At 71.4% G+C, this 40676-nt stretch carries 36 protein-coding genes (1 of these 36 running past the window's edge); 21 read left to right on the forward strand and 15 right to left on the reverse strand.

Annotation, left to right across the window (positions count from 1 at the left end; all coding sequences use genetic code 11):
* From H181DRAFT_RS19525 to H181DRAFT_RS19535, 3 genes are all read left to right on the forward strand, one after another.
* Positions 1-164 carry the final stretch of an inositol monophosphatase family protein gene (locus H181DRAFT_RS19525; RefSeq protein ID WP_045865821.1) on the forward strand. Its footprint begins 655 nt before the window's first position, so 164 of the gene's 819 nt are visible here — the last part of the coding sequence; its start codon lies off the left edge, out of view; the stop codon is at positions 162-164.
* Positions 165-204: 40 nt separating this feature from the next.
* On the forward strand, positions 205-1632 hold the full coding sequence (locus H181DRAFT_RS19530; protein WP_045865822.1) for a phytoene desaturase family protein: 1428 nt from the start codon (positions 205-207) through the stop codon (positions 1630-1632).
* Positions 1633-1818: 186 nt separating this feature from the next.
* Positions 1819-2955 carry a glycerate kinase gene (locus H181DRAFT_RS19535; protein WP_045865823.1) on the forward strand — a complete coding sequence of 379 codons (1137 nt, stop codon included), beginning with the start codon at positions 1819-1821 and terminating at the stop codon, positions 2953-2955.
* 151 nt (positions 2956-3106) lie between these two features.
* On the opposite strand, the gene pssA is transcribed toward H181DRAFT_RS19535, so the two are convergent.
* The 9 genes from pssA to H181DRAFT_RS19580 form a co-directional block, all read right to left on the reverse strand.
* Positions 3107-3955 (reverse strand): CDP-diacylglycerol--serine O-phosphatidyltransferase, encoded by an 849-nt coding sequence (gene pssA / locus H181DRAFT_RS19540; RefSeq protein ID WP_045865824.1) that lies wholly within the window; start codon positions 3953-3955, stop codon positions 3107-3109.
* Complete coding sequence (locus H181DRAFT_RS19545; RefSeq protein WP_045865825.1) at positions 3942-4589, reverse strand: phosphatidylserine decarboxylase; 648 nt, start codon at positions 4587-4589, stop codon at positions 3942-3944. The genes pssA and H181DRAFT_RS19545 overlap by 14 nt, the downstream gene beginning before the upstream one ends.
* Positions 4590-4759: 170 nt before the next feature.
* Positions 4760-5977 carry an acyl-CoA dehydrogenase family protein gene (locus tag H181DRAFT_RS19550; RefSeq protein ID WP_045865826.1) on the reverse strand — a complete coding sequence of 406 codons (1218 nt, stop codon included), beginning with the start codon at positions 5975-5977 and terminating at the stop codon, positions 4760-4762.
* Position 5978: 1 nt separating this feature from the next.
* Complete coding sequence (locus H181DRAFT_RS19555) at positions 5979-6503, reverse strand: MaoC family dehydratase (protein WP_045865827.1); 525 nt, start codon at positions 6501-6503, stop codon at positions 5979-5981.
* Positions 6504-6508: 5 nt separating this feature from the next.
* A complete protein-coding gene (locus H181DRAFT_RS19560) occupies positions 6509-7492 on the reverse strand; it encodes an HpcH/HpaI aldolase/citrate lyase family protein (RefSeq protein ID WP_045865828.1) in 984 nt (327 codons plus the stop codon).
* Positions 7489-9486: a protein meaA gene (locus H181DRAFT_RS19565; RefSeq protein ID WP_045865893.1), complete on the reverse strand. Its 1998-nt coding sequence runs from the start codon at positions 9484-9486 to the stop codon at positions 7489-7491. The genes H181DRAFT_RS19560 and H181DRAFT_RS19565 overlap by 4 nt, the downstream gene beginning before the upstream one ends.
* Before the next feature lie 87 nt (positions 9487-9573).
* Positions 9574-10950, reverse strand: coding sequence for a crotonyl-CoA carboxylase/reductase (gene ccrA / locus H181DRAFT_RS19570; RefSeq protein WP_045865829.1), 1377 nt, complete (start codon positions 10948-10950; stop codon positions 9574-9576).
* Between the two features lie 492 nt (positions 10951-11442).
* Entirely contained in the window at positions 11443-12252 is an 810-nt protein-coding gene (locus H181DRAFT_RS19575; RefSeq protein ID WP_199810835.1) for a TetR family transcriptional regulator, read from the reverse strand.
* A 127-nt stretch (positions 12253-12379) separates the two neighbouring features.
* Positions 12380-14164: a 3-hydroxyacyl-CoA dehydrogenase family protein gene (locus tag H181DRAFT_RS19580; RefSeq protein ID WP_045865830.1), complete on the reverse strand. Its 1785-nt coding sequence runs from the start codon at positions 14162-14164 to the stop codon at positions 12380-12382.
* 406 nt (positions 14165-14570) lie between these two features.
* On the opposite strand from H181DRAFT_RS19580, the gene H181DRAFT_RS19585 reads away from it, so the two are divergent.
* On the forward strand, positions 14571-15197 hold the full coding sequence (locus tag H181DRAFT_RS19585; RefSeq protein WP_045865831.1) for a HEAT repeat domain-containing protein: 627 nt from the start codon (positions 14571-14573) through the stop codon (positions 15195-15197).
* On the opposite strand, the gene H181DRAFT_RS29215 is transcribed toward H181DRAFT_RS19585, so the two are convergent.
* Positions 15181-15432: a GNAT family N-acetyltransferase gene (locus H181DRAFT_RS29215; RefSeq protein WP_052708651.1), complete on the reverse strand. Its 252-nt coding sequence runs from the start codon at positions 15430-15432 to the stop codon at positions 15181-15183. The genes H181DRAFT_RS19585 and H181DRAFT_RS29215 overlap by 17 nt on opposite strands.
* 344 nt (positions 15433-15776) lie before the next feature.
* Here H181DRAFT_RS29215 and H181DRAFT_RS19595 point away from each other — a divergent pair, with 344 nt between their 5' ends.
* Entirely contained in the window at positions 15777-16286 is a 510-nt protein-coding gene (locus H181DRAFT_RS19595) for a pyridoxamine 5'-phosphate oxidase family protein (protein WP_045865832.1), read from the forward strand.
* Between the two features lie 38 nt (positions 16287-16324).
* On the opposite strand, the gene H181DRAFT_RS19600 is transcribed toward H181DRAFT_RS19595, so the two are convergent.
* The gene (locus H181DRAFT_RS19600) at positions 16325-16732 is read right to left on the reverse strand and encodes a RidA family protein (RefSeq protein ID WP_045865833.1); all 408 of its coding nucleotides are present in this window, start codon (positions 16730-16732) and stop codon (positions 16325-16327) included.
* A gap of 66 nt (positions 16733-16798) precedes the next feature.
* Entirely contained in the window at positions 16799-17836 is a 1038-nt protein-coding gene (locus H181DRAFT_RS19605) for an Rv2578c family radical SAM protein (RefSeq protein WP_045865834.1), read from the reverse strand.
* Positions 17837-18027: 191 nt separating this feature from the next.
* Here H181DRAFT_RS19605 and H181DRAFT_RS19610 point away from each other — a divergent pair, with 191 nt between their 5' ends.
* The 7 genes from H181DRAFT_RS19610 to H181DRAFT_RS19640 all read left to right on the forward strand — a co-directional run bounded on the left by H181DRAFT_RS19610 (position 18028) and on the right by H181DRAFT_RS19640 (position 27533).
* Positions 18028-18471, forward strand: coding sequence for an SRPBCC family protein (locus tag H181DRAFT_RS19610; protein WP_045865835.1), 444 nt, complete (start codon positions 18028-18030; stop codon positions 18469-18471).
* A 300-nt stretch (positions 18472-18771) separates the two neighbouring features.
* A complete protein-coding gene (locus tag H181DRAFT_RS19615; RefSeq protein ID WP_107068808.1) occupies positions 18772-21480 on the forward strand; it encodes an MFS transporter in 2709 nt (902 codons plus the stop codon).
* A 239-nt stretch (positions 21481-21719) separates the two neighbouring features.
* Positions 21720-22553, forward strand: coding sequence for a M55 family metallopeptidase (locus H181DRAFT_RS19620; protein ID WP_045865837.1), 834 nt, complete (start codon positions 21720-21722; stop codon positions 22551-22553).
* Positions 22546-23874, forward strand: a complete 1329-nt coding sequence (locus H181DRAFT_RS19625; protein ID WP_045865838.1) for a M20/M25/M40 family metallo-hydrolase — start codon at positions 22546-22548, stop codon at positions 23872-23874. The genes H181DRAFT_RS19620 and H181DRAFT_RS19625 overlap by 8 nt, the downstream gene beginning before the upstream one ends.
* Positions 23875-23923: 49 nt before the next feature.
* The gene (locus H181DRAFT_RS29995; protein WP_045865839.1) at positions 23924-25957 is read left to right on the forward strand and encodes a prolyl oligopeptidase family serine peptidase; all 2034 of its coding nucleotides are present in this window, start codon (positions 23924-23926) and stop codon (positions 25955-25957) included.
* A 110-nt stretch (positions 25958-26067) separates the two neighbouring features.
* On the forward strand, positions 26068-26997 hold the full coding sequence (locus H181DRAFT_RS19635; protein ID WP_045865895.1) for a S66 peptidase family protein: 930 nt from the start codon (positions 26068-26070) through the stop codon (positions 26995-26997).
* Between the two features lie 26 nt (positions 26998-27023).
* A complete protein-coding gene (locus H181DRAFT_RS19640) occupies positions 27024-27533 on the forward strand; it encodes a DinB family protein (RefSeq protein ID WP_045865896.1) in 510 nt (169 codons plus the stop codon).
* A 70-nt stretch (positions 27534-27603) separates the two neighbouring features.
* Here the strand turns inward: H181DRAFT_RS19640 and H181DRAFT_RS19645 are convergent, their stop codons facing one another.
* The 3 genes from H181DRAFT_RS19645 to H181DRAFT_RS19655 form a co-directional block, all read right to left on the reverse strand.
* Positions 27604-27939 carry a hypothetical protein gene (locus H181DRAFT_RS19645; protein ID WP_045865840.1) on the reverse strand — a complete coding sequence of 112 codons (336 nt, stop codon included), beginning with the start codon at positions 27937-27939 and terminating at the stop codon, positions 27604-27606.
* A gap of 26 nt (positions 27940-27965) precedes the next feature.
* Positions 27966-28343 carry a hypothetical protein gene (locus H181DRAFT_RS19650; protein WP_139131729.1) on the reverse strand — a complete coding sequence of 126 codons (378 nt, stop codon included), beginning with the start codon at positions 28341-28343 and terminating at the stop codon, positions 27966-27968.
* A gap of 552 nt (positions 28344-28895) precedes the next feature.
* On the reverse strand, positions 28896-29876 hold the full coding sequence (locus H181DRAFT_RS19655) for an aminoglycoside phosphotransferase family protein (RefSeq protein WP_045865842.1): 981 nt from the start codon (positions 29874-29876) through the stop codon (positions 28896-28898).
* Between the two features lie 57 nt (positions 29877-29933).
* Here H181DRAFT_RS19655 and H181DRAFT_RS19660 point away from each other — a divergent pair, with 57 nt between their 5' ends.
* The 9 genes from H181DRAFT_RS19660 to H181DRAFT_RS19700 form a co-directional block, all read left to right on the forward strand.
* Positions 29934-30662 (forward strand): 4'-phosphopantetheinyl transferase family protein, encoded by a 729-nt coding sequence (locus H181DRAFT_RS19660; protein WP_045865843.1) that lies wholly within the window; start codon positions 29934-29936, stop codon positions 30660-30662.
* A 264-nt stretch (positions 30663-30926) separates the two neighbouring features.
* A complete protein-coding gene (locus tag H181DRAFT_RS19665; protein WP_045865844.1) occupies positions 30927-32963 on the forward strand; it encodes a DUF5107 domain-containing protein in 2037 nt (678 codons plus the stop codon).
* Positions 32964-33327: 364 nt separating this feature from the next.
* Positions 33328-34098 carry a DeoR/GlpR family DNA-binding transcription regulator gene (locus H181DRAFT_RS19670; RefSeq protein ID WP_107068803.1) on the forward strand — a complete coding sequence of 257 codons (771 nt, stop codon included), beginning with the start codon at positions 33328-33330 and terminating at the stop codon, positions 34096-34098.
* Positions 34099-34227: 129 nt separating this feature from the next.
* Positions 34228-35589: an ABC transporter substrate-binding protein gene (locus tag H181DRAFT_RS19675; protein ID WP_045865845.1), complete on the forward strand. Its 1362-nt coding sequence runs from the start codon at positions 34228-34230 to the stop codon at positions 35587-35589.
* A complete protein-coding gene (locus H181DRAFT_RS19680; RefSeq protein ID WP_045865846.1) occupies positions 35586-36566 on the forward strand; it encodes a carbohydrate ABC transporter permease in 981 nt (326 codons plus the stop codon). The genes H181DRAFT_RS19675 and H181DRAFT_RS19680 overlap by 4 nt, the downstream gene beginning before the upstream one ends.
* Complete coding sequence (locus H181DRAFT_RS19685; RefSeq protein WP_045865847.1) at positions 36563-37486, forward strand: carbohydrate ABC transporter permease; 924 nt, start codon at positions 36563-36565, stop codon at positions 37484-37486. Before H181DRAFT_RS19680 ends, H181DRAFT_RS19685 begins: the two co-directional genes overlap by 4 nt.
* Positions 37483-38472 carry a zinc-dependent alcohol dehydrogenase family protein gene (locus tag H181DRAFT_RS19690; protein WP_045865848.1) on the forward strand — a complete coding sequence of 330 codons (990 nt, stop codon included), beginning with the start codon at positions 37483-37485 and terminating at the stop codon, positions 38470-38472. Before H181DRAFT_RS19685 ends, H181DRAFT_RS19690 begins: the two co-directional genes overlap by 4 nt.
* Positions 38473-38725: 253 nt before the next feature.
* Positions 38726-40294 carry a sulfatase family protein gene (locus tag H181DRAFT_RS19695; protein WP_078895847.1) on the forward strand — a complete coding sequence of 523 codons (1569 nt, stop codon included), beginning with the start codon at positions 38726-38728 and terminating at the stop codon, positions 40292-40294.
* A gap of 216 nt (positions 40295-40510) precedes the next feature.
* Positions 40511-40676 (forward strand): helix-turn-helix domain-containing protein (locus H181DRAFT_RS19700; protein WP_139131730.1); only part of this gene is annotated, 166 nt, incomplete at its 3' end.

The raw sequence follows: 40676 nt of genomic DNA on the forward strand, positions 1-40676 counted from the left end.
ACCACGCCGCGGGGCTGCTGCTCGTCTCCGAGGCCGGAGGCGCCAACTCCACGCTCGACGGGGAGCCGTTCCGGCTCGCGGGCGGCAACGCTCTTCCCTTCACCGCGGCGCGGGACGCGGGCACCGCGCGGCGTATGGTGGGGCTGCTGCGCGCCGGCAGCTGACCGTCGGCGACCGACCTCAAAGGCGAGGGGAGAGCCGCCAGTGCCATCGATCCGTGACGCGGTCGTCGTCGGAGCCGGACCCAACGGACTGACCGCGGCGGTCGAACTCGCCCGCCGCGGCTTCTCCGTCGAGGTGTTCGAGGCCAGGGACACCGTCGGCGGCGGGGCGCGCACCGAGGAGCTCACCCTCCCCGGCTTCCGGCACGACCCCTGCTCGGCGGTCCACCCCACCGGCGCCAACTCGCCCGCCTTCAACCGGATGCCGCTGCACGAGTACGGGCTGGAGTGGCTCCACCCCGAGCTGTGCCTGGCCAACCCCTTCCCCGACGGCACGTCGGCCGTGCTCTCCCGCTCGGTCACCGAGACGGCGCTGTCGCTCGGGCCGCGGGACGCCGGCACCTACCGCCGGATGGTGGAGCCCTTCCTCGAACGGTGGGAGGAGCTGGCCGAGGACTTCATGGGCATGGGCTCCTGGTTCAACGGCCGCCTCCCCCGGAACCCGGTGCTGCTCGCGCGGTTCGGGCTGCAGGCGCTCCAGCCGATCAGCTGGCTCAACCGGCGCTTCCGGGACGAGAAGGCGCGGGCCCTGATGGCGGGAATGGGCGCGCACGTCATCGCGCCGTTCAGCACACCCGGCGTGAGCGGTGCGGCTCTGTGCTTCGCCCTCTCCGCGCACGGGCAGGGCTGGCCCCTCGCACGCGGCGGCTCCCAGGCCGTCTCCGACGCGCTCGCCGGGTACCTGCGCGCGAACGGCGGCGTGATCCACACGGGCACCGAGGTCAAGCGCCTCGACGAACTGCCGCCCGCCAGGGCCTACATCTTCGACACCTCGCCGAGGGCGCTGACCCGGATCGCCGGCCTGGGCAACGCCTATGACGGCTTCCGCTACGGCGCGAGCGTCTTCAAGATCGACTACGCGCTGGACGGCCCGGTGCCCTGGACGTCACCGGAGGCACGCCGCGCGGGCGCCGTGCACATCGGGCCGACGGCCGGGGCGATGGGCACGGCCCTCAAGGACGCCGTCTCCGGGCGGGCCCCCGAGCGGCCGTTCCTGATCACCGCGCAGCCCACCCTCGTCGATCCGGGCCGCGCCCCCGAGGGCAAGCACGTCTTCTGGGCGTACGGCCACGTCCCGAACGGCTGGGAAGGCGACGCGACGGACGCCGTGGAGCGCCAACTGGAGCGGTTCGCACCGGGATTCCGCGATCTGGTGCTGGCGCGCGCCACGGCCGGCCCGCCCCAGCTCGCCGCCCGCAACGCCAACTACGTCGGCGGCGACTTCGCGGCGGGCGCCGTCGACGGCCTGCAGTTCCTGATCCGCCCGAAGCTGACGACGCTCCCGTACGGCACGGCGCACCCGGCGGTGTTCATCTGCTCGTCCTCCACGCCGCCCGGCCCGGGAGTGCACGGCATGTCCGGCCACCACGCGGCACGCGCCGTCTGGCGGCGGCTGCGCCGGCAGGACTGACGGGCCCCGCCCGTCCTGCGGGGTCCGGCGGGCCCCGCCCGGAGCCGCGCACCGGCCGGCGCTGGCGGGCGGCGGATTCGCGGCAGTTGACGTTTGCACGGCCCATGGTGGGCAGGGGTCACAGCCGGATAGGGTCGCCTCGGCGCGACTGCCTGTTCGAAAGCGAAAGAGACCCAGGGGCAGAAAATGACGACGACGGCGCGCGTACTGATCGCCGCGGACAAGTTCAAGGGCTCACTGACGGCCGTCGAGGTCGCTGAGCGCATCACAGCCGGGATCAGGCGGGTCCGCCCGGAGACGAGCGTGGAGTCGCTGCCCGTCGCCGACGGCGGCGACGGCACCGTGGCCGCGGCGGTCGCGGCCGGCTTCGAGCGGCACGAGGTGGAGGTGACCGGCCCGCTCGGCGCGCCGGTCACCGCCGCGTTCGCTCTGCGCGGCGACACCGCCGTGGTCGAGATGGCCGAGGCGTCCGGCCTCCAGCTCATGCCGCCCACCGTGTACGCGCCGCTGACGGCCACCACGCGCGGCACCGGCGAACTGCTGCTCGCCGCTGTCGACGCGGGGGCCCGTACCGTCGTCCTCGGCGTCGGCGGATCCGCCACGACGGACGGCGGAGCCGGCATGCTCGAAGCGCTCGGCGCCCGCTTCCTCGACGAGGACGGCGACCAGATCCCCCACGGGGGAGGGCCGCTGGTGGAGATGGTCTCGGCGGACCTGTCCGGCGTCGACGAGCGGTTCGCCGACATCGAGGTCGTCCTCGCGAGCGACGTCGACAACCCCCTGACAGGGCCGAAGGGCGCCGCCTCCGTCTACGGCCCGCAGAAGGGCGCCGGGGAGCAGGACGTGAACGTCCTCGACGCGGCACTCACCCACTTCGTGAAGGTCATGGGCGAGTCGGTCGGCCCGAGGGCGGCCGAGACGGCCGACGCCCCCGGCGCCGGAGCGGCGGGCGGCATCGGCTACGGCGCGCTCGTCGGCCTCAACGCGACGTTCCGTCCCGGCATCGACGTGCTCCTCGAGGTGCTCGGCTTCGCCTCGGCCCTGGAGCGCGCGGACCTCGTCGTCACGGGGGAGGGGTCGCTGGACGCCCAGACGCTGCACGGCAAGGCCCCGGCAGGGGTCGCCGCGGCGGCGCGCAAGCAGGGCAAGCCCGTGCTGGGCGTGTGCGGGCAGCTGAAGCTGGACGGCAAGGCCCTCAAGGGCGCCGGGTTCGAGCGCGTCTACGCCCTGACGGACGTGGAGAAGGACACCGGGCGCTGCATGTCCGAGGCGGGCCCCCTGCTGGAGAAGCTGGCCGAGCGCCTGGCGGAGGAACGCCTCTGACCGCGGGCCGGACGGTTCGACCCGGCTGTCCGGCCCTCCGGCCCTCCGGCTGTCCGGCGCCGTGTGCGGGGGACGGCGCCCCGTCATCACATGAGAGGGCCCGGCCGCGGAATGCGGCCGGGCCCTCTCATGCGCGGTTTTCTGCTCGGCGTCAGCCCTGCGCTGCTGTGCGCGCCTCGCGGCGGTTGTCGCGGAAGGTGTGCACGCGGCGTGCCGTCGCGAACAGCGGGATGACGGCGCCCAGTACGACCTGGAGCGCGCAGCCGGTCTGCATGAGCAGTTCGCCGCCCGGCGCGTCGAACGCCCAGGCCGCCAGCAGGCCCATGCTCGCCATGATCCACGCGAGCATCGCCACCGCGAGCCGTCCGCGCGGCTTGGGGTACTCGACGCGGCTCACCATCAGCCACGCGACGCCCATGATGGCCAGCAGCGTCGGCACGAACGGCAGCTCCAGCAGGACGATCGACACGACCGTCAGGGCGCCGAACGGCCCCGGCATGCCCTGGAACATCCCGTCCCGCATGGGCACGCACGAGAACCGGGCAAGCCGCAGCACCACCGCCAGCAGCACCACGACCGCGGCGACGACGGAGACGTGCTGGTTCGCGTCGTTGGCGACCATGCCCCACGTGGCGACGAAGTAGGCGGGCGCCAGCCCGAAGCTGATGAGGTCGGAGAGGTTGTCCAGCTCCGCACCCATGGCCGAGCTGCGCAGCTTCCGCGCGACCAGCCCGTCGAAGAGATCGAAGACCGAGGCCAGCAGCATCAGCATCACGGCTGTCGCCGCGCTGTGCCGGGCCATGCCGCCGTCCTCGCTGCCCGTCAGATGCGGGATGAGGACGCCGGTGGTCGTGAAGTACACCGCCATGAAGCCGCAGGTGGCGTTGCCGAGGGTGAGGGTGTCCGCTATCGACAGCCGCGTCGACAGCGGCATCTCGTCGTCCTCTTCGGCCTCGGCGACCCAGGCGGCAGCCTGTGTGTCGGGATCAATCACGGTCAAGGCGAGTCACCCCCGCGGTAGTGGCCTGGCCGACCTCGACGCCGGCCTCGACCCCTTCAGGCAGGTAGACGTCGACCCGGGAGCCGAAGCGGATGAGTCCGATCCGGTCGCCCTGCTCGACCTTGCAGCCCTGCGGCACGTAGGGAACGATCCGGCGGGCCACGGCACCGGCGATCTGCACCATCTCCACGTCGCCGATCTCGGTGTCGAAGTGCCACACGACGCGCTCGTTGTTCTCGCTCTCCTTGTTGAAAGCGGGGACGTAGCCGCCGGGGATGTGCTCCACGGACGAGATGGTGCCCGCGAGCGGGGCGCGGTTGACGTGCACGTTCAAGGGGCTCATGAAGACGGCGACGCGGGTGCGGCCGTCGTGCCACGGCATGATGCTCTGCACCACACCGTCTGCGGGGGAGATCACACGGCCCTCGGCGATCTCACGCTCCGGGTCGCGGAAGAACCACAGCATGCCCGCCGCGAGTGCGGTCGCGGGCACGGCGACCGCGGCCGCTCTCTTGGAGCGGCGCGCCCGCAGAAGGCTGACGGCAGCGGTCGCGACTGTCGGCAGAAGCCACGGCGACGCTCCGCGCGCGATGCGGACTCGGCCGCTGGGTGCAGAGGATGGGCTGTGGGGCATGTATGACCTTCGTAGCGGAGGGAGCCGCGGCTGCAGAAGGGGGACGGCGGCTTTCCGGGATGGTATCGGTTACCGGTGGCAACTGGCCAAGCCAGTACGCCAGTCCGTCTCCGAATTCCCTGTGCGGGATGCCGTCCCGTGCGGCAGGAAGGCATCCCGAAAAGGGACATTCACCCCTGGAAGCGGTACTCCTCCAGCAGGCGGCGGCCTACGATCATTTTCTGGATCTCGGCAGTTCCTTCACCGATCAAGAGCATCGGCGCCTCGCGGTAGAGCCGCTCGATCTCGTACTCCTTCGAGAAACCGTACCCGCCGTGGATGCGAAATGCGTCCTCCACGACCTCCTTGCAGTACTCCGAGGCGAGGTATTTGGCCATTCCGGCCTCGAGGTCGTTGCGCTCACCGGCGTCCTTCTTGCGGGCCGCGCCGACCATCAGGGCGTGCGCTGCCTCCACCTTGGTGGCCATCTCGGCCAGCCGGAACTGGATGGCCTGGTGCTGCGCGATGGGCTTTCCGAAAGTGTGCCGTTGCTGTGCGTAGCCGATGCCCAGCTCGAACGCACGCTGCGCCACTCCGCAGCCACGCGCCGCGACGTTGACGCGGCCGACCTCGACGCCGTCCATCATTTGGTAGAAGCCGCGGCCGGTGGTACCGCCGAGCACCCGGTCCGCGGGGATCCTCAGGTCCTGCATGACGAGTTCGGTCGTGTCGACGCCCTTGTAGCCCATCTTCTCGATCTTGCCGGGGATCGTGAGACCGGGCCTGACCTCGCCGAATCCGGGCTCCTTCTCCACCAGGAACGTCGTCATCGACTTGTGGGGCGCCGTGCCCTCGGGGACGTCCTCGTCCGTACGGCACAGCACGGCGACGAGCGTGGAGGAACCGCCGTTCGTCAGCCACATCTTCTGGCCGTTGAGGACGAAGTCGCCGTCGGGGGAGTCCCCGTCGCGCACGCCCTTGGAGGTGATGGCCGCCACGTCGGAGCCGAGGCCCGGTTCCGACATCGAGAACGCGCCCCGGACCTCGCCGGTGGCCATCCTGGGCAGGAAGTGGTCCTTCTGCTCCTGGGTGCCGTGCTGCTTGAGCATGTACGCGACGATGAAGTGGGTGTTGATGATGCCCGAGACGCTCATCCACCCCCGGGCGATCTCCTCGACGCACAGCGCGTACGTGAGAAGGGACTCACCGAGCCCGCCGTACTCCTCGGGGATCATCAGCCCGAAGAGGCCGAGCTCCTTGAGCCCTTCGACGATCTCCGTGGGGTACTCGTCCCGGTGCTCCAGCTCGGTGGCGACCGGGAGGATCTCCTTGTCGACGAAGCTGCGGACGGTGGCGAGTATCTCCTGCTGGATCTCGGTGAGACCTTCGGTCTGGGCGAGGCGTCCCATCTCACTTCCCTCCCTTGTCCGGGGATTCACGCAGTTCGGGGCGGCCCGGCTGCTCCCCGCCGCGTGCCTCGATGTACGCCTCCGTGGGGACCATCACCTTGCGGCGGAAGACGCACACGAGCGTGCCGTCCTGGTTGTAGCCCTTGGTCTCGACGTGGACGACCCCGCGGTCGCTCTTGGACTTCGAGGGGGTCTTGTCGAGGACGGTCGTCTCCCCGTAGACCGTGTCGCCGTGGAAGGTCGGCGCGACGTGCTTGAGCGACGAGACCTCCAGGTTGGCGATGGCCTTCCCGGAGACGTCCGGAACGGACATGCCCAGGAGCAGCGAGTAGACGTAGTTGCCCACCACCACGTTCCGGCCGAAGTCGGTCGTGCTCTCCGCGTAGTTGGAGTCCATGTGGAGCGGGTGGTGGTTCATGGTGAGCAGGCAGAACAGGTGGTCGTCGTACTCGGTGACCGTCTTGCCCGGCCAGTGCTTGTAGACGTCCCCGACGGTGAACTCTTCGTAGGTGCGGCCGAACTGCATCCCGCTCACGCCTCCGGGGCTTCGAAGGACTTCGTGCGCGCCATGCCCGCGGCACGCCCCTTGCCCGCGATGACGAGCGCCATCTTCCGGCTCGCCTCGTCGATCATCTCGTCGCCGAGCATGGCGGAGCCCTTCTTGCCGCCCTTCTCGGACGTGAAGTACTCGTAGGCGTCGAGGATCATCTCCGCGTGGTCGTAGTCGTCCTGCGAGGGGGAGAAGATCTCGTTGGACGCCTCGACCTGGCTCGGGTGCAGCACCCACTTGCCGTCGAAGCCGATGGCCGCGGCACGGCCGGCCACCTCGCGGAAGCCGTCCAGGTTCTTGATCATCAGGTAGGGGCCGTCGATCGCCTGGAGGTCGTGGGTCCGGGCGGCCATGAGGATGCGCATGAGGATGTAGTGGTACGCGTCGGCGGGGTAGCCGGGCGGCTGCTCGCCCACGACAAGGGACTTCATGTTGATCGAGGCCATGAAGTCGGCCGGGCCGAAGACGATCGTCTCCATGCGCGGCGAGGCGGCCGCGATCTCGTCGACGTTCACCAGGCCCTTGGCGTTCTCGATCTGCGCCTCGATGCCGATGCGGCCGACCTCGAAGCCCATCGTCGTCTCGATCTGCGTGAGCAGCATGTCCAGGGCGTGCACCTGCTGGGCGTCCTGGACCTTCGGCAGCATGATGCAGTCGAGGTTGTGGCCGGCGCCCTCCACGACCGTGATGACGTCGCGGTAGGTCCAGTGCGTCGTCCAGTCGTTGACGCGCACGACGCGGGTCTTGCCGCTCCAGTCGCCCTCGTTGAGGAACTTCACGATCGTGTGCCGCGCCCCCTCCTTGGCCAGCGGGGCGCAGGCGTCCTCCAGGTCGAGGAAGACCTGGTCGGCCGGAAGGCCCTGCGCCTTCTCCAGGAAGCGGGGGTTGCTCCCGGGCACGGCGAGACAGGAGCGCCGCGGGCGGAGGCGGGAAGCCGGGGTGGCGTCCGGCGACGGGGCTGTCATGCGGGGACCTCCAGGGGGTCGAGCTTGTTCGCTGTGCGGATTTCGTTGACGATACGGCCGATGATCTCCGTGATCCCGAAGTCCTTCGGGGTGAAGACCGCGGCGACTCCGGCCGCGCGCAGGTCTGCCGCGTCGGCGGAGGGGATGATGCCGCCGACGATGACGGGGACGTCGTGCGCGCCCGCGTCGCGCAGGCGCTCCAGCACGTCCGGTACGAGTTCGGCGTGCGAGCCGGAGAGGATGGACAGGCCGACGCAGTGGACGTCCTCGGCGACGGCCGCCGCCGAGATCTGCTCCGGAGTGAGCCTGATGCCCTGGTAGATCACCTCGAAGCCCGCGTCGCGGGCCCGCACGGCGATCTGCTCGGCACCGTTGCTGTGCCCGTCCAGGCCGGGCTTGCCGACCAGCAACCGGAGCTTTCCGGCGCCCAGTTCGCGAGCCGTGTGCTCCACGCGGCGCCGCACGTCCGCGAGGGCGGAGCCCTCCTCGGACGGCACCGCCACGGGGGCGCTGCTCACGCCCGTCGGCGCACGGAACTCGCCGAAGACCTCGCGGAGCGCACCCGCCCATTCGCCGGTGGTGACACCGGCGCGGGCGCACTCCAGCGTGGCCTCCATGAGGTTGGCGTCGCCGGCCGCGGCGTCCTTGAGCCGCCGCAGCGCGTCGGCGGCGGACTCGCCGGGCGGGCACCGCCTCGCGTCGCGGACCTTGCGCCAGTGCCTGACGGCTTCGGTGACCTGGGCCTCCGTGGCCGGGTCGACCGTCTGGACGGCGGTGTCCAGGTCGGCGGTGAGGGGGTTCGGCTCGGTCGACTCGTAGCAGTTGACGCCGACGATCTTCTCCTCGCCGGACTCGATGCGCCCGCGGCGCTCGGCGTGCGAGGAGACCAGCTGCGACTTCAGGTAGCCCGATTCGACCGCGGCCATCGCGCCGCCCAGCCGCTCGATGTTCTCCATCTCGGCGAGGGACGCCTCGACCAGCTCCGCGACCTTCCCCTCGATGACGGACGAGCCCGCGAAGATGTCGTCGTACTCCAGCAGGTCGCTCTCCAGGGCCAGTACCTGCTGGATGCGCAGCGACCACTGCTGGTCCCACGGCCGGGGCAGGCCCAGGGCCTCGTTCCAGGCGGGCAGTTGCACGGCACGGGCGCGGGCGTCCTTGGAGAGGGTCACCGCGAGCATCTCCAGCACGATGCGCTGGACGTTGTTCTCCGGCTGGGCCTCGGTCAGACCGAGGGAGTTGACCTGTACGCCGTAGCGGAACCGGCGCTGCCGGGGGTTCTCGATCCCGTACCGCTCCCGGGTGACGCGGTCCCAGAGGCGCGTGAAGGCGCGCATCTTGCACATCTCCTCGACGAAGCGGACGCCCGCGTTGACGAAGAACGAGATCCGTGCGACGACATCGCCCATCCGTTCGGGCGGCACCTGCCCTGAGTCGCGCACGGCGTCCAGCACGGCCACGGCCGTGCTCATGGCGTACGCGATCTCCTGGACGGGCGTGGCCCCGGCCTCCTGAAGGTGGTAGCTGCAGATGTTGATCGGGTTCCACTTGGGGATGTGGTTCACCGTGTAGGCGATCATGTCCGTCGTGAGCCGGAGCGAGGGCCCCGGCGGGAAGACGTGCGTGCCCCGCGAGAGGTACTCCTTGACGATGTCGTTCTGCGTCGTCCCCTGGAGCTTGGAGACGTCCGCGCCGTGCTCCTCCGCGACGACCTGGTAGAGCGCCAGCAGCCACATGGCCGTGGCGTTGATCGTCATGGACGTGTTCATCTGCTCCAGCGGGATGTCCTCGAACAGCCGCCGCATGTCGCCGACATGGGAGACCGGCACGCCGACGCGGCCGACCTCGCCGCGTGCCAGCACGTGGTCGGGGTCGTAGCCGGTCTGCGTGGGCAGGTCGAAGGCGACGGAGAGGCCCGTCTGGCCCTTCGCGAGGTTGCGCCGGTACAGCTCGTTGGACGCCTCAGCGGTGGAGTGCCCGGCATAGGTGCGCATGAGCCACGGCCGGTCCTTCCTGCCGGGCCCGCCGCGCCCCGCGGGCGCGGCGGGTGCGGCGCGTTCCCCTGCGTTCGTCATGACGGGTCACGCCGCCTTGCCGGTGGTGCGGTGGCCCTGCCCCGCTTCGGCGTCCCGGAAGAGGTTGATGGCGTCGAGGTGCTTGGCGCGTTTCGCCTCGTCGCGGACGCCGAGTCCCTCTTCGGGGGCCAGCGCGAGGACGCCGACCTTGCCCTGGTGGAGGTTGCGGTGCACGTCGTACGCGGCCTGGCCGGTCTCCTCCAGGCTGTACGTCTTCGACAGCGTGGGGTGGATCTTGCCCTTGGCGATGAGGCGGTTGGCCTCCCACGCTTCGCGGTAGTTGGCGAAGTGGGAGCCGACGATGCGCTTGAGCGACATCCACAGGTACCGGTTGTCGTAGCTGTGCTCGTAGCCGGAGGTGGAGGCGCAGGTGACGATGGTGCCGCCCTTGCGGGTGACGTAGACGCTGGCGCCGAAGGTCTCGCGGCCGGGGTGTTCGAAGACGATGTCGACGTCCTCGCCGCCGGTGAGTTCGCGGATGCGCTTTCCGAAGCGCTTCCACTCCCGCGGGTCCTGGTGGTGCTCGTCCTTCCAGAAGCGGTAGTCCTCGGCGTTGCGGTCGATGATCGCTTCTGCGCCCATGCGGCGGCAGATGTCGGCCTTGGCGTCGCTGGAGACGACGCAGATGGGGTTGGCGCCTCCCGCGAGCGCGAACTGGGTGGCGTAGGAGCCCAGTCCGCCGCTGGCACCCCAGATGAGGACGTTGTCGCCCTGCTTCATGCCGGCGCCGTTGCGGGAGACGAGCTGCCGGTAGGCGGTGGAGTTGACCAGGCCGGGGGCGGCGGCCTCCTCCCAGCTGAGGTGGTCGGGCTTGGGCATGAGCTGGTTGGACTTGACCAGCGCGATCTCCGCCAGGCCGCCGAAGTTGGTCTCGAAGCCCCAGATGCGCTGTTCGGGGTCGAGCATGGTGTCGTCGTGTCCGTCGGCTGATTCCAGTTCGACGGAGAGGCAGTGCGCGACGACCTCGTCGCCGGGCTTCCAGGAGTTCACGCCCGCGCCGGTGCGCAGGACGACACCGGACAGGTCGGAGCCGATGACGTGGTACGGCAGGTCGTGGCGCTTGGTCAGCGGTGAGAGCCGTCCGTAGCGCTCCAGGAACCCGAACGTCGACATCGGCTCGAACAGCGAGGTCCACACCGAGTTGTAGTTGACGGAGGACGCCATCACGGCCACCAGGGCCTCCCCGGGCCCCAGTTCGGGCACGGGCACCTCGTCGAGGTGGAGCGACTTGCGCGGGTCCTTCTCCCGGGAGGAGAGGCCGTCGAACATCCCGGCTTCGTCCTTGTGGACGGTCACCCCGCGGTACGACTCGGGGAGGGGCAGCTCGGCGAAGTCTTCGGGCTTTGTGTCTGACGCGAGGATCGCGTCGAGGATCTTGTTCACGGTATTGCCTCCGGCGAAGCGCGAGGAAGGAGACGCTTGAGGGTCGTCGGGTTTGAGGCAGAGCCGTCGGTTCGGCGGGTTTGTTGCTGTCGGCAGCGCTGGTGAGCGCGGGGTCGCCTGTGACGCAGGCGTCCGGGCACACGGCTGTGGTGCCGTCGGGACAGCGCCCGGACTCGCACCAAGGTATGACACCCAGTGCCAGCACACAAGACACTGCGTGCCAAAAATTCCTCTCATCTGTCACCGGTGCCCGCACGCATGAGCACGCGGTCGCTGCCCGCGCACCGGAGGGAGTGCGGGCAACGGCGGGTGAAGGAGGCCCGCCGGGTCAACTCCCCGCGGCGCGGGGGGAGTCGGGCATGCCGGACGGAGGTGCGGCATACGCGCCGGCGGCCGGAACGCCTGGGGCGGAACGCGCGGACCGGTGTGAACAGGCCAATCTGAGAGGAGTGCCGCAGAACGCCGCCCGGTGCCGTGGACGGCTCCGGAGAGTCAGGTGCGCAGTGCCCGCTCGATCGTGTCCATGATCTCGCCGAGAGGGGCGTCCGTACGCGCGACCGTGACCAGGACCTCGTCCTGCCGGACCGTTTCGGCTCCCGCCGCGCTCCTCGAGCCCAGGCCGCCCGGACCCGAAGTCTCCGGCGCGGACAGCCTGTTGGCCCCGAACCCCGTGCCGAAGGTCTTCCGCACGATCGCGAACGCGTGGTCCAGCTGCGCCTCGACGTCCCCCACCCCGCCGTTGCGCAGCCAGCGCCGCAGCACGTGGTTGTGCGCCGTGACGACCGCGGACGCGGCGACCTCCGCGAGCAGCGGTTCGTCGAAGTCGCTCACGCCGTCGCGGTGCGCCGCCTCGTCGAAGTGGCCGAGGAGGTAGCGCGTGAACAGCCGCTCGTAGCGCGCGACGGACGCGATCTCCCGCTCGCGCAGCGCGGGGACCTCGCGGGTGAGCTTGTACCGCTCGACGCTGCCCTTGGGCGAGGCCGCGTACATCCGCATGACCTCTTTGATGCCCCGGCAGACGGTGTCCAGCGGGTTCTCGTGCGCCGGCGCGGCCTCCAGCACGGCCTGGGCCCTGACGAGGGTGTCGTCGTGGTCGGGGAAGATCGCCTCTTCCTTGGCCCGGAAGTGCCGGAAGAAGGTGCGCCTGGCGACGCCCGCCGTGGCGGCGATCTCGTCGACCGTGGTGGCCTCGTACCCCTTCGTCGCGAAGAGTTCCATCGCCGCGGCCGCCAACTCGCGGCGCATCCTGAGGCGCTGGGAGGACGCGGTGTGCGAACGGGAAGGCTTGGCCGAGTCTGACATGTGGGGAACGTTACACGCCGTGACGGACTCGGGGGGCGGGCTGCCGGAAGGCTCCAGCAGCCCGCCCCACCCCTCGCTCTGCCTCACCGGCGCTTCCGCTCCACCGGTGCCCTGTCCACGGGGGTTCTCACCGCCGCGCGTATTCGCGGAAGCCACGTCCCGTCTTGCGGCCCAGGCACCCCGCGGCCACCAGGTGTTCCAGCAGCGGCGCCGGCGCCAGGCCCGGATCGCGGAACTCCCGGTGCAGCACCTGCTCGATGGCGAGGGAGACGTCGAGCCCGACCACGTCGAGCAGTTCGAAGGGCCCCATGGGGTAGCCGCCGCCCAGCCGCATCGCGGCGTCGATGTCGTCGAGCGAGGCGTAGTGCTGCTCGACCATCTTCACCGCGTTGTTCAGGTACGGGAAGAGCAGGGCGTTGACGATGAATCCGGCGCGGTCGCCGCAGTCCACGGGGTGCTTGCGCACTGCCCGGGCCACCGCGCGCACGGTGGCGTGCGCCTCGTCCCCGGTGAGGACCGTGCGGACGACCTCGACGAGCTTCATCGCGGGCGCGGGATTGAAGAAGTGCATGCCGATGACGTCCTCGGGGCGCGAGGTGGCGCGTGCGCAGGCCACCACGGGCAGGGAGGACGTGGTCGTGGCCAGCACGGCGCCCGGCTTGCAGACGCCGTCCAGGGACGCGAAGAGCCGCCGCTTGACCTCCAGGTCCTCGGCCACCGCCTCGACCGCCAGGTCGACGCCGGACAGCGCGTCCAGAGAGCCGGCCGGAGTGATACGTGCGAGGGCTGCGTCCCGCGCCTCCTCGGTCATCCGGCCCTTCTTCACCGCACGGTCGAAGGAGGCCGCGATGCGGGCCTTCGCGCTCTGCGCCTTCTCCTCGCCGCGCGCCGCGAGGACCGTCTCGTAGCCGGCCTTGGCGAACACCTCGGCGATGCCGCTCGCCATGGTGCCGGAGCCCGCGACGCCCACCGAGGAGACGGGGCGCCCCTGCTCCGGCCCTGCGTCGGCGTCCGGCGTCTCGGCGTCGGCGAGGGTGACCGACGAGCCCGGCGCCTCGTAGGTGTAGAAGCCGCGGCCCGCCTTCTGGCCGGTCAGCCCCGCGTCGCTGAGCTGGCGCAGGATGGGGGCGGGGGCGTGCAGGCGGTCGTGGGAGTCGGCGTACATCGCGTCCAGGACGGTGCGTGCCGTGTCGATGCCGATGAGGTCGAGCAGCGCCAGCGGGCCCATGGGGAGGCCGCAGCCGAGGCGCATCGCGTCGTCGATGTCCTCCCGGCTCGCGTAGCAGGACTCGTACATCGCGGCCGCCTGGTTGAGGTAGCCGAACAGCAGGCCGTCGGCCACGAATCCGGGGCGGTCGCCCACCGCGACGGGCTCCTTGCCCAGATCGCGGGCCAGCCCGGTCACGGCGGTGACGGCCTCCGGCGAGGTGAGCACCGATGAGACGACCTCGACGAGCTTCATCTTCTTGGCGGGGTGGAAGAAGTGCAGGCCCAGCACCCGCTCGGGCCGGTCGGAGTCGGCCGCGAGCCGTGTGACGGACAGGGCGTTGGTCCCGGTCGCGAGGATCGTGTCCGGCTTCACGACGGTGTCGAGGGCGGCGAAGACCTGGCACTTGGTGTCGTAGTCCTCGGGCACCACCTCGATGACCAGGTCCGCCTCGGCGGCGGCACGCAGGTCGGAGAAGGTGCGGAACCGGGCGAGCGCGTCCCGCCGTTCGTCCTCGGTCATGCGCTCGCGCTGCACGGCGCGTGCGGTGGAGGCTTCGAAGGAGGCGACGGCGTGCCGGGCGGCGGCGTCGCTGATGTCGATGCCGACGACCTCACGGCCGGAACGGGCGAGCACGTCGGCGATGCCGGTGCCCATGGTGCCGAGGCCGACGACGGCGATGGTGTGCAGAGGCGGACGGTCCATCACGGGACTCCAGGGGTGACGACTGACGGTGAGGGTGGGCCGGCCGTCCGCCGGAACAGGTGAACTCCTCGGCGGGCACGGCCGGTTCAGCTGATGGCCGGTTCAGCTCGGTGCGCGGCATCGGCGCACGCGCTGGGAGAGCTGCGATGAGAGGATGAGCGAAGGCGGAACCAGCCCGGTCCCAGGGGCTGTTCCGTACTCAGCGGTGCTGCCCGGGCAGTGCCGCGGCGTACACCGCGGACCCGGACCCCCGCCGAACCGACTCGAACTCCGGCGGCTGCGTCACCAGGCCGCCTGAGCGGGGGTGCCGCTCTGACGAGCAGCTTAACTCGTGGGTAACCAATGCGCCAGGGGTATGGCACTTCCAGGGCTGTGGGACGGACCACGTGGGGGAGGGAGCGCGGAAGTGGGCGACGCATTCCGTTCGTTGACCGATCGCGTACGGGCCGAGGCGGACCCGGCGGAGTACGAGCGACTCGTACGGCTCGCGAAGGAGGGCACACCGGCGGCGCGCGACGAACTCGCAGCCGTCCTCGCGGAGAGCCAACGTCCGCTGTGGGCGCGGGAGGTGGCGGCGTTCGCCCTCGGCACGGCCGGGGACCGGCGTGCCTTCGAGACGCTGATCTTCATGCTGAACTACCGCGACCCCGTGCGCTGCGCCACCGCCGCCCACGCCCTGGCGCGCCTGCGCGACCCCCGGACAGCCCGCGCCGCGGCGGCGCTCGCGACGAACGAACTGCGCACCGGATACGCCCTGCACGCCGTACGGCTGCTCACCGCGTTACGCGCCCCTGAGTCGGTCCCCACGCTGATCTCCGTCCTGCAGCGCCTGCTGATGGGGCCGGTGCACTACTGGCCGATCGCCGAGGCGTGCGTCCAGGGGCTCGGCGCGCTCGGCGACCGGCGCGCGGTGGCCGTTCTGGGGGCCGCCGCCGAACACCACCGCCTGTCCCCCTCGGCGAAGGCGGCCCTGGCCCGGATACCCGCGACACCCCGCCGGGCCCGCAAGCGCTCGGTCAGACCGCACCCTTGAGCAGCGGCCGGGCGTAGCGCACCACGGTGACGCGCGTCCCCGCCACGCCGTCCAGGCTCTCCGCGTCCCCGGAGGTGTCGCGGGTGAAGCCTGCCCGTTCGTAGAAGCGGCGCGCCCTGGCGTTGCCGTCGATGACCCACAGCAGGATCCGGGCAGCGCCCGAGGCGGCGGCCCGCGCGAGGCAGGCACCCGCCAGCAGCCGGCCGACCCCGGTGCCGACGACCTCGGGGCGCACGTAGAGCGCGTACAGCTCGGCGTCGTCCGACGACCCTCCCCGCGCGTGGGGCCCCCTCGGGGCGGTACGGGCCGAGGGCCGCCCAGCCGGCGATGCCGCCGTCTTCCGCCTCCGCGACGAGGTTCACGACGGTGCCGTCCGCGGCGGCGAACATGCGCCGCCGTGCCGCCGCGTCCTCCGCGACGGACATGGACGACAGGTACGCGGCGGGCAGCAGCCCGGCCGCCTCTCACCCCCCTTTTCCCGGTGGCGGCTCTCCGCGGCGCCCCGCCGGCACCGCGGGTGATCGGCCCGGTGGCGGAATCCGGACAGAAGGTGTCGTGTTTCCAGGTGACGATGTGCGTATGACTCTCAGCTGGGCGGACTTCCACGCCGCCGAACCCGAATTCGCCGACGCCGTCCGGGAACGCTTCGGACGCTTCCGCCACCACGTCCTCGCGACGCTCCGCGCCGACGGATCGCCGAGGCTGACGGGCCTGGAGGGGGACTTCCGCACCGATGAGCTGTGGCTGGGGATGATGTACGGCTCGCTCAAGGCGCGGGATCTGCGCCGCGATCCGCGCTTCTCCCTGTACGCCAATCCCGGCCCGGGCAGCGACATGGCGGGCGGCGACGTGCGGGTCTCCGGCCGCGCCGTGGAGGTCACGGACCCGGGCGGGCTGGCACGTTACGCGGCCGGGTCGCCCGAGGGCGGCACACCCGGGCGCTTCCACCTCTTCCGCGCGGAGGTGGCGGAGGCCGTGCGCATCCATGTGGAGGACCCGTACATCATCTTCGAGGTCTGGCACCCGGGGAGGCGGCTGCGCACGGTCCGGCGGAGGGACGAGGACAGCACCCTGTACGAGGACGCCTGAGCCGTACGTGGCGGCTGTGACCGGTACGAGGCGTCCGGTCACAGCCGCCACGTCGGCGTGATCGCGAACGCCTCGACCTCCAGGTAGAGCTCGGGGTGCACGAGCGAGTAGACCTGCACGGCGGTGCAGGCGGGCGGCCTGTCGGGGTTGATGCAGGCGTCGCGCGCCTCCCGTACGGCGGGCATGACGCGCATGTCGGTGACGAAGAAGGTGAACTTCACGACGTCGTCGAAGGTGGCGCCGGCCTCGTTGAGGCAGCGGCGTACGTTCGCGAAGACCTGCCGGGCCTGTGCCATCGGGTCGTTGAGCCCGACGACCTCGCCGTTCTCATCGAGCGAGAGCTGTCCGGAGACGGCGACGAAGCGGCCCTCCCCCCAGACGACGTGGCTGTAGCCGTACGCAGGTGCGATGCCGGCCGGGGTCTTGATGTGCGTGAGTTCGGGCATGACGCGGATGCTGGTTCATAAAGATCGTCGGCGCCACCGCTTTGTGAAGTTCCTGTGGTCCGGTTTTCACAGCAGCGTCAACTGGGTGCACTCCGGCGGCTCGGGCTCCGGTTCCCGGTCGGGGTGGACCTCGACGCGGCGGTGCCTGCCGGGTGCGCTGGGGCCGATGCCGTACTCCGCGGCCAGTTCGTGCACCTGGCGGGTGATGCGGCGCTGGTACCACTTCGGCGCGTAGGCGCTGTTCTCGTACAGCGCCTCGTAGTGGCGGACGAGGTGCGGGTGGTGCCGGGCGAGCCAGCTCATGTACCACTCCCGCGCGCCCGGGCGCAGGTGCAGGGCGAGCGGGGTCACGGAGGTGGCGCCCGCGGCGGCTATCGCGCGGACAGTGGTGCGGAGTTGGGCCGGGGAGTCCCCGAGGAAGGGGATGACGGGAGCCATCAGGACGCCGCACGGGATGCCCTGCCCGCTGAGCGTGCGCACGACGTCGAGACGGCGGTCCGGGGCGGGGGTCCCGGGTTCGACGGTGCGCCACAGCTCCTCGTCGGTGAAGCCGACGGAGACCGAGATCCCCACGTCCGTGACGGCGGCGGCCGAGCGCAGCAGGTCGAGGTCGCGGAGGATGAGCGTGCCCTTGGTGAGGATGGAGAAGGGGTTGGCGTAGTCGCGCAGCGCGGTGATGATCCCCGGCATCAGGCGGTAGCGGCCCTCGGCGCGCTGGTAGCAGTCGACGTTGGTGCCCATCGCGATGTGCTCGCCCTGCCAGCGGGGTGCGCCCAGTTCGCGGCGGAGCAGGTCCGGGGCGTTGACCTTCACGACGATCTGCGAGTCGAAGCCTGCCCCGGTGTCGAGGTCGAGGTACCGGTGGGTTCCGCGTGCGAAGCAGTACACGCACGCGTGCGAGCAGCCCCGGTACGGGTTGACGGTCCATTCGAACGGCATGCGCGACGCCCCGGGCACCCGGTTGACGATTGAGCGGGCGCGCACCTCGTGGAAGGTGATGCCCCGGAACTCAGGGGTGTCGAACTGCCTCGTGACCACGTCGGTGCCGAAGAGGGCGGGAGACTCCGCCGCCGACCCGTCGCCGCTCAGGTTCTCCCAGCGCATGGACCCTCCTCGCGTGCCGCCTTGCTGTCCGTACCTAGAATAGAACATCTGTTCCCCATCGCTCTGTCAAGCCGATTTGGGCGGGGAGCGGCCGGGTGGTTGGCTGACGCCGGGGGATGCCGCGGCAGGAGGCGGACGCAGCAGGAAGGCGCCGCCCCGCCGCATCCGGATGCCGACAGCAGGAGGAGTTCATGGCGCAGGTCGTCTCGACCACTCAGCGGGAGATCGCGGCGAAGCCCGACGCGGTCTTCGACGCGCTCGCCGACTACAGCGCGACCCGGCCGAAGCTGCTGCCCGCCCACTTCAGCGAGTACGAGGTGCGGGAGGGCGGTGACGGTGCGGGCACCCTCGTGCACTGGAAGCTGCAGGCGACGAGCAAGCGGGTGCGCGACTGCCTGATGGAGGTGAGCGAGCCGTCCGAGAGCGAACTCGTGGAGCGCGACCGCAACTCCACGATGGTCACCACGTGGAGCGTCGCCCCGGCCGGCGCCAGTTCCGCGCGCGTGTCCGTGCGCACCGAGTGGCAGGGGGCCGGTGGCGTCGGGGGCTTCTTCGAGCGGACGTTCGCGCCGAAGGGGCTGGCGCGCATCTACGACGAGATGCTCGCGAAGCTCGCCGCCGAGCTGGAGAAGTAGAGCCGAGGCGCGGGGCGGGGGTGCGGGCGGCGCTGCCCCCACCCCCCCCGGCGGGGGTGCGGGACGGGCTGCCGTGCTCACCGGTTCGGGTGGTTTCCGCAGTAGGGCGGTGCGTGATGATCCGCGTGCGCCCCCGCGCCAAAGCCGCAGCTGAGCGCGGCGACCGGCGCCCCGGGCAACGGAGTTGGGGCCGCGGCCGCAGCTCCCGGGGCCCTCTGTCCGGCTTGCTCGCTCTTGTCGCGTAATGCGAGAAATACTCCCCGAGGACAGTGAGCACGACAGGGGAGCGCAATGGGCGGCATGGCTCTGGGTCACAGAGATGAGCAGAGCCCCGCCGTCGTCGAAGTCGGCCTGGAGCTGCCGGAGTACGGCCCTCCTGCCGGCGGCGTTGCTTCCGGCGGCGCCCCGGCGGCGGCCCGTACGCCTTCCACCTCGGCGAGCGCCCCGGCACCCGGCCGCACCGGGGCGGGGCCCCGGCCGGCGCCGCGGTCCGACGCGCCGGACGGACCTGCCGGGGACGGGCCCGGTGCGGGCGGGCACGCCGGGAGGACGCCGGAGGAGGAAGGGCCCGGCGAGGGCGGCGCCGTCCCGCTCAGCCCCCGCCGCGTGCGGCTCGTCTTCGTCGCCCTCATGCTCGCCCTGCTGATGGCCGCGCTCGAACAGACCATCGTGGCCACGGCGTTGCCCGAGATCGTCGGAGATCTGCACGGCCTGGACCGCATGTCGTGGGCGGTGACGTCCTACCTGCTGGCCTCCACGGTCGGCCTGCCCGTCTACGGCAAGCTCGGGGACCTCTTCGGCCGCAAGAGCGTCTTCCTCTTCGCCATCGTCGTCTTCGTCGCCGGCTCCGCGCTCGCGGGATGGTCGCGGACGATGACGGAACTCATCGCGTACCGCGCCCTCCAGGGCGTCGGCGCGGGCGGCCTCATGATCGGCGTGCAGGCGATCATCGCGGACGTCGTGCCGCCCCGCGAGCGGGGCCGGTACATGGGCCTCATCGGTGCCGCCTTCGGACTCGCCTCCGTGGCCGGTCCGCTGCTCGGGGGCTGGTTCACCGACGAGCTGTCGTGGCGGTGGTGCTTCTATGTCAACGTCCCCTTCGGCCTGCTCACCCTGCTCGTCACGGCGTTCGTGCTGAAGCTGCCGCGCCCCGCCGCCCGGCCCCGCCTGGACGTGGTGGGCACTGTGCTGCTCGGTGCGTTCTCCACCTGCCTCGTCCTGCTGACGAGCTGGGGCGGCACGGAGTACGCCTGGGACGACCGCGTGATTCTCGCGCTGGGCGCCGGGGCGTTGCTCAGCGCCGCGCTCTTCCTCGTCGTCGAACGGCTGGTCCCCGAACCCGTGCTGCCGCTGCGGCTGTTCAAGGACTCGGTCTTCAACGTCACGGGCCTCGTCGGGGTGGCCGTGGGCATCGCGCTGTTCGGGGCCGCGAGCTACCTGCCCGGCTTCCTGCAGATGGTCGACGGCGTGACGGCGACGGAGTCGGGTCTGCTGATGCTGCCCATGATGGGCGGCCTCGTGCTCTCCTCGACGGTCTCGGGCCAGCTCATCTCCCGAACGGGGCGCTACAAGGTCTTCCCGGTCCTGGGCTGCGCGCTGTCCGCCGTGGGGATGTGGCTGCTGTCCCTGCTGGAGGCCGGCACGGACCGGCTGTCGTACAGCATCTGGATGGCCGTACTCGGACTGGGGATCGGGCTGGTGCTGCCGGTGCTCGTCCTGGCCGTCCAGAACTCCGTCCCGCCGCGGGACCTCGGCGCCGCGACGAGCGCCAGCAACTACTTCCGGCAGATCGGCGGGAGTGTCGGAGCGGCCGTCTTCGGCACCCTGTTCATCGAGCGGCTCACGGACTCCCTGGCCAGAGAAGTGCCGCGGGGCGGCGCTCATGTCCCGCCCGACGCGGAGTCCCTCACTCCGCAGGCGGTGCACGCGATGCCGGCCCCTTTGCGGGACGCGTACGTGCAGGCCTACGCCGACGCCATGCCGCGGATCTTCCTCTACCTCGTCCCGGTGCTCGTCCTCGGGCTGATCCTGACCTTCTTCCTCAAGGAGAAACCGCTGGTGTCCGAGAACGCTCCCGTGCCCGAGGCGCGCAACGAAGCAGGCAGCACCCACGCCGGGAGCACGGCCTTCGGCCAGACCGCCCCCCTCGGCGCGGACCCCCTCGGCCCCGCCCCTCTCGGCACGGACCCGGCCTTCGGCCGCGACGGGTTCCACCGCGCGGGCGCCGCCGAGGCCCACGCGGGTGCCTCCGGAGCCGTCGCGGTGTGCGGCAGTGTCCGGCACCACGACGGCACCGGCGTGCCGCGTGCCGCACTCACCCTCATCGACAACGGCGGCAAGCAGGTCGGCCGGGGCGCCACAGGAGAGGACGGACGGTACGTGCTGAGCACCCCGGGGAACGGCTCCTACGTGCTGATCGCGGCCAGGGGAGGGCACCAGCCGCAGGCGGTCGGCGTCACCGTGGGGGAGCGGCCGGTCGAGCTCGACATCGTGCTGGGGGGCACCGGGCGCCTGACGGGCAGTGTGCTCACCGCCGACGGGCTGCCCGTTCCGGACGCCGCCGTGACGCTGACCGACGTGCGCGGCGAGGTCGTCGCCGCCGCCCGCAGCGGGCGGGACGGCGGCTACGTCGTCGACGAGCTCGTCGCGGGCGAGTACACCCTGGCCGCGAGTTCACCGGCCTGCCGCCCGGCCGCGCTCCCCGTCTCCGTCCAGGCGGGACGCGAGACCCGCCTGGACATCGAACTCGCGGGCGGCGCCGTGCTGCGGGGCACTGTCCGGGCGGGCGGCGGCAGGCCGGTGGAGGACGCCAGGGTGACGCTCCTGGACGGGGCGGGCCACGTCGTCGAGACCGTCACCACGGGCATCGACGGGTCCTTCCGCTTCGTGGGCCTCACGCCGGGCGAGTACACCGTCATCGCGTCCGGCTACCCGCCTGTCGCGACGGTCCTCAAGGTGGCCGGCGGAGAGAGCGCGGAGCGGGACGTGCTGCTGGGCCACGAGGACTGACCGGAGGCGGGCGGCACGGAACCGCCCGCCCGCAACTCGAGCGGGGGCGCCAGGGGTTGCCCGCTGCCCGCGCGGGCCGCGAAACCCGCCCGCTGGCGTGTCGCGAGGTGCCGGCGCCGGGCGTGCCTTCCTGTGAAGGGGCAGGTCAGAGGGGAGAAGCCGGGCCGGTCAGTGGTAGAGACCACAGGAGTTATCCACAGGGGTGTCATGGGGTTTGCGCACCGCGTAACGTTCCCGGCATGAAGATCCTCATCAGCGCCGACATGGAAGGCGCCACCGGTGTCACCTGGCCTGCGGACGTCCTGCCGGGCACGCCCCAGTGGGAGCGCTGCCGCCCCATGTTCACCTCGGACGTCGACGCGGCGGTGAAGGGCTTCTTCGACGGCGGCGCCGACGAGGTGCTCATCAACGAGGCGCACTGGTCCATGCGCAACCTCCTGCTCGAACAACTCGACGACCGGGCGCAGATGCTCACCGGGCGCCACAAGTCGCTCAGCATGGTCGAGGGCGTCCAGCACGGCGACGTGGACGGCATCGCGTTCGTCGGCTACCACACGGGGGCGGGGACGGAAGGGGTGCTCGCCCACACCTACCTGGCCAACTCGATCACGGGGGTCTGGGTCGACGGCGCGCGGGCGAGCGAAGGGCTCCTCAACGCCCTGGTCGTCGAGGAGTTCGGCGTCCCCGTGGTCCTGGTGACGGGCGACGACCGCACCGTCGAGGACGCGAAGGGCTATGCGCCCGACGCCTTCGGCGTCGCCGTGAAGGACTACGTGTCGCGGTACGCGGCGGTGTGCCGCACCCCGCGGCGTACCGCGGCCGACATCAGGGAGGCCGCGGCGAGCGCGGCGCAGCTGGCGGTGCGCACGAGCCCGGCGGAGCCTCAGGAGCACACCGTGGAGCTGGAGTTCGACGCCGAGCACCTGGCCGGAGCCGCCAGCGTGGTCCCCGGCGTGGAGGTGACGGGGGAGCGCCGCGTGGCCTACACGTCGCCGGACATGTACGAAGGAATCCGGACTTTCAAAGCAGTGACGACGCTCGTCTCGTCAGCGGTGGAGGAGCAGTATGGCTGAGCACATCGACCAGCGGGCCCTGGACGAGGCGGTGACCTTCACCTCCGAGCTGATCCGCATCGACACCACGAACCGCGGCGGCGGCGAGGGTTCGGAGCGTCCGGCCGCCGAGTACGTGGCGGAACGGCTCTCCGACGCGGGCATCGAGCCCAGCCTGATCGAGAAGGCCCCGGGGCGGACCAACGTGGTGGCCAGAGTCCCGGGCAGCGACCCCTCCGCGGACGCCCTGCTCGTGCACGGCCATCTCGACGTGGTGCCCGCGGAGCCCGCCGACTGGAGCGTGCACCCCTTCTCCGGGGAGATCCGGGACGGCGTGGTCTGGGGACGCGGCGCCATCGACATGAAGAACGCGGACGCCATGGTGCTCGCCGCCGTGCGTGCCTGGGCCCGGGCCGGTGTCAGCCCGCGCCGTGACGTCGTCCTGGCCTTCACCGCCGACGAGGAGGACAGCGCGGAGTACGGCTCCGAGTACCTCGCCGAGCAGCACGCGGACCTCTTCGAGGGCTGCACGGAAGGCATCAGCGAATCAGGCGCCTTCACCTTCCACACCGGCGACGGGATGCGGCTGTACCCCGTGGCGGCGGGTGAGCGGGGCACGGCCTGGCTCAAGCTCACCGCACACGGCAAGGCGGGGCACGGTTCGAAGATCAGCCGCGCCAACGCGGTCAGCCGGCTCGCCGCCGCGATCGCCCGGATCGGTGAGCACGAGTGGCCGCAGCGGCTCACGCCGACCGTGCAGGCCGCGCTGAAGACCCTGGCCGCCGTCCGCGGACTGCCCGAACCGGACGTGGACGCCCCGGACTTCGACGCCGACAAGCTCCTCGCCGACCTCGGCCCCGCCTCCCCCCTCGTGGAGCCGACGGTGCGCAACAGCACCAACCCGACGATGCTGAACGCCGGTTACAAGGTCAACGTCATCCCCGGCACCGCCACCGCGTACGTCGACGGGCGGATCCTGCCGGGCGGGGAGGCGGAGTTCACCGAGACCCTCGACCGCCTCACCGGCCCGCACGTCGAGTGGGAGTTCCACCACCGCGAGGTCGCGCTGCAGGCCCCCGTGGACTCACCGGCGTATGCGGCGATGCGTGAGGCGCTGGAGTACCACGACCCCGGGGCGCACGTCGTGCCGTACTGCATGTCGGGCGGCACCGACGCGAAGCAGTTCTCGCGGCTCGGCATCGCCGGGTACGGCTTCTCACCGCTGAAGCTGCCCGAGGGCTTCGACTACCAGGCGCTCTTCCACGGCGTGGACGAACGAGTGCCCGTGGACGCCCTCCACTTCGGTGTCCGCGTCCTGGACCGCACGCTGCTCGCGCTCTGAGCCTGCCCCGTCCCGCTCCCGCTTCTCCCAGTCCCCGGAGGCTTCACGCATGCCGACCACCACGGCCCCCTACGGCACCTGGCCGTCCCCGATCGACGCCTCTCTCGTCGCCTCGCACGACGGCAGGCCCGAATACCCCGGCGCAGTGGGCGAGGAGATCTGGTGGACGGAACCGCGGCCGGCCGAGGGAGGACGCCGCGCGCTGATGCGCCTGCCCGCCGACGGCGGGGACGGCGCCGCGGAGTCGGTGCTGCCCGCGCCGTGGAACGTGCGCAACCGCGTGATCGAGTACGGCGGGCAGCCCTGGGCGGGCGCGGTCCGGAGCGAGGGCGGGCCGCTGCTGGTCTTCACCCACTTCGCCGACCAGCGGCTCTACGCGTACGAGCCGGACGTCCCCGGCTCCGTTCCCAGGCCGCTGACGCCGCTCTCCGAGGTGTGCGACGGAGGGTTGCGCTGGTGCGACCCCGTCGTGGTGGAGCCCGAGGGCTCCCGGCCCGAAGTGTGGTGCGTCGTGGAGGAGTTCACCGGTGAGGGGCCGACCGATGTGCGGCGCCTGCTCGCTGCCGTCCCCCTGGACGGCTCCGCCGCCGAGGACCGGGGGCGCGTGCGTGAACTGACCGGCGACGCCGGCCGGTTCGTGACGGGCCCGCGGCCGTCCCCCGACGGCCGGCGTGTGGCCTGGCTCGCCTGGGACCACCCCGCGATGCCCTGGGACGGGACGCTGGTGAAGGTCGCGAGGGTCACGGGCGGGGGCGAGCTGGCGGACGTGCGGACCGTGGCGGGAGGCCCGGAGGAGTCGGTCGCCCAGGTCGAATGGGCTCCCGACGGCGCGCTGCTGCTGGCCTCGGACGAGACCGGCTGGTGGAACCTGCAGCGCCTCGATCTGGGCGAGGCGGCGTCGGGCGGCTCCGGCGGAAGGGTCGCTCTGTGCCCGCGCGAGGAGGAGTTCGCCGGCGGGCTGTGGCGCATCGGGCAGAGGTGGTTCGCCCCGATGGCCGACGGCCTCATCGCCACTCTCCACGGCCGCGGCGCCATGCGGCTGGGCATCCTCGACCCGCGGACAGGCGAGATCGCCGACGCCGCCGGCCCCTGGACGGAGTGGGCCGCCCTGGCGGTGACGGACACCCGCGTCGTCGGGGTGGCCGCCTCACCGCACAGCTCCTACGAGGTGGTCGAGCTGAACACGGGCACCGGTCACGCGGTCGTCGTCGCCGCCGCGCACGAGGACCCGGTCGATCCGGCCCACTACCCGCAGCCGCTGGTGCGCACGTTCACCGGGCCCGGCGGCAGGGACATCCACGCCCACGTCTACCCGCCGCACCACCCCGGCTACGCGGCCCCGGAAGGAGAGCTGCCTCCCTACGTGGTGTGGGCACACGGCGGTCCCACCAGCCGCGCCCCGCTCGTACTCGACCTGGAGATCGCCTACTTCACCTCCCGCGGCATCGGCGTCGTCGAGGTGAACTACGGAGGCTCCACCGGTTACGGGCGGTCCTACCGCAACCGGCTGCGCGAGCAGTGGGGCGTCGTCGACGTCGAGGACTGCGCGGCGGCGGCCCGCCAGCTGGCGGCCGAAGGCAGCGCCGACCCGAGGCGCCTGGCACTGCGCGGCGGCAGCGCGGGCGGCTGGACGACTGCCGCCTCCCTCACCTCACCGGACACCGCGGCCCTGTACGCGTGCGGGACGATCAGCTACCCCATCCTCGACCTCACCGGATGGGCCACGGGCGAGACGCACGACTTCGAATCGCAGTACCTGGAGTCGCTGGTGGGCCCGTTGCGGGAAGTGCCCGACCGCTACCGCGACCGCTCGCCCATGCAGCACGCCGACCGGATCGAGGCGCCCTTCCTGCTGCTGCAGGGACTCGACGACGTCATCTGCCCCCCTGTCCAGTGCGACCGCTTCCTGGAGCAGCTCGACGGCCGAGGGGTGCCGCACGCCTACCTCACGTTCGAGGGGGAGGGGCACGGCTTCCGCCGCGCGGAGACCATCATCAGCGCGGTCGAGGCGGAACTGTCGCTGTACGTCCAGACGTTCGGGATCGAGCGGAGCGACGTACCCACACTGGAGCTGAAGCCGTGACGGATGAGACGCAGACACCGCACCGGGGTGCGGACCGATCGGGAGCCGCGTTCGCCGCGGCCGCCGACGCGACCCCCGCCGCGTCGCCTTCCGCGGGCGCGGAGGCGAGCGTGCGCCCCCTGACGCGGCCGCGGCGGCTGCGGCCTGGCGACCGGGTGGGGATCGTGGCGCCGAGCGGGCCCGTGGAGCGTGAGAACCTCGCGTCGGGTGTGGACGTCCTCCGTGACTGGGGCCTCGAGCCCGTTCTCGGACCGCACGTCCTCGAACCCCACCCCTCCATGGACCACTTGGCGAGTGCGGACGAACTCCGTGCCCGCGACTTCCAGGAAGCCTGGTGCGACCCTTCGCTCTCGGCAGTCATCGCCGCCCGCGGCGGCTACGGCACCCAGCGCGTCCTCGACCTCCTCGACTGGGACGCACTGCGCCGCGCGCCGGTGAAGGTGTTCGTCGGCTACAGCGATCTCACCGTCATGCACGAGGCGCTGGCCCAGCGGCTCGGTCTCGCCACGCTGCACGGACCGATGGTCGCCACCGCCTCGTTCCTCGCCGACAGCGCGACGCGTGAGCATCTGCGCAGCACCCTCTTCGCTCCGGAGAGCGTCCTGACGTCGACGCCCGGGAAGGACACCCGCACCCTCGTGCCCGGGCAGGCGCGGGGCGTCACCCTCGGCGGCAACCTGTCGCTGCTGGCGGCGGAGCGGGGCACCAGCCACGCGCGTCCCTCGGCGGCGGGCGGCATCGTACTGCTGGAGGACATCGCGCAGCAGCCCTACAGCCTCGACCGGCTCCTGACCCAACTGCTGCGCTCCGGCTGGTTCGAGGGGGTCGCCGGTATCGCCCTCGGTTCGTTCACGGACTGCGGGGAACGCGAAGACGTCCGGGTAGTGCTGCGGGAGCGGCTCGCCCCGCTCGGCGTCCCGATCGTGGAGGACATGGGCTTCGGGCACGGCACCTCCACCCCGACTCTTCCCCTGGGCGTTCCGGCCGTGCTCGACGCGGACGCCCGCACGCTCACCTACGACGAACCAGGACTCACGTGACCGCCACCGAAGCCTCCATCCCGCCACTGCCGCCGGGGGAGCCCGATCCGTCGACGGCCGATCCGCACGTACTGCTGCGCGGCTATCTCGACTACTACCGGGACACGCTGCTGCGGAAGATCGACGGCCTCTCCGAGGAGGAGCTGCGGGGCAGCCGTCTGCCGTCGGGCTGGACGCCGCTCCAGCTCGTCCGGCACCTGACGTACGTCGAACGCCGCTGGCTGTGCTGGGGATTCGAGGCCGAGAAGGTTCCGGACCCGTGGGGCGACAGGGGCGGGGACGGCAAGTGGCGCGTTCCGGACGGGGTGCCGGTGGCCGATATCGTCGCCGCCTTCCGGGCCCAGTGCGACCGCTCACGGGAGATCGTCCGCGAGGCCCGGCTGGACGCACACGCCCGGCTCGGTGGCCGCTTCCCCACGGAGGAGGAGGCGCCCTCGCTGGCGTGGATCCTCTTCCACCTGCTGCAGGAGTACGCGCGGCACGTCGGGCACCTCGACGTTGCACGGGAGCTGGCCGACGGAGCGACGGGGGAGTAGGGCGGGCAGCGGCCGTCGCAGCGATGGCACGGTCGGGTCGTGAACCGGCGCGACGGCTGACGAACCGACGTCAGGCCCCTTCGCCCCTGCGCTCAGCGACGGGAGCGCGAGGGTCGATGTGGGCGCGCCGCACGAGGACTTCGTCGACGGGCCCCACGGGGACCCCGAGATCGCTTGCGGCGCTTCGCAGCTGGGTGAGCGCGGCGTCGGCGGCCTGTCCGGGCGTTTCGGCCGGCATCCCGAAGACGGCACCCAGCGTCTCGGCCGTGCCCCCGTCGGCCATGGTCAGTTGGGGCGAGGCGTCGGCCCCGTGAGCGGAAAGCCACGCCGCGAGCCGCTCCGTCAGGGTTACGGAATCAAGCCCGTCCTCCATGACGACCAGTTCCGCGTGCACTTCCCACTTCACGGGGTCTCTCCTCGACGCGGTGTCCGCTACGGCGTGTCGACCTTCACCAGCTTGCTGCCGGCGCTGCCCTTCGTGCCCGGGAAGGGTGAGGTGATCTGCATGGTCACCTTGCCCTGGTAGGAGCCGTCTCCCCTGATCTTCTTCCCCTTCGGCTTGGGCGTGTAGTAGGTCACGTTCCCGCCGTTGACCGCGACCGTCTTCGTCTCATCCGACGTCGCGACGGTCGAGGGCGGGCAGAGGCCGGGGCACTTCAGCAGTTGACCGCGCACCCGCACATGGACCCTGGGGATGTTCCCCTTGCAGCTGAGGCGGGTCTTGAAGATGACGCTCTTGCCCCCCTTCGACCAGTGCGGATTGTTGACGGTCCCCGTGCACTTGGCCCACCTGGTCCGCTTCGTGCTCACGTCCCCGTCAGTGCCGCCGGTCCGGACGCTGCTCGTCACAGTTCCGGACTCCGATCCGGATGCCTGAGCGGCAGTCTGGGCGGAGGCGATGTCCGTGCCGCCCAGGAGCAGCACGGCACTTGCGGCCGCAACGGCCGCGACGGCACGACGAGATACAGATTTGCTCATGTGATTCCCCCGTAGAACTCGGTGATGGCTCTGATCGTGCACTGTGCGCAGCGGCGGAGGAATGCGATAGATGTCAGATGTCCAAGATGTGCCGCCGGAATGACTTGTTCTCCAAGTTTTCACGCAAGAGGAAAGTCATACGAAAAATGCTCCCGCCGTTCGCCAATTGCCGGATTGCCGATTGCCGATTGCCGATTGCCGACTGCCGGGTGGGCCGGAGTGGGGCGAGCACGAACTGCCTTTAGGTGACGGCGCGTTGGGGATATCCGAGACGCCTGTCGGGGTCGAATTGCGGCAGGAAAGCACGTTGCCGTCGCGAAGACTGCCTCCGCGCCGCGGCCCTGGATTCCGGTCCCGCCGCCCTCGGGATTCCGGGCCGGCAAATCAGAGGCCGGCCAACTCGGCGAGGACGCGGGCTTGCCGTACGAGGCGCACGGTCCGGTTCAGCCGCGCTTCGTGTTCGGTGTCACCGCCGTCCACGTCGAGCTGCCACAGCGCGAACTCGACGAGGCGTGCCATGGCCCAGGCGTGCAGGCGGGCCGCGTCCAGGCCGAGTTCATCGGCGACGAGCGCCGTACGCCGGGCGAGGACGCGCTCCGGCGAGGGATACGCGAACGGGTCGTCGATCTGCTGGATCAGGGGCCAGGGGTCGAACGCGACGTCCCCGTACAGGGGTTTGGCGTCGATCGCCAGCCAGGGCCGGCGGCCGGACGCCAGCACGTTGCCGGGGTTGAAGTCGCCGTGCACCACGGTCTCCAGCGGTGCGGTGCGCGGCAGTTCGCGCAGCAGCGACGACGCCTGCCGGAAGAGGCCGGTGTCCGCGGAGGGCGGCCATGTGCGGCGGCCTGCCCGTTCGTCGAGTACGTCCGCCAGCCGGCCGGTGGCGCCCGCCAGGTCCTCGATGGCGGAGTCCGGTCCGGGACGCCGCCCGCGGCCGCTGTCCCACAGCGCCCGCAGCACGCCCGCACCCGTCACGAGCCGTTCCTCGGCCGGCAGTTCCAGCGCTTCGCCGAGCTGCGTGCCCGGTTCGCAGCGCTCCAGGAGCAGCGCGTACTCCCGCGGGTCGTGCTCGTACACCCGCACCGCGCCGTCTCCCGCCCACAGCCGCAGCGCCTCGCCCTCCGGCCGTGCCTCCCTGTGGGGCCACGTCACCTTCAGCACGGCGCGGGTCCCGTCGCGGCGCTCGGCCGGAGCGACCCAGGAGCAACTGCCGCCCTCGTAGGGGGAGCCGAGCCGCAGGTTCCAACGCCGCCTCAACTCCTCGACCAGGGAAGGGAGCCGGCCCAGCCAGTCCCGTCCGCTCGCAGTGCGCCGCATGGCGGTCGTCACGGGAAGCGAGTCGGGGAAGAGATCGGCTGGGGTCATGCTGGAGAGCCTTCCGGCGGCATGGGGCGACGGCCTCGGGGAGTGTACTTTCAAGGGATGCCGACCACTTCCGGAGCAGCGTGGGACGCCGACCGGGTTCCGGGCCGCCGCCTGTCGTCCGAAGACGCGCCGGATGCCCCTGTCGACGTCCGGGTCCTGCGGGTCTCCGAGTGCGCCGACCGCGCCGCCGGCGAGCTGTCGCTGCTCTCGGGCGAGGAGCGGGCCCGCGCGGCCGCGTTCCGGCTTCAGGCGGACCGTGACCGCTACCACGTCGCACATACGGCGCTGCGCCACGAACTCGCGGCGCGGCTCGGCACGGCGCCCGCCGCGGTGCCGCTGACCCGGGCCCGCTGCCCGGTCTGCGGCGGCCCGCACGGACGTCCCTCCGTGCCCGGCGATCCCCTGCACTTCTCCCTCTCCCACGCGGGTGACCTCGTGGTGCTCGCCTTCGCGGGCGCCGCGGTCGGGGTCGACGTCGAGCAGGAACAGGAGCCGTCGGTCGTCACGGAGGTCGCGCGCGCCCTCCACCCCAGGGAGCAGATCGAGCTGGCCGCGCTTCCGGAGGCGGAGCGGGGCGTCGCCTTCGCCCGCTGCTGGACGCGGAAGGAGGCGTACCTCAAGGGCACGGGCACCGGACTCGCCGAGGATCCCGCGGTCTCCTACGTGGGCACGTCGCGGGTGCCCGTGCCGCCGGAGGGCTGGCGGATCGCCGACGTCGCCGTCCCCGGCGGTTACGCCGCGGCCTGGGCGCTGCTGGACCGTCCGGGCGCCCCGTCCTCCGCGTAAGCACCGGCCGCCGGCCGCCAGGCTCCGGCCGCAAGACACCGACCCCCAGACACCGGCCGCAAGACAGCGGGCCGCCCGGCCACCCGCCGCCGCGTTCCGGAATCCGCACCGCACGGCGCCCGCCCCTGACACGCCCCGTACGGACGGACGCGTCCCGTACGGACCTGCCCATGCGCCCTGGTCATCGCGGCGCCCACCGTGTTCCATGGTCATCGGGGCCCGGGAGAGCCGGGCGCCCCAGCCGCGTAGAGGAACGAGGTAGCCGTGCCGACGACGCTGCGCTCCACCACCCTTACTCTTCCGGCGGCTCCCGTCGGCCCCGCGAACCCGCTGCCGCCGCTGCTCCCCCTCGACGAGACGCACACGCTCGACGAGGGCGAACGGGCTTCGCTGCCTGCCGAGATGGCACGGCAGGTGGGGTACGAGCCGCTGCGCTCGGTGCTTCCCGAACGGGTGCTGGACGGCTACACCCGCGAACGCGCAGCGGCGTCCCTCCATGCGCTCGTCCTGGAGAACGAGAAGCTGCGCGTGACCGTTCTGCCGGGGTACGGCGGCCGGATCCACTCGCTCCACCACAAGCCGACCGGACGGAACCTGCTGTACACCAACCCCGTACTGCAGCCCGCGGACTTCGCCCTCAACGGTGCCTGGTACTCCGGCGGCGTCGAGTGGAACATCGGGGCGACCGGCCACACCACGCTCTCCTGCGCCCCGCTGCACGCCGCACGCGTGCCCGCGCCCGCCGGCACGGGGTCCCACCCGGCGGCAGCCGGGGGAGAGATGCTGCGCCTGTGGGAGTGGGAGCGGCTGCGCGACACCCCGTTCCAGGTCGATCTGTGGCTGCCGGAGAACTCCGACTTCCTGTACGTGGGCGTCCGTGTCCGCAACCCGCACGACCGGACTGTGCCCGTCTACTGGTGGTCGAACATCGCGGTGCCGGAGGACGAGGGCACGCGCGTCCTCGTACCGGCGGAGGAGACCTGGTACTTCGCCTACGAGCGCCGCCTGCGCCGCATCCCGGTGCCGGAGTGGGACGGCGCGGACCGCTCGTATCCGCCGGCCAGCGAGTTCCCCGCCGACTACTTCTACGAGATCCCCGCCTCGTCCCGTAAGTGGATCGCCTCGCTGGACGCGCAGGGCACCGGCCTCGTGCAGACCTCCACCTCGCTGCTGCGCGGACGCAAGCTCTTCGTGTGGGGCCACGGCCCGGGCGGGCGGCGCTGGCAGGAGTGGCTGACCGAGCCGGGCACCGGCGGCTACGCCGAGATCCAGGCGGGCCTCGCACGCACCCAGCTCGAACACGTCCCGCTCGGCCCGGGACAGGAGTTCGCCTGGCTGGAGGCGTACGGTCCGCTCGACGCCGACCCTGCCGCCGTGCACGGCGCGGACTGGGCGGCGGCCCGCCGCCACGCCGAGTCCCGGCTGGAGGAGGCTCTGCCCCGCGCGGCGGTGGACGCCGCCTACGAGGCATGGCGAGGGTGCGCCGACGCGGAGCCCGAAGGCGGGCTGCTGGCCGCCGGATCCGGATGGGGCGCGCTCGAAGTCGCCCGCGGCGGCTACGCGTTGCCGGGCACGCCGTTCCCCGAGGAGACGATGGGCGAGGAGCAGCGTCCCTGGCTGGAGCTGCTGACGAAGGGCCGCTTCCCCGAGGTCCCGGCGACCGGCTCGGCGGTGCCCGGTGCCACGGGGCACGGCGCCGCCGCCACCCGCGTCCCGGCCCCCTCCCTGGTTTCCCGGGAATGGCGCGATCTGCTGGAGTGCGCTCCCTCCGGGCCGTCGACCGACTACCACCTCGGCGTCGCGCAGTGGCACGCGGGAGACAGGGCGCAGGCCGTACGGAGCTGGGAGCGGTCCGTCGCCGCCGAGGCGACGCCGTGGGCCCTGCGGTGCCTGGCGGTCGCGGACGCGCAGGATCCGCACCCGCGCGTGGGGCTGCCGCGGGCGGCCGAGCGCTGGCTGGCCGCCGTCGAGGCCGCCGCGTCCCCCCGCGCGCCGGCGGTGCTGGTGGAGGCGCTCGTACGCGAGGCGGTACCCGTGCTGCTCGCGGCGGGGCGGCCCGCTCAGGCGCGGGACGTCCTGGAGCGGCTCCCCGCGGAGACGCGGGAGCGGGGCCGCTACCGGCTGCTGCTCGCCCAGGTGCTGGTCGCCGAGGGCGAGACGGGCGCGGCACGCGAAGTGTTCGATGCGGGCTTCGAGGTCGACGACCTCCGGGAGGGCGACGAGGTGCTCGGCGAGACGTGGGCCGCTCTCACCGACGAACCACTGCCGGAGCGGTACGACTTCCGGATGCGCCCCGCCTGACCGGGCGGGCCTTCCCCGGCAGCCCCGCGCTGACGGCGCAGCCCAGTCCTGACGGCGCGCGTCTGTCTCCTCGGACCGCTCCGGATGACCGTTCGGACCCGGGCTGTCCGGCGGGCGGTGACCCAGGCCACCGTCCCGCCGGGCCGGAACGGGCGCCCGGCGGGCACGCCCACGGCGGCACCAGGCGTCGCCTGTGAACGCCGGAGGCCCGTCGGCGCATGTCACGGCGCCGCGACGGGGCCCGTGGAACGGGCAGAAACGGGCACGATCCCGCCAGTGCCTGGCCTGGTCCCCGAGTTCGAGGAGCTGTACAACTCTCCACACGGGCCCGAACGGGCACGGCCGTGACCGTACGGAGAGGGGAGTGCCGGCCATGAGCGCGGAGGAACGACAGCGCGAGATCGTCGTGGCGGCCCGCCGCGGCGGCTCGGTCGACGTCGCGGAACTCGCCGTCACGCTGGGCGTCGCGAAGGAGACGGTCCGCCGCGATCTGCGCGTCCTGGAGTCGCACGGACTGCTGCGCCGTACGCACGGCGGGGCCTATCCGGTGGAGAGCGCGGGCTTCGAGACGACCCTGGCCTTCCGCACCACCATGCACGTGCCGGAGAAGCGCCGCATCGCCGCCGCCGCTGCCGAACACCTCGGAGAGGCGGAGACGGTCTTCATCGACGAGGGGTTCACGCCGCAGCTCATCGCCGAGGCGCTGCCCCGCGACCGTCCGCTGACCGTGGTCACCGCGTCCCTGGCCGCCGCCGGAGCGCTCGCCTCGTCGGAGGAGATCACCGTGCTGCTGCTCGGCGGGCGCGTGCGCGGCGGGACGCTGGCCACCGTCGACCACTGGACGACGAAGATGCTCGCCGGATTCGTCATCGACCTGGCCTTCATCGGCGCCAACGGCATCTCACGGGAACACGGTCTGACCACCCCCGACCCGGCCGTCAGCGAGGTGAAGGCGCAAGCCGTCAGAGCCTCCCGGCGGCGGATCTTCGCGGGCATGCACACGAAGTTCGGGGCGGTGAGCTTCTGCCGCTTCGCCGAGGTCGGCGACTTCGAGACGATCATCACCTCGACCGGAGTGCCCGCGGCCGAAGCCCACCGCTACTCCCTCCGCGGACCCCAGGTGATCCGCGTCTGACCCGCCAGGGGGCACCTCCGCGGCCCGCCCCCGCCCCTTGCCGGCGGCTCGACGCCCTCCCGGCTCCTTCCGTCGACTCTCCCGCCCGAAGTCCGCCCGCTTCGCCCCGATATGACCAGGAGACCGTTCATGCGCAGTCAGAGCCGCCGCAGGACGCGCGCAGTCATCGGTGTGGCAACCGCCAACGTGCTGATGGCAGCGTGCGCCGGCGCGGGCAGCCTCGCCACAGGCGGCGACACGATCAACGTCCTGATGGTGAACAACCCGCAGATGGTCGAGCTCCAGAAGCTCACAGCCGAGCACTTCACCAAGAAGACCGGCATCAAGGTCAACTTCACGACGCTGCCGGAGAACGACGTACGCGACAAGATCGGCCAGGACTTCGCCAACCAGGCCGGCCAGTACGACGTCGCCACGATCAGCAACTACGAGGCGCCGATCTACGCGAAGAACGAATGGCTCCAGCCGCTGGACGGCTACCTGAAGAAGGACGCGGACTTCGACCAGAAGGACATCCTTCCGCCCATCCGCGAGTCGCTGAAGGGCGAGGACGGCAAGACCTACGCGGAACCCTTCTACGGCGAGTCCTCCTTCCTGATGTACCGCAAGGACGTCTTCGAGAAGAAGGGCCTGAAGATGCCGGCCGAGCCGACCTGGCCGCAGGTCGCGAAGCTCGCCGCGAAGGCCGACGGCGCCGAGAAGGGCATGAGCGGCATCTGCCTCCGCGGGCTGCCCGGCTGGGGCGAGGTGATCGCACCGCTGACCACCGTGGTCAACACCTTCGGCGGCACGTGGTTCGACGAGAACTACAAGGCGAGGCTCACCGACCCCGCCTTCGTGAAGGCGACCGAGTTCTACGTCGAACTCGTCCGCGCGCACGGGCAGTCCGGCGCCACGCAGTCGGGGTTCGCCGAATGCCTGAACAACATGACGCAGGGCAAGTCGGCCATGTGGTACGACGCGACGTCGGGCGCGGGCTCGCTGGAGGCCGAGAAGTCCCCCGTCAAGGGCAAGATCGGCTACGCGCCCGCGCCGACCGTGAAGACCCCCTCCTCCGGATGGCTCTACAGCTGGGCCTGGGGCCTGCAGAAGGCGTCGCGCAACCAGGACAAGGCGTACGAGTTCATCTCCTGGGCGTCCAGCAAGGAGTACGAGCGCCTCGTCGGCGAGGAGTTCGGCTGGGCGAACGTGCCGGCGGGGAAGCGGGCCTCCACCTACGACATCCCCGAATACGAGCAGACCGCCGGAGCCTTCGGCGAGACCACCCGGAAGGCCATCACCGAGGCGGATCCGCGCGACCCGGGCGTCCAGCGGCGCCCCACCATCGGGATCCAGTTCGTCGACATCCCCGAGTTCTCCGACCTGGGCACCAAGGTCTCCCAGGAGATCAGCGCGGCCATCGCGGGACGCCAGTCCGTGGCGACGGCCCTGAAGAAGTCACAGCAGCTGGCCCTAGAGGTCTCCGAGGAGTACGAGGGGCGAGGACGATGAGCAGCACACCGGCCACGACGACCACCACGACCCCGCCCGGCGGACGGGCGCCCGGCGCACGGGACTCCGGGCATCCGGCGCGTCCCGCCCCGTCCCCCCGGCTGCGCGCCTGGGTCACCCGGGCGCCGCTGCTGCCCGCCCTGATCTTCCTGATCATCGTCACGCAGCTGCCCATGGTGGCGACGCTGGTGATCTCCGTCTTCGACTGGAACGCCCTCTACCCGGAGGCCCGCAGCTTCGCCGGGCTGGCCAACTACGCGGAGGTGCTGGGCGATCCGGAGCTGCGCAAGTCCGTCCTGACGACGATCCTGCTGACCGTCACCGTGGTGCTCGCCAGCCTCGTGCTGGGGATGCTGCTGGCGCTGCTCCTGGACCGCCGGTTCAAGGGCCGCGGCGCCGTCCGCACGATGCTCATCGCGCCGTTCCTGCTGGTGCCGGTGGCGGCGGCGCTGCTGTGGAAGCACGTGCTGTACAACCCGGAGTACGGGCTCTTCAACGGCGTGCTGCACTGGATCTCCGGCGACGGCGCCCCGCAGCCCGACTGGGTCGCGGAGATGCCGCTCGGCGCCGTCGAGGCCTCACTGGTGTGGCAGTGGACGCCGTTCATGATGCTGATCCTGCTCGCCGGACTGCAGAGCCGGCCCTCCGACGCCGTCGAGGCCGCGTGGATCGACGGCGCGAGCGCCTGGCAGGTCTTCCGCTACATCACGCTGCCCCATCTGCGCCGCTACCTGGAGCTGGGGGCGCTGCTCGGAACCGTCTACATCGTGCAGAACTTCGACGCGGTCTTCACCATCACCTCGGGCGGACTCGGCACCGCCAACCTGCCGTACACGATCTACCAGACCTTCTACCAGGGCCACGAGTACGGGCTCGCGTCCGCCGCCGGTGTGCTCGTCGTGATCGGCTCCATCGTCATCGCCACCCTCGCGCTGCGGGTGGTCTCGTCCCTCTTCAACGAGGAGGCCCGTTCATGAGCGCCGCAACGAGCACCGGCCGGTCCGCCGCCCCGGCGGGGACGTCCGCCGCGAAGCCCGCGGGGAGGCGCGCCGCCCCGGACACCGCGCCGAAGAGCGTCCGCCGCAGGAACGCCTCACTGGGTCTCGTCGCCTGGTTCGTGGGCGTCGTCTTCGTACTGCCGGTGCTGTGGATGGTGCTGACGTCGCTGCACTCGGAGACCGACGCCGCCAAGAACCCGCCCGCCCTGGCGGCGCCCCTCACGCTCGACGGCTACCGCGAGTTCTTCGGCGCCGGAGGGGGCCCGAGTCCCTGGTTCTCGCTCGCCAACTCGCTGACGGCGTCGGTGGTTTCCACCCTCTTCGTGCTGCTGCTCGCGCTGCCCGCCGCCTACGCGCTGTCGATCCGCCCCGTGCGCAAGTGGACCGACGTCCTCTTCTTCTTCCTCTCCACGAAGATGCTGCCGGTCGTCGCCGGGCTGCTGCCGATCTACCTCTTCGCGAAGAACACCGGACTGCTGGACAACGTCTGGCTGCTCGTCGTCCTCTACACGTCGATGAACCTGCCGATCGCCGTCTGGATGATGCAGTCCTTCCTCGCGGAGGTGCCGCCCGCGCTGATCGAGGCGGCGCAGATCGACGGGGCGAGACTGCCGGCCATCCTCACCCGCGTCGTCGCCCCCATCGCCATGCCGGGCATCGCCGCCACCTCGCTCATCTGCTTCATCTTCAGCTGGAACGAGATGCTCTTCGCCCGGGTCCTCACGGGCGTCGTCGCCCAGACGGCTCCGGTCTTCCTGACCGGATTCATCACCAGCCAGGGCCTGTTCCTCGCCAAGGTGTGCGCGGCGTCGGTCGTGATCTCCCTGCCGGTGCTCGCGGCAGGTTTCGCCGCCCAGGACAAGCTCGTCCAGGGCCTTTCCCTAGGAGCAGTGAAATGAAGGCAGCGCTCGTCGAGTCCCCGGGCAGGGTCTCGCTCACCACCGTCCCCGACCCCGCGCCCGGCCCCCGGCAGGTGGTCGTGGACGTGGCGGCGTGCGGGCTGTGCGGCACCGATCTGCACATCCTGCAGGGCGAGTTCGCGCCCTCGCTGCCTCTCGTGCCGGGCCATGAGTTCGCCGGCGAGGTCGTCGGCGTGGGCAGCGAGGTCAGCGAGGTCGCGGTGGGGGACCGGGTCGCCGTCGACCCGTCGCTGTACTGCTACGAGTGCCGCTACTGCCGTACGGGGCACAACAACCTCTGCGAACGCTGGGCCGCGATCGGGGTGACCACGGCGGGGGGCGCCGCCGAGTACGCGGTGGCTCCCGTCGCCAACTGCGTGAAACTGCCCGAGCACGTGCGCACCCAGGACGCCGCCCTCATCGAGCCGCTGTCGTGCGCGGTGCGCGGCTACGACGTGCTCAGGAGCCAGCTCGGCTCGCACGTCCTGGTCTACGGCTCCGGAACCATGGGCCTGATGATGCTGGAACTGGCCAAGCGCACCGGCGCGGCGAGCGTCGACGTCCTCGACCTCAACGAGGAACGGCTCGCCACGGCACGGCGGTTGGGCTGCTCCGCGGCGGCCGCGACGGCCGACGAGCTGGACCGCCCCCAGGGCTGGGACCTGGTGGTCGACGCCACGGGCAACGCGGCCGCGATCCAGGACGGCATCGGGCGGGTCGCGAAGGCGGGAACGTTCCTGCAGTTCGGCGTGTCCGACTACGCGACGACGGCGACCATCGAGCCGTACAAGATCTACAACCAGGAGATCACCATCACCGGGTCCATGGCGGTGCTGCACAGCTACGAGCGCGCTGCCGAACTCTTCGCGGGCGGCCTCCTCGACCCGGAGATCTTCATCTCCGACCGGCTACCCCTGGACGAATACCCGCGAGCGCTCGAGCAGTTCGCCGCAGGCAAGGGGCGGAAGATCGTCGTCGTGCCGTGACGCGGTGGCGGTCTTGCCGGTGAACTCCCGCCCCCGTGTGGTGAGTTCAGGCAGCGATGAGCGGGCCCCCGTCCGGGTCCGGAACCACCCTGCGGGGCCCGCTCGCCCCCGACCGCATCCTCCGCCCCGTCTCCGTCACCGCCCTGCTCTCCCGTTCCCGGGCCACGTCACGGACGGTTCACAGAGAACTCACAAGGTCGATGTCCAGCATGCGCGGCACGCACCAGAGTTCAGGACCGGAGAGGAGGGCCGGATGCCCACCGGCAAACGTCCACACCGCAAGGGCCAAGGGCGCCGACGCATCGGACGTACGCCCGTCGCGGGACTGTGTCTCGCCGTCGCCGCCGCGCTGCTGACGTCGTGTTCGACCGTGCAGGGGACGGACGCGAAGGACGCGGCGAGTTCCTCGTCCGCCGACGGCGGCGAGGGCGGGAGCGGCAGGCCGAACATCGTGCATGTGCAGACCGACGACCTGTCATGGAACCTCGTGCGGTACATGCCGCACGTACAGCGGATGCAGAAGGAGGGGGCGACGTTCTCGAACTTCTTCGTCACCGACTCGCTGTGCTGCCCGTCCCGCTCGACCGGCCTCACGGGGCAGTATCCGCACAACACAGGTGTCTTCACCAACAACGGGGACGACGGCGGCTACGGCGCCTTCATGAAAAAGGGCAACGAGAAGAAGTGCTTCGCGCCCGCGCTCCAGGACGCCGGCTACCGGACCGGATTCATGGGCAAGTACCTCAACGGCTATCAGCCCGCGGACAAGAACGGCACGTCCCGGCCGTACGTACCGAAAGGCTGGGACGAGTGGGCCGTCGCCGGCAACGGCTATCCGGAATTCGACTACGACCTCAATGAGAACGGCCGCGTCAAGCACTACGGAAACGAGCCCGAGGACTACCTGACGGACGTCCTGTCGAAGAAGGCGTCATCGTTCGTCGACAAGTCGTCCGGGGCGAAGAAGCCCTTCATGCTCCAGATCAACCCGTTCACGCCGCACTCGCCGTCGACTCCCGCGCCCAGGGACAAGGACGAGTACCCGTCGCTGAAGGCGCCCCGTACCGAGGCGTACGACAAGGCGGCGACGCCCGCTCCCGAGTGGCAGAAGGACCTGAAGCCGCTCACCGCGAAGGAGAAGAGGCAGATCGACCGGAAGTTCGCCAAGCGGGTGCGTTCCGTGCAGGCCGTCGACAAGATGATCGGCGACCTCCAGGACCAGCTGAAGAAGAAGGGAATCGCGGACGAGACCTATTTCGTCTTCGGCTCCGACAACGGCTTCCACATGGGTGAGCACCGGCTCAGGCCCGGCAAGCAGACCGCCTACGACACCGACATCAACGTGCCGCTGATGGTCACCGGACCGGCGGTGCCCGCGGGCGAGCGGATCCCGCAGATGGCGGAGAACACCGATCTCAATCCCACGTTCCTCGAAATGGCGGGCGTGAAGCCTCCGTCGTCGGTCGACGGCAGCGGCCTCACGGACCTGCTGCGCGGGAAGACGCCCGAGGACTGGCGGGAATCCGTGCTGGTGGAGCACCGCAAGGGGAAGTCCAAGAAGGGGGATCCGGACGCCGCCCCCCGGAAGAACCACGGTGACCCGCCGAGTTACGAGGCCCTGCGGACCCCGGAGTCGCTGTACGTCGAATACGCGGGCGGCGACCGCGAGTTCTACTCGATGAAGTCCGATCCCGAGCAGCTGCGGAACCGGATCTCGTCCCTCCCGGACGACCGCCGCGACGAACTGCACGACACCTTGAAGGCGTTGAAGAGCTGCGAGGGCTCGGAGAGCTGCCGCGAGGCGTCCCGCGTCGACGAATAGCGGCCGCGCCGACGAGCGCCGGGGAGAGGGCGGTGGCGCGGCCCTGCCGTGCGTTGCGGGCAGGGCCGCGCCGTGCGTCCCGCCGTGACGCCCTAGGTGTTCTGTCCATGGAGGTTGGTGACGGTGATCACCGGTAGGTGATCTTGAAATGGGTGAGGGCCTTCTGGCCTGGTGTGTAGCGACGAAACCGCACACCTGGCGACCAGGAAGGCCCTCATGCCGCACCGTAACGCACCGTTGACCGAGACCGGACGGCTGCGTCTGGCCCGCTGTGTGGTCGAGGAGGGCTGGCCTCTGCGGCGGGCGGCCGAACGGTTCCAGGTCTCACCGACTACAGCACGGCGGTGGGCAGGCCGCTACCGGGAGTTGGGCGAGGCCGGGA

Source organism: Streptomyces sp. WMMB 714 (assembly GCF_900090125.1).
In the GTDB taxonomy this organism is placed as follows: domain Bacteria; phylum Actinomycetota; class Actinomycetes; order Streptomycetales; family Streptomycetaceae; genus Streptomyces; species Streptomyces daqingensis.

Excerpts from the sequence above, each read along its gene's own strand:
- H181DRAFT_RS19535 (WP_045865823.1), top strand. The coding sequence starts at position 1,819 with ATGACGACGACGGCGCGCGTACTGATCGCCGCGGACAAGTTCAAGGGC.
- H181DRAFT_RS19545 (WP_045865825.1), bottom strand. The coding sequence starts at position 4,589 with ATGCCCCACAGCCCATCCTCTGCACCCAGCGGCCGAGTCCGCATCGCG.
- H181DRAFT_RS19550 (WP_045865826.1), bottom strand. The coding sequence starts at position 5,977 with ATGGGACGCCTCGCCCAGACCGAAGGTCTCACCGAGATCCAGCAGGAG.
- H181DRAFT_RS19555 (WP_045865827.1), bottom strand. The coding sequence starts at position 6,503 with ATGCAGTTCGGCCGCACCTACGAAGAGTTCACCGTCGGGGACGTCTAC.
- H181DRAFT_RS19560 (WP_045865828.1), bottom strand. The coding sequence starts at position 7,492 with ATGACAGCCCCGTCGCCGGACGCCACCCCGGCTTCCCGCCTCCGCCCG.
- H181DRAFT_RS19565 (WP_045865893.1), bottom strand. The coding sequence starts at position 9,486 with ATGCGCACCTATGCCGGGCACTCCACCGCTGAGGCGTCCAACGAGCTG.
- H181DRAFT_RS19575 (WP_199810835.1), bottom strand. The coding sequence starts at position 12,252 with ATGTCAGACTCGGCCAAGCCTTCCCGTTCGCACACCGCGTCCTCCCAG.
- H181DRAFT_RS19580 (WP_045865830.1), bottom strand. The coding sequence starts at position 14,164 with ATGGACCGTCCGCCTCTGCACACCATCGCCGTCGTCGGCCTCGGCACC.
- H181DRAFT_RS19595 (WP_045865832.1), top strand. The coding sequence starts at position 15,777 with ATGACTCTCAGCTGGGCGGACTTCCACGCCGCCGAACCCGAATTCGCC.
- H181DRAFT_RS19600 (WP_045865833.1), bottom strand. The coding sequence starts at position 16,732 with ATGCCCGAACTCACGCACATCAAGACCCCGGCCGGCATCGCACCTGCG.
- H181DRAFT_RS19605 (WP_045865834.1), bottom strand. The coding sequence starts at position 17,836 with ATGCGCTGGGAGAACCTGAGCGGCGACGGGTCGGCGGCGGAGTCTCCC.
- H181DRAFT_RS19610 (WP_045865835.1), top strand. The coding sequence starts at position 18,028 with ATGGCGCAGGTCGTCTCGACCACTCAGCGGGAGATCGCGGCGAAGCCC.
- H181DRAFT_RS19615 (WP_107068808.1), top strand. The coding sequence starts at position 18,772 with ATGGCTCTGGGTCACAGAGATGAGCAGAGCCCCGCCGTCGTCGAAGTC.
- H181DRAFT_RS19620 (WP_045865837.1), top strand. The coding sequence starts at position 21,720 with ATGAAGATCCTCATCAGCGCCGACATGGAAGGCGCCACCGGTGTCACC.
- H181DRAFT_RS19625 (WP_045865838.1), top strand. The coding sequence starts at position 22,546 with ATGGCTGAGCACATCGACCAGCGGGCCCTGGACGAGGCGGTGACCTTC.
- H181DRAFT_RS29995 (WP_045865839.1), top strand. The coding sequence starts at position 23,924 with ATGCCGACCACCACGGCCCCCTACGGCACCTGGCCGTCCCCGATCGAC.
- H181DRAFT_RS19655 (WP_045865842.1), bottom strand. The coding sequence starts at position 29,876 with ATGACCCCAGCCGATCTCTTCCCCGACTCGCTTCCCGTGACGACCGCC.
- H181DRAFT_RS19660 (WP_045865843.1), top strand. The coding sequence starts at position 29,934 with ATGCCGACCACTTCCGGAGCAGCGTGGGACGCCGACCGGGTTCCGGGC.
- H181DRAFT_RS19675 (WP_045865845.1), top strand. The coding sequence starts at position 34,228 with ATGCGCAGTCAGAGCCGCCGCAGGACGCGCGCAGTCATCGGTGTGGCA.
- H181DRAFT_RS19680 (WP_045865846.1), top strand. The coding sequence starts at position 35,586 with ATGAGCAGCACACCGGCCACGACGACCACCACGACCCCGCCCGGCGGA.
- H181DRAFT_RS19685 (WP_045865847.1), top strand. The coding sequence starts at position 36,563 with ATGAGCGCCGCAACGAGCACCGGCCGGTCCGCCGCCCCGGCGGGGACG.
- H181DRAFT_RS19690 (WP_045865848.1), top strand. The coding sequence starts at position 37,483 with ATGAAGGCAGCGCTCGTCGAGTCCCCGGGCAGGGTCTCGCTCACCACC.
- H181DRAFT_RS19695 (WP_078895847.1), top strand. The coding sequence starts at position 38,726 with ATGCCCACCGGCAAACGTCCACACCGCAAGGGCCAAGGGCGCCGACGC.